General features: G+C 69.7%; 53 protein-coding genes and 1 pseudogene. 21 read left to right on the forward strand and 33 right to left on the reverse strand.

What is annotated here, in order from left to right; genetic code table 11:
• A pseudogene (locus ACJ8AN_RS05415) lies at nt 1-276 on the forward strand (RNA methyltransferase); the annotation flags it as partial.
• On the opposite strand, the gene ACJ8AN_RS05420 reads toward ACJ8AN_RS05415, so the two are convergent.
• Nucleotides 273-3452, reverse strand: a complete 3180-nt coding sequence (locus ACJ8AN_RS05420) for a PAS domain S-box protein (protein ID WP_407754154.1) — start codon at nt 3450-3452, stop codon at nt 273-275. The pseudogene ACJ8AN_RS05415 and the gene ACJ8AN_RS05420 sit on opposite strands and share 4 nt — an antisense overlap.
• A gap of 204 nt (nt 3453-3656) precedes the next feature.
• A complete protein-coding gene (locus ACJ8AN_RS05425; RefSeq protein WP_407754155.1) occupies nt 3657-5300 on the reverse strand; it encodes a sensor histidine kinase in 1644 nt (547 codons plus the stop codon).
• Nucleotides 5301-5380: 80 nt separating this feature from the next.
• Between ACJ8AN_RS05425 and ACJ8AN_RS05430 the strand changes: the two genes are divergently transcribed.
• Nucleotides 5381-5509 carry a hypothetical protein gene (locus ACJ8AN_RS05430; RefSeq protein WP_407754156.1) on the forward strand — a complete coding sequence of 43 codons (129 nt, stop codon included), beginning with the start codon at nt 5381-5383 and terminating at the stop codon, nt 5507-5509.
• Here ACJ8AN_RS05430 and ACJ8AN_RS05435 read toward each other — a convergent pair.
• Entirely contained in the window at nt 5493-6380 is an 888-nt protein-coding gene (locus ACJ8AN_RS05435) for a TIGR02266 family protein (protein ID WP_407754157.1), read from the reverse strand. The genes ACJ8AN_RS05430 and ACJ8AN_RS05435 overlap by 17 nt on opposite strands.
• A 20-nt stretch (nt 6381-6400) precedes the next feature.
• A complete protein-coding gene (locus tag ACJ8AN_RS05440; RefSeq protein ID WP_407754158.1) occupies nt 6401-6772 on the reverse strand; it encodes a response regulator in 372 nt (123 codons plus the stop codon).
• A gap of 144 nt (nt 6773-6916) precedes the next feature.
• On the opposite strand from ACJ8AN_RS05440, the gene ACJ8AN_RS05445 reads away from it, so the two are divergent.
• The 4 genes from ACJ8AN_RS05445 to ACJ8AN_RS05460 all read left to right on the forward strand — a co-directional run bounded on the left by ACJ8AN_RS05445 (nt 6917) and on the right by ACJ8AN_RS05460 (nt 12634).
• Complete coding sequence (locus ACJ8AN_RS05445) at nt 6917-8302, forward strand: M20/M25/M40 family metallo-hydrolase (protein WP_407754159.1); 1386 nt, start codon at nt 6917-6919, stop codon at nt 8300-8302.
• A gap of 167 nt (nt 8303-8469) precedes the next feature.
• On the forward strand, nt 8470-10200 hold the full coding sequence (locus ACJ8AN_RS05450) for an extracellular solute-binding protein (protein WP_407754160.1): 1731 nt from the start codon (nt 8470-8472) through the stop codon (nt 10198-10200).
• 5 nt (nt 10201-10205) lie between these two features.
• The gene (locus ACJ8AN_RS05455; RefSeq protein WP_407754161.1) at nt 10206-10937 is read left to right on the forward strand and encodes a hypothetical protein; all 732 of its coding nucleotides are present in this window, start codon (nt 10206-10208) and stop codon (nt 10935-10937) included.
• 20 nt (nt 10938-10957) lie between these two features.
• Nucleotides 10958-12634, forward strand: coding sequence for an alkaline phosphatase family protein (locus tag ACJ8AN_RS05460; RefSeq protein WP_407754162.1), 1677 nt, complete (start codon nt 10958-10960; stop codon nt 12632-12634).
• Between the two features lie 90 nt (nt 12635-12724).
• Here ACJ8AN_RS05460 and ACJ8AN_RS05465 read toward each other — a convergent pair whose 3' ends face one another.
• Nucleotides 12725-13531 carry an SDR family NAD(P)-dependent oxidoreductase gene (locus tag ACJ8AN_RS05465; RefSeq protein ID WP_407754163.1) on the reverse strand — a complete coding sequence of 269 codons (807 nt, stop codon included), beginning with the start codon at nt 13529-13531 and terminating at the stop codon, nt 12725-12727.
• Nucleotides 13532-13614: 83 nt separating this feature from the next.
• Complete coding sequence (locus tag ACJ8AN_RS05470; protein WP_407754164.1) at nt 13615-14223, reverse strand: hypothetical protein; 609 nt, start codon at nt 14221-14223, stop codon at nt 13615-13617.
• Nucleotides 14224-14476: 253 nt separating this feature from the next.
• On the opposite strand from ACJ8AN_RS05470, the gene ACJ8AN_RS05475 reads away from it, so the two are divergent.
• The gene (locus ACJ8AN_RS05475) at nt 14477-14734 is read left to right on the forward strand and encodes a hypothetical protein (RefSeq protein ID WP_407754165.1); all 258 of its coding nucleotides are present in this window, start codon (nt 14477-14479) and stop codon (nt 14732-14734) included.
• 58 nt (nt 14735-14792) lie between these two features.
• Here ACJ8AN_RS05475 and ACJ8AN_RS05480 read toward each other — a convergent pair whose 3' ends face one another.
• From ACJ8AN_RS05480 to ACJ8AN_RS05490, 3 genes are all read right to left on the reverse strand, one after another.
• Nucleotides 14793-16667 carry a gamma-glutamyltransferase family protein gene (locus ACJ8AN_RS05480; RefSeq protein WP_407754166.1) on the reverse strand — a complete coding sequence of 625 codons (1875 nt, stop codon included), beginning with the start codon at nt 16665-16667 and terminating at the stop codon, nt 14793-14795.
• 75 nt (nt 16668-16742) lie between these two features.
• Nucleotides 16743-17630 (reverse strand): EamA family transporter, encoded by an 888-nt coding sequence (locus ACJ8AN_RS05485; RefSeq protein WP_407754167.1) that lies wholly within the window; start codon nt 17628-17630, stop codon nt 16743-16745.
• A 33-nt stretch (nt 17631-17663) separates the two neighbouring features.
• Nucleotides 17664-18617: a zinc-binding dehydrogenase gene (locus tag ACJ8AN_RS05490; RefSeq protein WP_407754168.1), complete on the reverse strand. Its 954-nt coding sequence runs from the start codon at nt 18615-18617 to the stop codon at nt 17664-17666.
• 127 nt (nt 18618-18744) lie between these two features.
• Between ACJ8AN_RS05490 and ACJ8AN_RS05495 the strand changes: the two genes are divergently transcribed.
• Nucleotides 18745-19539, forward strand: coding sequence for an alpha/beta fold hydrolase (locus tag ACJ8AN_RS05495; RefSeq protein ID WP_407754169.1), 795 nt, complete (start codon nt 18745-18747; stop codon nt 19537-19539).
• Between the two features lie 68 nt (nt 19540-19607).
• On the opposite strand, the gene ACJ8AN_RS05500 is transcribed toward ACJ8AN_RS05495, so the two are convergent.
• Nucleotides 19608-20804, reverse strand: coding sequence for a small ribosomal subunit Rsm22 family protein (locus tag ACJ8AN_RS05500; protein WP_407754170.1), 1197 nt, complete (start codon nt 20802-20804; stop codon nt 19608-19610).
• Nucleotides 20805-20865: 61 nt separating this feature from the next.
• Here ACJ8AN_RS05500 and ACJ8AN_RS05505 point away from each other — a divergent pair, with 61 nt between their 5' ends.
• The 3 genes from ACJ8AN_RS05505 to ACJ8AN_RS05515 are packed head-to-tail and all read left to right on the forward strand — an operon-like array spanning nt 20866 to nt 23460.
• Nucleotides 20866-21861 carry an ATP-binding cassette domain-containing protein gene (locus ACJ8AN_RS05505; RefSeq protein ID WP_407754171.1) on the forward strand — a complete coding sequence of 332 codons (996 nt, stop codon included), beginning with the start codon at nt 20866-20868 and terminating at the stop codon, nt 21859-21861.
• Nucleotides 21858-22661, forward strand: a complete 804-nt coding sequence (locus tag ACJ8AN_RS05510) for an ABC transporter permease (RefSeq protein WP_407754172.1) — start codon at nt 21858-21860, stop codon at nt 22659-22661. Before ACJ8AN_RS05505 ends, ACJ8AN_RS05510 begins: the two co-directional genes overlap by 4 nt.
• A gap of 4 nt (nt 22662-22665) precedes the next feature.
• On the forward strand, nt 22666-23460 hold the full coding sequence (locus ACJ8AN_RS05515) for an ABC transporter permease (protein ID WP_407754173.1): 795 nt from the start codon (nt 22666-22668) through the stop codon (nt 23458-23460).
• Between the two features lie 32 nt (nt 23461-23492).
• Here ACJ8AN_RS05515 and ACJ8AN_RS05520 read toward each other — a convergent pair whose 3' ends face one another.
• On the reverse strand, nt 23493-23687 hold the full coding sequence (locus ACJ8AN_RS05520; protein ID WP_407754174.1) for a hypothetical protein: 195 nt from the start codon (nt 23685-23687) through the stop codon (nt 23493-23495).
• A gap of 208 nt (nt 23688-23895) precedes the next feature.
• Here ACJ8AN_RS05520 and ACJ8AN_RS05525 point away from each other — a divergent pair, with 208 nt between their 5' ends.
• On the forward strand, nt 23896-25017 hold the full coding sequence (locus ACJ8AN_RS05525) for a hypothetical protein (RefSeq protein ID WP_407754175.1): 1122 nt from the start codon (nt 23896-23898) through the stop codon (nt 25015-25017).
• A gap of 220 nt (nt 25018-25237) precedes the next feature.
• On the opposite strand, the gene ACJ8AN_RS05530 is transcribed toward ACJ8AN_RS05525, so the two are convergent.
• Nucleotides 25238-25702 carry a macro domain-containing protein gene (locus tag ACJ8AN_RS05530; protein ID WP_407754176.1) on the reverse strand — a complete coding sequence of 155 codons (465 nt, stop codon included), beginning with the start codon at nt 25700-25702 and terminating at the stop codon, nt 25238-25240.
• Nucleotides 25703-25710: 8 nt separating this feature from the next.
• On the reverse strand, nt 25711-26100 hold the full coding sequence (locus ACJ8AN_RS05535; protein ID WP_407754177.1) for a RidA family protein: 390 nt from the start codon (nt 26098-26100) through the stop codon (nt 25711-25713).
• A 177-nt stretch (nt 26101-26277) separates the two neighbouring features.
• On the opposite strand from ACJ8AN_RS05535, the gene ACJ8AN_RS05540 reads away from it, so the two are divergent.
• On the forward strand, nt 26278-27897 hold the full coding sequence (locus ACJ8AN_RS05540) for a peptide chain release factor 3 (protein WP_407754178.1): 1620 nt from the start codon (nt 26278-26280) through the stop codon (nt 27895-27897).
• Nucleotides 27898-27991: 94 nt separating this feature from the next.
• Nucleotides 27992-29464 carry a pyridoxal phosphate-dependent decarboxylase family protein gene (locus ACJ8AN_RS05545; protein WP_407754179.1) on the forward strand — a complete coding sequence of 491 codons (1473 nt, stop codon included), beginning with the start codon at nt 27992-27994 and terminating at the stop codon, nt 29462-29464.
• 95 nt (nt 29465-29559) lie between these two features.
• Here ACJ8AN_RS05545 and ACJ8AN_RS05550 read toward each other — a convergent pair whose 3' ends face one another.
• The gene (locus tag ACJ8AN_RS05550; RefSeq protein WP_407754180.1) at nt 29560-30240 is read right to left on the reverse strand and encodes a hypothetical protein; all 681 of its coding nucleotides are present in this window, start codon (nt 30238-30240) and stop codon (nt 29560-29562) included.
• 85 nt (nt 30241-30325) lie between these two features.
• Entirely contained in the window at nt 30326-30868 is a 543-nt protein-coding gene (locus ACJ8AN_RS05555; protein WP_407754181.1) for a hypothetical protein, read from the reverse strand.
• A 78-nt stretch (nt 30869-30946) separates the two neighbouring features.
• On the opposite strand from ACJ8AN_RS05555, the gene ACJ8AN_RS05560 reads away from it, so the two are divergent.
• The 3 genes from ACJ8AN_RS05560 to ACJ8AN_RS05570 all read left to right on the forward strand — a co-directional run bounded on the left by ACJ8AN_RS05560 (nt 30947) and on the right by ACJ8AN_RS05570 (nt 34111).
• Nucleotides 30947-32446 (forward strand): carboxypeptidase M32, encoded by a 1500-nt coding sequence (locus ACJ8AN_RS05560; protein WP_407754182.1) that lies wholly within the window; start codon nt 30947-30949, stop codon nt 32444-32446.
• 95 nt (nt 32447-32541) lie between these two features.
• Entirely contained in the window at nt 32542-33510 is a 969-nt protein-coding gene (locus ACJ8AN_RS05565; protein ID WP_407754183.1) for an NAD-dependent epimerase/dehydratase family protein, read from the forward strand.
• A gap of 172 nt (nt 33511-33682) precedes the next feature.
• Nucleotides 33683-34111, forward strand: coding sequence for a hypothetical protein (locus ACJ8AN_RS05570; RefSeq protein WP_407754184.1), 429 nt, complete (start codon nt 33683-33685; stop codon nt 34109-34111).
• 124 nt (nt 34112-34235) lie between these two features.
• On the opposite strand, the gene ACJ8AN_RS05575 is transcribed toward ACJ8AN_RS05570, so the two are convergent.
• From ACJ8AN_RS05575 to ACJ8AN_RS05620, 10 genes are all read right to left on the reverse strand, one after another.
• Nucleotides 34236-34703 (reverse strand): transposase, encoded by a 468-nt coding sequence (locus ACJ8AN_RS05575; protein WP_407754185.1) that lies wholly within the window; start codon nt 34701-34703, stop codon nt 34236-34238.
• 73 nt (nt 34704-34776) lie between these two features.
• Nucleotides 34777-35625, reverse strand: coding sequence for a hypothetical protein (locus ACJ8AN_RS05580; RefSeq protein ID WP_407754186.1), 849 nt, complete (start codon nt 35623-35625; stop codon nt 34777-34779).
• 376 nt (nt 35626-36001) lie between these two features.
• Entirely contained in the window at nt 36002-36319 is a 318-nt protein-coding gene (locus ACJ8AN_RS05585; protein WP_407754187.1) for a hypothetical protein, read from the reverse strand.
• A 186-nt stretch (nt 36320-36505) separates the two neighbouring features.
• Nucleotides 36506-37000: an NUDIX hydrolase gene (locus tag ACJ8AN_RS05590; protein ID WP_407754188.1), complete on the reverse strand. Its 495-nt coding sequence runs from the start codon at nt 36998-37000 to the stop codon at nt 36506-36508.
• Nucleotides 36997-37779, reverse strand: a complete 783-nt coding sequence (locus ACJ8AN_RS05595) for an alpha/beta fold hydrolase (RefSeq protein ID WP_407754189.1) — start codon at nt 37777-37779, stop codon at nt 36997-36999. Before ACJ8AN_RS05595 ends, ACJ8AN_RS05590 begins: the two co-directional genes overlap by 4 nt.
• 103 nt (nt 37780-37882) lie before the next feature.
• Nucleotides 37883-39523 carry a DUF2339 domain-containing protein gene (locus tag ACJ8AN_RS05600; protein ID WP_407754190.1) on the reverse strand — a complete coding sequence of 547 codons (1641 nt, stop codon included), beginning with the start codon at nt 39521-39523 and terminating at the stop codon, nt 37883-37885.
• Nucleotides 39524-39589: 66 nt separating this feature from the next.
• The gene (locus ACJ8AN_RS05605) at nt 39590-39940 is read right to left on the reverse strand and encodes a hypothetical protein (protein WP_407754191.1); all 351 of its coding nucleotides are present in this window, start codon (nt 39938-39940) and stop codon (nt 39590-39592) included.
• A 266-nt stretch (nt 39941-40206) separates the two neighbouring features.
• Nucleotides 40207-40767: a hypothetical protein gene (locus ACJ8AN_RS05610; protein WP_407754192.1), complete on the reverse strand. Its 561-nt coding sequence runs from the start codon at nt 40765-40767 to the stop codon at nt 40207-40209.
• A 4-nt stretch (nt 40768-40771) separates the two neighbouring features.
• Nucleotides 40772-41251 (reverse strand): hypothetical protein, encoded by a 480-nt coding sequence (locus ACJ8AN_RS05615; protein WP_407754193.1) that lies wholly within the window; start codon nt 41249-41251, stop codon nt 40772-40774.
• A 102-nt stretch (nt 41252-41353) separates the two neighbouring features.
• The gene (locus ACJ8AN_RS05620; protein ID WP_407754194.1) at nt 41354-42520 is read right to left on the reverse strand and encodes a ribonuclease D; all 1167 of its coding nucleotides are present in this window, start codon (nt 42518-42520) and stop codon (nt 41354-41356) included.
• Nucleotides 42521-42586: 66 nt separating this feature from the next.
• Here ACJ8AN_RS05620 and ttcA point away from each other — a divergent pair, with 66 nt between their 5' ends.
• From ttcA to ACJ8AN_RS05635, 3 genes are read left to right on the forward strand one after another with little or no spacing between them, the layout of a single operon-like run.
• Nucleotides 42587-43429 (forward strand): tRNA 2-thiocytidine(32) synthetase TtcA, encoded by an 843-nt coding sequence (gene ttcA, locus ACJ8AN_RS05625; protein WP_407754195.1) that lies wholly within the window; start codon nt 42587-42589, stop codon nt 43427-43429.
• Nucleotides 43430-43448: 19 nt separating this feature from the next.
• Nucleotides 43449-44276 carry a TerB family tellurite resistance protein gene (locus tag ACJ8AN_RS05630; protein WP_407754196.1) on the forward strand — a complete coding sequence of 276 codons (828 nt, stop codon included), beginning with the start codon at nt 43449-43451 and terminating at the stop codon, nt 44274-44276.
• An 18-nt stretch (nt 44277-44294) separates the two neighbouring features.
• Entirely contained in the window at nt 44295-45116 is an 822-nt protein-coding gene (locus tag ACJ8AN_RS05635) for a phosphate/phosphite/phosphonate ABC transporter substrate-binding protein (protein WP_407754197.1), read from the forward strand.
• 57 nt (nt 45117-45173) lie between these two features.
• On the opposite strand, the gene ACJ8AN_RS05640 is transcribed toward ACJ8AN_RS05635, so the two are convergent.
• The gene (locus ACJ8AN_RS05640; protein ID WP_407754198.1) at nt 45174-45527 is read right to left on the reverse strand and encodes an HU family DNA-binding protein; all 354 of its coding nucleotides are present in this window, start codon (nt 45525-45527) and stop codon (nt 45174-45176) included.
• Nucleotides 45528-45721: 194 nt separating this feature from the next.
• The gene (locus ACJ8AN_RS05645) at nt 45722-46852 is read right to left on the reverse strand and encodes a hypothetical protein (RefSeq protein ID WP_407754199.1); all 1131 of its coding nucleotides are present in this window, start codon (nt 46850-46852) and stop codon (nt 45722-45724) included.
• A gap of 177 nt (nt 46853-47029) precedes the next feature.
• Between ACJ8AN_RS05645 and ACJ8AN_RS05650 the strand changes: the two genes are divergently transcribed.
• Nucleotides 47030-47491: a peroxiredoxin gene (locus ACJ8AN_RS05650; RefSeq protein WP_407754200.1), complete on the forward strand. Its 462-nt coding sequence runs from the start codon at nt 47030-47032 to the stop codon at nt 47489-47491.
• Nucleotides 47492-47516: 25 nt separating this feature from the next.
• Here the strand turns inward: ACJ8AN_RS05650 and ACJ8AN_RS05655 are convergent, their stop codons facing one another.
• From ACJ8AN_RS05655 to ACJ8AN_RS05680, 6 genes are all read right to left on the reverse strand, one after another.
• Nucleotides 47517-48779 (reverse strand): hypothetical protein, encoded by a 1263-nt coding sequence (locus ACJ8AN_RS05655; RefSeq protein WP_407754201.1) that lies wholly within the window; start codon nt 48777-48779, stop codon nt 47517-47519.
• Between the two features lie 32 nt (nt 48780-48811).
• Nucleotides 48812-48997 (reverse strand): Uma2 family endonuclease, encoded by a 186-nt coding sequence (locus tag ACJ8AN_RS05660; protein WP_407754202.1) that lies wholly within the window; start codon nt 48995-48997, stop codon nt 48812-48814.
• Between the two features lie 30 nt (nt 48998-49027).
• On the reverse strand, nt 49028-50128 hold the full coding sequence (locus ACJ8AN_RS05665; protein WP_407754203.1) for a serine/threonine protein kinase: 1101 nt from the start codon (nt 50126-50128) through the stop codon (nt 49028-49030).
• Nucleotides 50129-50268: 140 nt separating this feature from the next.
• Nucleotides 50269-53280, reverse strand: coding sequence for a hypothetical protein (locus tag ACJ8AN_RS05670; protein ID WP_407754204.1), 3012 nt, complete (start codon nt 53278-53280; stop codon nt 50269-50271).
• Between the two features lie 187 nt (nt 53281-53467).
• Entirely contained in the window at nt 53468-54328 is an 861-nt protein-coding gene (locus tag ACJ8AN_RS05675) for an alpha/beta fold hydrolase (RefSeq protein WP_407754205.1), read from the reverse strand.
• A 93-nt stretch (nt 54329-54421) separates the two neighbouring features.
• Complete coding sequence (locus ACJ8AN_RS05680; protein WP_407754206.1) at nt 54422-54595, reverse strand: hypothetical protein; 174 nt, start codon at nt 54593-54595, stop codon at nt 54422-54424.
• Between the last annotated feature and the right edge of the window lie 85 nt (nt 54596-54680).

Raw genomic sequence — 54680 nt, forward strand, 5'->3', positions numbered from 1 at the left:
CAGGACGTGCGCACACTGACGCCCCCGGCGGGACTCGGACGCGGGCTGGTGGTGGCCAATCCGCCCTACGGCAAGCGGGTGGGCGAGGCGGAGGACCTGCCGGGGCTGTACCGCGCGCTGGGCGCCACCATCCGGAGGGCCTTCCCGGGCTGGCGTGCCGCGGTGCTCCTCCCCGAGGATCCGGGGCTGCAGCGCGCGCTGGCGTTGCCCGAGGGACGCAACCTCCCGGTGCGCAACGGAGGCCTGCGTTGCCGCCTCCTGCTGTGCTCGCTCTAGTGGAGCAGGCTCTCCTCGCCTCGGGTGCCGAGCGGTAGCGTGAAGAAGAACGTGGAGCCCTGTCCTGGCTTGCTCTCGACCCAGATCTTCCCTCCGTGGGACTCGATGATGGCCTTGGTGATGGCCAGGCCGAGCCCGAAGCTCTCCCGGGCCCGTCGGGTCGCCTGCCAATACCGGTCGAAGATGTGGCTCAGGTCCTCCTCGGCGATACCGGGGCCCGTGTCGCTGACGCTGAAGACGGCCCGGTCTCCTTCGAGCCGGGTCCGAATCATCACGGTGCCGCCCTCGCCCGTGAACTTGATCGCATTGCCGATCAGGTTCGAGAAGACCTGCACGATCCGCTCGCGATCACACCGGACCCACGAGGGGGAGGGCTCCGTCTCCCTCTCGAGTCGAATCCCCTTCTCGCCCGCGTTGGGTTGCAACGCCTCGAGGACCTCGGTCACCAGCGCGCCGGCGTCGTGGTTGGCGACCTCGACCCGGAGCTGCCCCGCCTCGATGCTGGAGAAATCGAGCAGGTCGCGAATGAGGTGGAGCATCCGGCCGGAGGCGCGCCGGATCTTCCCGGCGGTCCGGGTCGTGAGCTCCCGCTGCTCGCCCTCGCGTGGCTCGGAGAGGAGCTGATCGGCCCCCATCTGGATCATGCTCAGCGGGCTGCGGAGATCATGCGACACGATGGCGAGGATCTCCTCGCGCATGCGGATGGCGGTCTGGGCCTGCTCGTACAGCCGGGCGTTGTCGATGGCGAGCGCGGCGCGGCGGGCGAGCTCCTCGGCCAGGAGCAGGTCGTCCGAGGCGTAGTGCCTGCCGGCAGCGGCCAGGAACAGCATCGCGCCAAAGGTCTTGCCGCGAGCCGTCAGCGGCACGCACATGTACGACTGCATTCCCAGGTCGCGCAGGACGTTGGGCGCCGCGAACCCGAGTGCCTCGCCGAGCCAGTCCATGTCGGAGATACCCGATTTGAACTCCGGATGCCCGGTGTGCACCACGCTGGCCACACCGTGCCCCATCCGCGGTTCGCCAGGCATGCTCCGCACGGCCTTCTGGAGGAGTCGCTCCTGCTCCGGGTCGACATGCGCCACCGCGACGGGCTGGATGCGCTGCCCCTCGAGCATCTCGACGACGCAGGCCTGGGCCGCATCGCGTGTCCCCAGCCGGACGACCTTCTCCAGGGTGGTGTGGTAGTCGAGCGACCCGGCGAGCACCGTGCCGACCTCGGCCAGGAAGGACAGGGCCCGCTCGGTCCGCATGCGCTCCGTCAGGTCCCGGATGACGTTGGAAAAACCGCGCAGGTGTCCGTACCTGTCCATCACCGCACCCAGGATGACGCTCGCCCAGAACATGGCTCCGCCCCTTCGGACGAGCCAGCCCTCGTATTCGGCGCGCCCCTCCGCCAGCGCTTCCTGGATGAGCCGCTCGGGTGTCCCGTTCGCCACCTCCTCGGGCGGGAAGAACCGCGAGAGCGGCGCCCCCATGACTTCGTCCGCCCTGTACCCCTGCATCCGCTCGGCCCCCGGGCTCCAGCTCGCGACCTGCCCGTCCGGTGACACCATGAAGACGCCGTAGTCCTGGACGCTGTCGAGCAGCAGCCGGAGCCGCTCCTCACTCTCGCGCAGCGCCTCCTCGACCTGCTTGCGTTCGGTCAGATCCCTGGCGACGTTGCTCAGACCCCGGAGGCGTCCGTTCTCATCTTCCACCGCACTCAGGGTGACGAGCGCCCAGAACCGATCGCCGCCCTTGCGGACCAACCAGCCCTCATAGGTCGCGGTGCCCTTCGAGAGCGCGTCCTGGAAGAGACGCTCCGAGGTGCCCTTCGCGATCTCCTCGGGAGGGAAGAAGCGGGCGATCGTCGAGCCGACGACCTCGTGGGCCCGGTAACCCTTGAGCCGCTGCGCACCCAGGTTCCAGCTCTCGATGGCCCCGTCCAGCGACAGCATGAACACGCCGTAATCCTGAACGCTCCCCACGAGCAGCCGGAAGTACTCCTCGCTCCGCCGAAGCTCCTGCTCCGTCTGCTTGCGCCCGGTCACATCCCTCGCGAGCACGGAGAAGCCCCGAAGGCGGCCGCCTTCATCCTCCACCGCGCTGACCGTGAGCAGTCCCCAGAATCTCTCTCCTCCCTTGCGGACGAGCCACCCCTCGTAGTCCGCCTTCCCCTCCCGCGCGGCCTTCCCCAGGAGGTACTCGGGATGGCCTGCCCCGACCTCGTCGCGAGGAAAGAGCTCCGACATGGGGGAGCCGATGATCTCATGAGCCCGATAGCCCTCGAGCCGTTGGGCGCCGCGGTTCCAGGTCTCGACCACTCCGGTGGGCGACACCATGAACACGCCGTAGTCCTGACTCTCGACGAGCAGCCGGAAGTGCTCTTCGCTCTCCCTCAGCGCCTGCTCGGCCCGCTTGCGCGTGGTGAGGTCCCTCGCCACGTTCGAGAAGCCTCGAAGGTGTCCTTGCTCATCGGTGACGGCGCTCAGGATGAGGTTCCCCCAGAACTTCCCGCCGCCTTTGCGGACCAACCACCCCTCGTATTCAGCCTTCCGCTCGAGCTCGGCCTGCGCCAGGAGCCGCTGGGGTGTCCCCTTCTCGCGCTCCTCGGCCGGGAAGAAGCAGGAGATCGGCGTGCCGATGACCTCGTGGGCCCGGTACCCCTTGAGCCGCTGCGCACCGGGAGTCCAGCTCGCCACTTTTCCGTCGAGCGACAGCATGAACACGCCGTAATCGCGGATGTTCTCGAGGAGCAGCTGGGCATGTGCTTCGGCATCACGGCGGGCGTACTCGGCCTCCTTGCTCCGGGTGATGTCGACCGTCAACCCGGTGAGCAGGAGCGTGCCATTCGAGCGACTGCTGCGCTGAACGGCGGTCTGGACCCAGAGGGTCGAAGAACCATCGTTCCTGAACATCCGGTGCTCACACGTATGGACGCCGCCCTTGGCGGCCGCTTCGTACAGCGTCTCCAGGACGCGGCCCCAGTCCTCGGGGTGGACGTGTTTCTTGAGGAAACCTTCGTCGGCCTGCCACTGCCCCGCGGGGTAGCCCAGCAGTGAGGCCGCCGACTCACTGACGAACGAGAAATGGAGGGCCGCCGCGTCCGCCTCCCAGATGATGGCGCCGGGGAGGTTCCGCACCAGCTCGTCAGGTCGAGCCGCTGTCGAATCCGTGCCCGTCTGTGCGTTCGCCATCGGTACCCTCCAAGCGCCACGTAAAGACCGTCTGGGGGGCCAAGCGCTCGGTGATCGCTGGCCCGCGCCTGACGGGCCCGGTGCTGGGGGACGATCTCTTCGAGGCTTTGAAGGTAGATGGTGAGGCGTGAAAGGATCCGCAAGTGCTGGACCGTTGCGGGCCCGTGCGGCCGGACGGGTTCACGGCTGCTCGCCCCGTCCCGTTCAACCCCCTCCCGCACGACCGGGAGCCTGGCGGGTGGGAGGCAGGGGCCGCGCCTCCAGGTGGAGGGGCAGGTGCAGCTCGAAGCGGGCGCCGCCTCCGGTCCGCTGGCCCACCGACACCGTGCCTCCATGGGCGAGCACCACCCGGCGCACCACCGCCAGCCCCAGGCCCGTGCCCGTGGTGCGCGTGGTGAAGAAGGGCTCGAAGACACGGTGGGCATCCGCCGGGGAGACGCCGGGGCCCTGGTCCTCCACGGTGAGGAGGATGCCGCCCGGCTCGCCCTGCACCGTCACGCGCACCTCGCCTCCGGACGGCGAGGCCTGCACCGCGTTGCGCAGCAGGTTCTCCAGCGCGAGCTGCAACAGCGTCTCGTCCGCCTGAATCACGGGCACGTCCGGCGCCTCGTCCACGCTCACCCGCACCGTGCCGAGCTGGCGCCGCTCGCGGAAGAGTTCCAGCGTGCGCCGGGCCAGCTCGCCCGGGTGCAGTGGCCGGGGCCGGGGCTCCAGCGGACGCACCACGTCCAGCAGATCGCGCACCATCACGTCCAGCCGCGTGGCCTCCTCCGCCAACATCTCCACCGCGCTCGTGCCGACGGGGCCCAGCTTGTCGCGCTTGAGCACCGCCACCGCGTTGAGGATGGCGCCCAGGGGGTTGCGCACCTCGTGGGCCACCACGCCCGCGGCCTCTCCCAGCACCGTCAGCCGCTCCTGCGCCACCAGCTCCGACTGCAGCCGGGACAGCTCGGCCAGCCGCGAGGCGGCGAGCCGGTGGTGGCGCACGTTCTCCAGCGCTCCGCCCACCTGCCGCGCGAACAGCTCCAGCGTGGCCGCGCTCGTGGGCGTCAGCGACGCGCCCTGTACCGACAGGATTCCAAACGGCTCATCCTCCACGAAGATGGGGGCGTCCAGGGCCCGGACGATGGGGTGGGCGCGCCGCATCTGCTCCAGCAGCTCCGAGGCGTGGAAGTTCACCAGCACCCCGAGGAAGTCATGGTGGAAGGCCGCCTTGCGCCGGGTGAGCACCTCCTCGTAGTGCGGCAGGCTGGAGCGGGGGAAGCGCAGCTCCTGGATGGGCTTGCCGTAGAGCAGCTCGCCGGCGGCCACCTGGGCGGGGTCCTGCCGCATCGGCCCGTGCACGAGCGCGTCGCCCTCGAGCAGCATCACCGTCACGAAGAAGCCCTGCTGGTGGATGGCCTCGACGGCCGTCTCCAGCACGGTCTGCTCGTCGCGGCAGCGCACCAGCTCTCCGGCGGCGTGCGCGAGCGCCTCGGTGAGCCGCCGCATGCTGGCCTCGCCCTCGGCGTCGAGCAGCATCAGCAGCGTGTCCTCGGGCCGCAGCCCGTTGCCGCGCCGCATGCAGTACGTGCGCTCCTGGCCTCCCGCCACGAGCACGCGCAGCCACACCGTGTCGGGGGTCGTCTCCCCGCGCGCGAAGTTCGCCTGCATGGGCTCCAACCACGACTGGTCCGCGGGAGCGAAGCGGGCCAGCAGCATCAGCGCGGGGACGGCGCGCACCTCCTCCATGCCGATGCCCAGCAACGCCAGCAGTGCCGGATTGGCGTGGATGATGGAGTCGCTGCGGACCACGAAGGTCGGCAGGGGGAGCCCATCGAGCGGCCGGTACTCCGCCGTATCTGACACTTCTCTTTCCTCCTCCCGCGTCACCCGCGAAGGCGCCAGGCAATCACTCCCGCCGTGCTCCGTAGAGAGGAGCGTAGGGGATGAACGGGGGATTGCACATGTACTTCGGCAACGTGGTGGATTCGGATGAGCTGGAGCTCAAGGCGGTGGTCACGGTGGCGGCCACCTGGTTCTGCCTGACGGCGGTGTTCCTCAGCGGGATGATGTAGACGCCGGAGAGCGGTGGGAGCGCAGGAACTCGTCGATGAAGGTGCGCTCCTCGGGGCGCAGGTCCGCGAGCCCCAGCCCATAGCCGCGCGGCTGCTTGCCGTCATCCAGCGTGTACTCCCAGATGACGGAGCTGCGCAGCTTGAGCTGCTTCTGGGCCTGCTCGAAGTTGAGCACCAGGTCCACCCGCGTCCCCAGCTTCAGCGGCTTGTCGGTGGGGATGAAGAGGCCCCCGGCCTGCAGGTTGATGATGCGATGGTCGGTGAAGATGCCCGCGTTGCGAGCGCTCACCTTGAGCTCCACCTGGAGCCTGTCATTGCGCATCTGCAGGCCGACGAACTCCTCGGCCGAGTACGTGTAACCCGCCGCCGCCGGCTGCGTGGCGCGGACCGCGTTCGGGGCCGCCAGGGGGGCACCCGGGGCCGCGCGCACGGTGCCCTCGGCCTCGCGCATGCGGCGCGCGAGCAGCTCGAAGACCTCCGCGCTCACCTTGCGCAGCTCGGGGTGGGTGTCCGAGCCCAGGTGCTCGGGCGAGAATCGCTTCGCCAGCCGGAAGAAGGCGCCGCGCAGCTCCTCCAGCGGCGCGTCCGCCTTCACCCCGAAGAGCTGATGGGCCGGCAGGTCCTGCATCTGCCGCAGTTGCTGGCGCAGGCGCTCGGCCTGCTGCGCGCCGGCGGCCGGACCGGACGGGGCCGCGCTCAGCAGGTCCTTCACCTCGGTGAATTGCTCGATGGGCTCCCACGAGGAGCCATCGCGCGAGGCGCGCACCACGGCCTTGAGCCGCCCCGAGCCGATCAGCTCGCGAAGTGCCTGCAGCGTCAGCGGCCCCAACACGCGGCCGACGGAATCTCCAATCCAGTAGTTCGACGTCACGGGTACACCTCCGTGTGGAGTCAGTGGGCGAGGGCCTGCCGGACGGCCAGGGCGATCTCCAGGGGATGGAAGGGCTTGCCGACGAAACCCACCGCTCCCGCGGACATCGCCTGCTCCACCACGGGCTCGGCGTCCATGCTGCTGATGATGAGCACCCGCGTGTCTGGCGACGAGTCCTTCATCGCCGCCAGCACCTCCAGCCCGCTGCGCCGGGGCATGAAGAGATCCAACAACATCACCGCGGGGCGCTCGCGCGCGGCGACCTCCAACCCTTCCTGCCCATCCGAGGCCTCCAGGAGTCTCACCTCGAGGCCACTCTCGTGAATGGCATCCTTGAGGAGCGTGCGCACGAAGCGATCATCATCGACCAGCAGAAGCGTCGGAGTGGTCATGTGCCCGGATGATAAGCGTGATGGCTCGTGAATGCCCGAGCAACCTGGAAGGCCGTGCAGCGATGAACGCACGGTGAATGATGATGGACGCGAAGTCGTTGAGCACTGCATGGTGCGGCCTGCTCTTGGAGTAAGGGAGGAAGCATGTCCACCGACAAGGCCCTGGCCCATTTCGAAGCCCAGAAGAACAGCTACCTCGAAGATTTGAAGCAGTTGGTGCGCATTCCCAGTGTGTCCTTCGACGGATTCGACCCCGCGAATGTGCGAGCGAGCGCGGAAGCCACAGCGAGACTGTTGAAGTCGCGTGGCTTCGAAAACGTGCAGCTGCTGGAGATTCAAGGCGCACACCCGTACGTGTACGGCGAGCTGTTGAAGGCTCCCGGCAAACCCACGCTGTTGCTGTATGCCCACCATGACGTACAGCCGGCGGGAGACGAGGCGGCGTGGAAGAGCCCGCCGTTCGAGCCGCAGATTCGAGACGGGCGCCTGTACGGCCGCGGCTCGGCGGACGACAAGGCGGGCATCGTGGTGCACACCTCCGCGGTGGATGCGTGGCTGAAGGGCGGAGGCGGTCTGCCGCTCAACGTGAAGGTCATCATCGAGGGCGAGGAGGAGGTGGGCAGCGAGCACCTCGAGACGTTCCTGCAGAAGCACAAGGCGCTGCTGAAGGCGGACGCCATCGTGCTCACGGACACGACGAACTTCGAGACGGGGCTGCCGTCCATCACCACCGCGCTGCGCGGGCTCGTCACCGTGGACGTGGAGGTGCGCGCGCTGCGGCAGGCGGTGCACTCGGGCATGTGGGGCGGGCCGGTGCCGGACCCGGTGATGGCGCTGTGCCGCATGCTGGCCACGCTGACGAACCCGGATGGGAGCATCGCCATCGAGGGCATCTACGACCGCGTGCGCCCGCTCACCGAGGCCGAGCGCAAGAGCATCCAGTCGCTGCCGGGAGACCCGGAGTACTTCAAGAAGCAGGTGGGCATGGTGCCGGGAGCGCAGATGCTCGGTGGGCGCCACCCGTGGGAGATGAACTGGCGGCAGCCGGCGCTGGCCATCAACGCCATCCAGGCCAGCAGCCGCAAGGACGCGCGCAACATCATCTGCGACACGGCCTGGGCGCGCGTGGGCATCCGCGTCGTGCCGGACATGGACGCGCAGGACGTGCAGAAGCGGCTGGTGGACCACCTGAAGAAGGTGGTGCCCTGGGGACTGGAGCTGCACATCAAGCAGGACCCGCCCGCCGGCCCGTGGTTCACGGACATTTCGCATCCGGCCTTCCAGGCGGCGTTCCGCGCGCTGCGCCAGGGCTACGGCACCGAGCCGGTGGCCATCGGCTGCGGCGCGTCCATTCCGTTCGTGGAGCCGTTCGCCAAGGAGCTCGGCGGCGTGCCCGCGCTGCTCATCGGCGTGGAGGACCCGTACACCAACGCGCACTCGGAGAACGAGAGCCTGCACCTGGGCGACTACGAGAAGGCGGTGCGCAGCGCCATCCACCTGTACGCGGAGCTGGCGAAGGAGCTGAAGTAGGACGCCGCGGCGACGGACGGCCCGGGACTGGTGGCTGGAGCAGCCGCCAGCCCCTCCCTCCCCGGGTGGGAACCGGGCCCGTACGCTCCGTGTAACCCGGTTCCGGACTTCCTTCTCTACCTGACGTGGTGTGAGTGCCGTAGAGTGCGCCACCCGAGAGGAACGTCATGAATCGAGGAACCAGTATCGCGGTCGTCCTGGTGTTCGCGCTCGTCTGCGCCGCCGTGCTCTACAGCAAGCTCTCCCCCAGCTCGTCCCGGGAGACGCCCACCAGCGACACGCGCCCGTCGGACTCCGCCAGCCCCAACCCCTCCCAGCCCGCCAAGGACACCCTCGAGGTGCTCTACGCCTCGTCGGACGGCAAGAAGGAGTGGGTCAACGACGTCATCAAGACCTTCAACGACAAGAAGGTGGAGATCAACGGCAAGGTCGTGGTGGTCAAGGCCGAGCACATGCGCTCGGGCGAGAGCCGCGCCGCCATCCTCGCCGGCAAGTCCAAGCCCACCATCTGGGGGCCCGCCGGCAAGAGCTGGATCGACCTCATCAACCAGGACTGGCAGACCCGCTACAACCACCCCTTCGTCCCCGAGGCGAAGGACACCGTGAACACCGCGCTCGTCATCGCCCTCTGGAAGCCCATGGCCGAGGCGCTCGGGTGGCCGAAGAAGGAGATTGGCTTCAAGGAGCTGCGCTCCGTGGTGACCAACCCCAAGGGCTGGAGCGCGCTCGGCCATCCGGAGTGGGGCACCTTCAAGTTCGGGCACTCGCATCCCGACTACTCGAACTCGGCGATGCTCTCCGTCATCAGCATGATCTACGCGGGCGCCAACAAGAACACGGGCCTGACCTCCGCGGACATGAAGAACCCGCAGGTGGTGTCGCTGCTCAAGGACATCGAGCGCTCCGTGGTCCACTACGGCGAGAGCTCGAGCTGGCTGATGGACAAGCTGTGCGCGCGGGGCCCGGCCTACCTGTCCGCCGTCACCGTGTACGAGTCGTCCGTCGTGAAGGCCAACGACAAGTGCAAGACCAAGCCCTTCCCGCTGGTGGCGGTGTACCCGAAGGAGGGCACCTTCTGGGAGACGCACCCCGCGGGCGTGGTGGACGCCGAGTGGGTCACCGAGGACCAGAAGCAGGCCGCGCACGCGTTCCTCGACTTCCTCGTGTCGGCCGAGCAGCAGGCCAAGGCGCCGAAGTACGGCTTCCGGCCCGCGCTCAAGGACGTCCCGCTGACCGCGCCCTTCGACGAGGAGCACGGCGTCTCGCCCAACGCCCAGCGCGTGGAGCTCGAGTACCTGAGCGAGGACCTCTTCCAGCGCGCCAACGCGCTCTGGCACGAGACGAAGAAGAAGGCGGCGGTGTGGGTCGTCCTAGATACCTCCGGCTCGATGAACGGCAAGCCGATGGACGCGGCTCGCGCGGGCACGGTGAAGTTCCTCCAGAGCATGGAGCCGGATGACCTGGTGCAGGTGATTGCCTTCAGCCAGCAGCCGGTGGCGCTCGGGACCGCGGGCAGGGTGCGCGAGATGGGCGAGGGCCTGGCCCAGAAGGTCAGTGGCCTGTACGCGCAGGGCCAGACGTCGCTCTACGACGCGGTGCTGATGGCGATGGATGAGGTGGACGAGGCGCGCAAGAAGGACACCGAGCCGCGCAGCTACGGCATCGTCGTCCTCTCCGACGGCAAGGACACCTCCTCGAAGAAGAACCGGCCGGATCTCATCGAGCGGCTGCCCAAGCCCGAGGACACCGAGGGCACGCGCGTCTTCACCATCGCCTACGGGGACGAGGCGGACGAGGAGCTGCTGCGCAACCTGAGCGATCGCTCGAACGCCCTGATGGTTCGTGGCGACAGCGCGGACCTGGACAAGCTGTACCACCAGATCGCGTCGTACTTCTGAGGCGCATGAAGGAGCCCGCCTGGCAGAGGTTCTTTCCCGCCGCGGGGGTGCTGGCGACCGCTGGCATCACCTCCGCGGCGACGGGGGAGTGGTGGGTGCTGGGGCTGGGCACGCTCGCCGCGGGGGTCCTCGCGCTGCTCAACCGCGGGGGCCCGCAGCTGCCGGCGGGACTGGATGCCGCGCACCAGGCCAGGGCGCGCACGCTCTGGAACGCCAAGGAGCAGCTGGCGGCGGAGCTGTCGGGCGTGCCCGAGTCCGCGCGCGCCCTGCTCGCCATGTCCGCGCCCCAGCTCGAGCGGATCGGCGCGCAGGGCATGGCCCTGGTGTCCCGCCATCAGGAGCTGCAGTCCTACCTGACGCAGGCGGGCGTGGAGGCGCTGAAGCAGGAGCACGCCCGGCTGGAGAGGCTGGCGGCGCAGAGCCCGGACCACGCCGCGAGCGAGCGCTACCGCGAAGCGGCGAAGGTCCGGCAGGAGCAGCTCTCCCACGCGGCCGCGCTCCAGGGCCACGTGGCGAGATTGGATGCGGAGCTGGCCGCGCTCCAGGCGAGGCTGGAGGCGGTGCGGCTGCAGGTGTTGACCTTGCGCTCGGCCCAGGCGGACTCGGAGGTCGCGGAGAGCTCGCAGCGGGTGTCCGCCGACCTCTCCGGGCTGTCGCGGGAGATTGGCGCCATCTCGGAGAGCTTCGAGGAGCTCGCCGAGGCCCCGCGCCAGGCACAGAGGACTCGTAACTCGTAACTCGTTGGGAAGAGGGGTTCATGCAGAAGTCGAAACGTCTTGGATTGGCAATGGCGCTGCTCATGGGCTCGGCCGCGGCCGCGCAGGCTCCCGCGAAGCCGGTGAAGCCGGCGAAGGCGGCGAAGCAGTCCCCGGCACCGAAGCTGGTGGTGCTGCTGGTGGTGGATCAGCTCGGCGCGGACGTGCTGACGAAGCTGGAGCCGCGCCTGGGGCCCAAGGGAATCAAACGCATCCTGGGCGGCACCCGTTACACCGAGTCCTCCTACCGGCAGCTCGCCACCTATACGGGCCCGGGCCATGCGCTCCTGGGGACGGGCGTCTATCCGCACAAGAGCGGAATCGTCTCCAACAAGTATTTCGATCGCACCACGGGCAAGAGCATCACCACGCTGCTGGACCCCGCCCATCCGCTGCTCGATGCGCCGGCGGATCCCGAGGACGACTCGTCGCCCACGAAGCTGCTCGCCCCGACGGTCGGCGACCTGCTCAGGAAGCAGAGCCCCGAGTCCAAGGTGATGGCGATCGCCCTCAAGGACCGCGCGGCGGTGCTGATGGCGGGCCATGAGGGCAAGGCCTACTGGCTGTCCGAGTCGACCGGGAAGATGACCACCTCGACGTACTTCGAGAGCGCGCTGCCCGGCTGGGTGAACGACTTCAACACGAAGAACCCGATGGACGCGCAGTTCGGCAAGGTGTGGGAGCGCTCGCAGCCGGCGGCGAAGTACACCGGGCCGGACGACGCCGGGTACGAGGGCGACTACAAGGGCCTGGGCAAGACGTTCCCGCACAAGATCACCGGCAAGCTGGACAAGCCGGGTCCCGACTTCTACGCCGCGTTCTCGGCGACGCCGCTCGCGACCGACTGGGAGCTCTCCTTCGTGAAGGCCGCGGTCGAGGCCGAGGGGCTCGGGGCGGATGCGACGCCGGACCTGCTGGCGGTGAGCTTCACCGCGCCGGACTACGCGGGACACGCGTATGGCCCGGACAGCCACGAGGTGCAGGACTCCATCCTCGGGGTGGATCGCGCCATCGGTGAGCTGGTCACCTACCTGGAGAAGAAGGTCGGAGCGAAGAACGTGGTGTTCGCGTTCAGCGCGGACCACGGGGCGGCGCCGGCACCGGAGAAGCTCGCGGCCGAGGGAGAGAGCGCGCGGCGCATCAAGAAGGCGGAGCTGAAGGCCTCCGTGCAGAAGGCGCTGCAGGAGAAGTACGGCCCGGGTGAGTGGGTCGTCGCGCTGGAGGATCCGAGCATCTACCTGAATACCCAGCTCGCCGCGGAGAAGAAGATTCCCTCCGAGGAGCTGGAGAAGACGGCGCTGGAGGCCGCGCTGAAGGTGCCGCAGATCGCCGCGGGCTTCACGCGCACGGAGCTGATGGCGGGCACCAACCCGGAGCGGCCGTACTTCGCGGCGACGCGGCTGACCTTCCACCCGGACCGTGCCGGCGAGGTGTTGCTGGTTCCGGCGGAGCACTCCTTCTGGGGCAAGTACGGCGAGAAGAGCGAGGGCTCCACCCACGGCAGCCCCTACCGGTACGACGCCCACGTGCCGCTGGCCTTCTACGGCGCGGGCATCCGCAAGCAGGTGGTGAAGACGCCGGTGGATCAGGCGGACATCGCGCCGACCCTGGCCGCGCTGCTCGGGCTCGAGGGGATTCCCGATGCCGATGGGAAGCCGCTCCCCGAGGTGAAGAAGTAGGACCGGCCCGAGGGCTGGGGTCCCGGGTCGGCCCCAGCCCCCCAGGCACGGGTGTCGGGCGAGAGGGGGCGCCCCACCGCCTGGGAGGGCTCAGGCGTTCCCGGGCGTGCGGTAGCGCGCGGCGAGCGTGGGCTTGCTGCCCTGGCGCATGCCCGCCTCGGCCTGCTCCAGCGCCGCGACGGCGTCGGCCGCCTCGAGACCGGGGACGCACACCGTCTCGCCGCGCTCGAGCCCCACCAGCGAGGCGGTGACGACGTCCTCCGGGGTCATCGCCCCGCGGTAGCCGCCGTTGAACTCGGTGGCCGTCATGCCCGGACACACGACCTGCACCTTCACCGGCGTTCCCCGCACCTCACCGGCGAGCGTCCGGGTGAAGGTGACGAGGAAGGACTTCGCGCCCGCGTAGGTGGCGCGGTGCGGAAGCGGATTGGGCGGCACCGAGCCGGAGAAGGCCAGCAGCGAGGCGACGTTGATGATGGCCCCGCGGCCCCGTGCCAGCATGCCGGGGAGGGCGGCGCGCGTGGCCAGCATCGGCGCGAGGATGTGCAGGCGCACCAGTTGCTCGAGGAGGACAGGGTCGACCTCGGCGAAGGGGGCGTAGCCTCCGATGCCGGCGTTGTTGATGAGCAGGCTGAGGTCCTCGCCCGCGGCGCGCTGGTTCACCCGGCGCATGTCCTCGTCGGAGGTCAGGTCGGCCTTGAGCACCTCGGCCCGGATGGAGTGCGCGGCCTCGAGCTCCCGGGCCAGGGTACGCAGCCGGTCCTCCCGCCGGGCGACGAGCACGAGGTCGTATCCCCGCTCGGCCAGCCGGCGCGCGTACACCAACCCGATGCCCGCCGACGTTCCCGTGATCAATGCCGTTCCCTGCGTGCTCGCCATGCGCTCTCCCGTCTTCATGAGTGCCGTGCACTCAAAGGTGTGTATCCGGCGGACAGGTGAAGTCCGCTCGGCTGGCCCCGGTGGCGCCGAGCGGGAGGCTTCTACCGCATGTCCGGCAGGGTGAGGGTCTGGAGCAGCGCGAGCGGGTTGTCCAGGATCTGCTCGGCGCGCAGGTAGTCCTCGGCCGTGCCGAGCAGCAGCTTCGGCGTGCCCTTCAACGACGGCACGAGCGTCACCACCACCGTGACGGTTCCGCCGTCCGCCCGCAGCTCGAACGAGAGGGTCCGCCCGCTCCGGCTGGGACCTCGCAGGCCGAGCCGCAGGTTGCGCATGAACACGCGCGCCTCGCCCCACTCCCGCGCGAGGGAGCCGAAGTCCACCGCGTCCGGTTCGCCGTCCAGCAGCACCGCGCGCAGCCACCGCGTGGAGGGCTCGTCCCGGGTGGCCAGGAGCAGCTCGCGCAGGCGCTCCAGGGCCGGCCGGGCGAGTGCCTCCGAGAAGCCCGGCGTGAGGAAGGCCTGTCCCTTCATCTCCAACGCCTCGACCAGGAGCGTCACCTCCCGGAGGGATTCCTGGCTCACCTTCGGGGCCTCGGCCGGGGCTTCGGCTGGAGCCTGGTTGAGCACGTGCATCCGCGCGGTCGAATACGACTCGCCCGTCTTCTCCTGGCGCTCACGGATGCGCTTCTTCAAGTCCTTCTTGACGGTCATCGCCCACCTCTCGCGAGCGAGAAGCCCCATGCGCTCGTCGCCCGCTCGAGAAGCGAGTGCGATGCGGACCAGCTGCCCGAGAAGAGGACTCCCCTTTGCCCTCCTGGCGCGCCAGGCATGGGCTGGCGAACGAGGGTTGCGCGCGGGCCGGCGCGCTCGCCGTCAAGGATAAGAGCCGGATTTTCGTGGAGCAACTCTCGCCAGGCCGGGCCGTGTACAGTGGGTACTCCAAGTAAACCCAGGAGGAAGCACCATGCGTCGACTCGTGTGCGCCGTGGCGGTCTCGTTCGGAATGCTGATGGGCTGTGGTGGTGACGTCGCGGTGGACAACACCCGGGACACGCTCGAGTCCGTGGAGCAGGGACTGGCCTGTATCTACCCGAACAATACCTGCCCCTCGGGGACGGTCTGCGTCGACACGCTCTGCCGCAAGGCGTGCCCCACGAGCGGCATCTGCTCCAGTGGTGCCGCGTGCCGCGTCGGTGGGGACGGCACGCCGTACTGCATCTAGCCGGTTGCGAAGCAGGAGCCCGGGCTCTCCACGAGTCCTGGGCCCACGCCTCGCGGGCCTACCAGGCGATGCCGTAGTCCTCGCCGTGGTGGCTGGAGCCGCCCCACAAGGTGCCGTGCTCCCGGTCGAAGTAGATGGCGTTGATGGGGCCGGAGGTGCGCTCCTCGTAGGTCGGCTCGTAGCCCATGCGCTTGAGCTCGGTGCGGACCCAGGGCGGCACCTGCTCGCTGAGCAGCACCTTGCCCGGCTTCGTCTCGTGCTTGCCGAACGAGGCGCGCATCTGGAAGCTGTTGATGTTGGCCGCCTCGGTGGCCTCCTGCACGTTCATCCCGAACTCCACCACGTTGAGGAAGAACTGCAGCAGGTTCTGGTCCTGGCTGTCCCCGCCCTGCACCGCGAACGAGAGGTAGGGCTTGCCGTCCTTGAGCGCGAGGCTCGGCGTCAGCGTGGCGCGCGGCCGCTTGCCGGGCTCCAGGACGTTGAAGGGGCCCTCGGCCGGGTCCAACACGAAGCTCTGCATGCGCTGGCTCAGCCCCACGCCCGTGCGGCCCGCGATGACGGCCGGAAGCCACCCGCCGCTCGGCGTGACGGATACCACCCAGCCCTCCGCGTCCGCGGCCTGTACGGACGTGGTGCCCGCGTAGAAGGTACGCTCGAAGTCCAGCTGCGCCTGCGCTGTCTCCGCCGGCTTCTTCTCCGGCGCCTGGCGGTTCCACTGCTCGAGCAGCGGCTGGTACGGGTTCGTCCCGCCCTGGAAGGGGTAGGGGTCCCCCGGCCCGATGGACGGGTCGTTCTTCTCCCAGTTGATGCGTTTGGCGCGCTCCTTCGCGTAGTCCTTGGAGAGCAGGCCCTGGATGGGCTCGGCCGGGGGGAAGTACGGGTCGCCGTAGTAGAAGTCGCGGTCGGCGAACGCCAGGTTCATCGACTGGTAGAGGGCGTGGATGTAGCGCGCGCTGTTGTAGCCCATGCCCTTGAGGTCCATGGGCTCCAGGATGTTGAGCGCCTGGAGCATCGCCGGGCCCTGCACCCAGGTGGTGAGCTTGTAGACGTCGATGCCCTTGTAGTTCGTCTTCACCGGCTCCTCGATGCGGACCTTCCAGTTGGCCAGGTCCTCCATCGTGAAGAGGCCGCCCTCCTCGCGTGTGCCGCGCACCAGTTCCTGGGCGATGTCTCCCTTGTAGAAACGGTCATACGCCGCGTAGATGGCGTCCTTGCGGCTCTTGCCCTTCTTGAGCGCCGCCTTCTCCGCCTCCACGAGCTTCTTCAGCGTGGCGGCCAGGTCCGGCTGGCGGAACACCTCGCCGGCCTTGGGGGCCTCGTACTCCTGGCCCAGGTGGGGCAGCAGCACCTCGCGCGAGTAGCGCCACTCCTTGAGCTTCTTCTTGTTCTTCTCGATGGTGCGCGAGGACTGGGCCTCGAGGGCGTAGCCCTCGTCGGCCATCTGGATGGCGGGGGCGAGCACGTCGGCGAGCGAGAGCTTCCCGTACTCGGCGAGCATCACCAGGAGGCCGCCGGGGGTGCCGGGCGTGACGGCGGCGAGGGGACCGAACTCGGGCGGGTACTGCATGCCGTGGCTCTTGTAGAACTCGACGGTGGCGCCGGTGGGGGCCACGCCGAGCGCGTTGATGCCCACCACCTTGCCGGTGCGCGGGTTGTAGATGAGGGCCTGCGTCTCGCCGCCCCAGCCGAGCGTGTCCCACATGGTGGAGGTGGCGGCGATCATCGCGCACGCGGCATCCACGGCGTTGCCGCCCTTCTGGAAGACCATGGCGCCCGCGGTGGCCGCGAGCGGCTTGCCGGTGATGGCGACCCAGTGCTTGCCATGCAGCACGGGCTTGGCGGTCTGTTGGGCGTGAAGCGTGAGGGGAAGGACGAGAACCAACGCGAACAGCAGGCAGAGGACGGCCCGCCCGGGACTCCGGGCTGCGGACATGGTGTCTCCAGTACGAGCGTGCGGGAAAGTGGGGGAGCCGCAGCCTAGGGCCCCCACCCGAGGCGGAGCAACCGCTCAGGCCTCCACGGGCGGAGCCACGCGGCGCGCGGTGAGGGCGGCCCCCGCGGACGCGGCGCTCACGAACACCAGCGCGAGCCACTGCGTCACGGTGAGTTGCTCGTGCAGGAATACCAGACCCGCGAGGGCGGCGACCGCGGGCTCCAGGCTCATCAGGATGCCGAAGGTGCGGCTCGGGAGGACGCGCAGCGCCATCATCTCCAGCGTGTACGGCAGCGCACTGGAGAGCAGCGCGATGGCCAGGCCCGCGGCGAACAGCGGAGGCGTGATGCGTGCCGCGAGGCCCTGCGCGAGCGAGAAGGGCAGCACCGTCAGGGCGGCGAACAGCATCCCCGTTGCGACGCCCTGTGCGCCGGGAAATACCCGGGACACGCGCCCGCCGAGCACGATGTAGGCCGCCCAGCACGCCCCCGCGAAGAGCGCCAGCAGCACCCCCACCAGGTCGGGCGCGCCGACGCCCTGGCGCCACGGGGCGATGAGGAGGATGCCCACCGCGGCGAGCAGCGCCCAGAGGAAGTCCGCGGCGCGCCGCGACCCGAACACCGCGAGCGAGAGGGGCCCCACGAACTCCAACGTGACGGCCAGCCCCAGCGGGATGCGGGCGAGCGCCACGTAGAAGCTCAGATTCATGGTGCCGAGCACCAGGCCGTACGGGATGACGGCGAGCCACTGCGCGCGCGTGAGCCGTGCGAGCGGCGGACGCACCACCGCGAGCAGCAGGAGCGCGGACAGCGAGATGCGCAGGCCCGCGGTGCCCGCCGAGCCGAGCGCTGGAAACACGTCCTTGGCGAAGGCGGCGCCGCCCTGCACGCTCACCACGGCGAGGAGCACCGCCGGGATGGGGGGCAGGGTCGGGGAACTACGGGTCGCGGGTGCTTCGCTCATGCGCGCTACACTTACCTCAGCGAGCCCGGAGGCTCACGACATCTTGAGCACCGCGCGGAAGCGCACGTCGGCCTTCATCATGCGCTGATAGGCCTCGGTGGCCTTCTCCAGCGGGAAGACCTCGACGAGCGGCTGGATGTTCTGGAGCACGCTGAAGCGCACGGTCGCATCGGTGTCGTGAGGGCCCTCGGCCACCCAGCCGCGCACCGCGAGCCGGCCGAGCAGCTGCACGGGTGACAGCTCCATCTTCTCGCCCGAGCCCGCGACGATGACCACCTCGCCGTCCATGGCGAGGCCCCCGACGAGCGCCTGGATGGCCTTGGCGTTGGGCGCGGTCGCGATGACCACCTTCGCGCCACCGAGCGCCTTGAGCGCCTTGGCCGCATCCTCGGTGTCGGTGTCGATGTACTCGTGGGCGCCGAGCTGCCGCGCGAGGGCCTCCTTCTGGCGGCCGCGCGAGACGGCCACGGTGCGGAAGCCCGCCTTGCGCGCGTACTGGATGGCCAGGTGTCCGAGCCCGCCGATGCCCTGGATGGCGACGACATCGCCCATGCGCGCCTTGCTGTGCTTGAGCGCGGTGAAGGTGGTGACGCCCGCGCACATGAGCGGCGCGGCCTCGAGGGCCCCGAGCCCGTCGGGAATCGTCACGAGCGCATCGGCGAAGGCCACCGTGTACTCCGAGTAGCCGCCGTCGACGGTGAGGCCGGTCACCTGGCCGTGCCCTCCATCCCAGCCCACGCCGACGCGCTGGCCTGGCTTCCAGCCGCTCACGCCGGGACCGAGCTTCTCGATGATGCCGATGACCTCGTGGCCAGGGACGCGCGGGTACTGCACGCCGGGCATGTGGCCCTCGATGGCCACGTTCTCTCCGTGGCACACGCCGCAGGCCTCCACGCGGAGGAGGACCTGCTCGGCACTCGGCTCGGGAATGGGGCGCTCGACGAGCTCGAAGGCGCCTCCACGACGGGGAATCTGGATGGCTTTCATGGATCGTCCCTATAGACCGATCGCGACGTCCTGGCAGCCGGAAGCAGCACCGACTCTCCGTGAACAGTTCGGCGCTTGGCCTACCAACAGAAGGTGTGTCAGTTGGTTCGTATCGAGCGGTGGGTGTATGCCGCTCGTCGTGTCCTCCCTTCCTCCGTCCTCGTCTCGCGGAGCTCCCCGGCTGGCCATGGGCCGCACGCCGGGCACGGGCCCGCTCGTCGTCTATCTGCACGGGCTCGGCTGTGCCGGAAGCCTGGAATGGCCGCCCGTCGCGCGCGGTGCGGCGCTCCAGGGCCACGCGAGCCTCTGGGTGGACCTCGTGGGCTTCGGCCAGAGCGAGCGCCCGGCGGACTTCAGCTATGACCTGCGCGAGCAGGCGGAGCTCCTGGCGGCACTGCTCGGCACGGAGTCAGGTCCGCTCGTCCTGGTGGGCCACAGCATGGGCGGTACGCTGGCGGTGCTGCTCGCCGAGCGCCTCCTGCGAGCTGGCCGTCCGCTCCAGGCGCTCGTGGTCGCCGAGCCGAACCTGAGGCCCGAGGACGCCACGGGCAGTGCCCGGGCCGCCGCCACTCCGGTGGACGTGTTCCTCCGCCGCTGGGACGGATGGGTCCGCCAGTCCTCGGGCTTGTACCAGGAGGCGCTCCGGCAGGCGGATCCGCTCGCGTTCCACCGCAGCTCCGTGTCGCTCGTGCACCACGGGGCGGGCATGCTGGCGCACCTGGCCGCCCTGCCGCTCGAGCGCAAGGGCTACATCCTCGGAGGGCGCAGCGACGAGGCCACGCACGAGACGGCACGCCAGGTGGAGGCCGCCGGGATTCCCGTGGTCACGGTGCCGGACTCGGGGCACGGGTTCTGCGAGGACGACCCCGAGGGCTTCGGCCGCGCCATCCTCCAATTCCTCTCATCTTCTTCCGTGGAGTGACCCGGATTGATGTCCCCCCTCCCGGAGGGCGAGGGGCAAGGTGCTCGGGGTCCGACCCGGGCGGAGACTCAGGGCTCCTTGGGCTTCGCTTCTTCCGCAGGCGGCGTGGGCTTGGGCGCCGGGGGGACTCCCTTGCCCGCGTACGCCACCACCGTCACCTCCGAGGTGTCGTTCAGCCCGAGCCCGTCCCCCTTCTCCTCCGTGTTCGTCACCGAGATGACGTCCCCGCGGTGCAGCTTGAAGAAGCGCTCGTTCTTCTCCGTGCGGTGCTTCTCCTGCATCGCCAGGCCCATGCGGCCCTCGGGTCCGCAGCCGATGAAGCGCTGCCGCCCCTTGCCCTCGAGCGACTCGGAGACAATCCGGAACAGCCGCTCCGGCCTCGGCTCCGGCCAGCCCTCGCCCTTGGGCGCCAGCACCAGGTAGCTCATCTTCAGCGATTCCTTGTGCAGCCCCGCCGCCTTGGCGATCTCCTCCACCACCCCGGGCATCGGCCACTGGCGCTCCGCGTGGCACCAGTCGCTCTCCTTCACCAGCGCGGGGCAGGCCCCTCGGAACATGCACGGCGCGCGGATGGCGTAGCCCTTCTCCACCATCACGTCCCGCACCTTCAGCAGCAGCCGGGATGTCTCTCGCAGCGCCGGCTCCAGCACCACCAGGCTCCCGCCCGGCTTCACCTGCGCCAGCACCTGCTCGAGCAGCGCCGCGCGCGGCTTCACCGCCTCGTCCCCCGCGCCGTACAGCTCGTTGAGCACGTGGCCCATCGTAATCAGGTCGTACTTGCCCTCGGGTGGGGCGGCCTTGCGCGTGGGGTCCCACTCCCGGGTGGCGAGCGCCTCGCCCGCCTCCATCGCGAGCGCCCGGGCGAGCGCCAACGCCGGCTTGCTCCGGTCCGCGGCCGTTACCTCCGCGGCGCCCGCGTCCAGCGCGGCGAAGGACAGCGGGGCCGGGCCGCTCCCCAGGTCGAGCACCGTGCGGGGCCGGTTCGCCAGCTCCCCGAGCGCCTCGCGGGCCTGGGCATAGGAGACAGGCCAGTAGAAGAGCAGGTAGGCGCCCAGCAGCCTGGGGTCGTCCATGTACTTCGCCCCGGCCAGCTTCCGGTCGCGCGTCAGCCCGAGCGACAGCTGCTTCACCCCCGCGCCCACCTCCTTGATTTCCTGGGGCGTCAGGCGCGTCTCGGGCCCCTCTCCACGCCCACGGGCCTGCCGCCAGACGGCGATGAGCCGGGGGATCCACCGCTCGAGGTCCTTGCCGTAAGCGCCACTCATCCAACCCTGCCTTCCAACGAGGGGTCGCCTCTTCCGGGCAACCGCGTTAAACCCTGTCCCAATGATTTCCGTCCGAGACCTGCGCAAGCACTACCAGGTCCACAAGCGCCCGCCCGGCCTCATGGCCGCCCTCCGCTCCGTCTTCCACCGTACCTACACCACCGTGAAGGCCGTGGACGGCATCTCTTTCGAGATAAAGCCCGGCGAGCGCGTGGGCTTCCTGGGTCCCAACGGGGCCGGAAAGACGACCACCCTCAAGGTGCTCTCGGGGCTGCTGCATCCCTCGAGCGGCGAGGTGCGGGTGGATGGTCATGTTCCCCGCCACCGCGAGGATCTGTTCCTCAAGAAGATCATGCTGGTGACGGGGCAGAAGCAGCAGTTGCTGTGGGACCTGCCGCCCTCCGAGACGTTCGAGCTCAACCGCGCCATCTACGACGTCCCGAGGGCCCAGTACAAGCAGACGCTGGACGAGCTGGTGACGCTGCTGGAGCTGGAGGAGCTCATCCCCAAGCCCACGCGGCAGCTGTCGCTGGGCGAGCGGATGAAGTGCGAGCTGGCGGCGGCCCTCATCCACCGGCCCAAGGTGCTCTTCCTGGACGAGCCCACCATCGGCCTGGACGTATCCATGCAGGCCACGATGCGCACGTTCATCAAGGCCTACAACGAGCGCAACGGGGCCACGCTCATCCTCACCAGCCACTACATGGACGACGTGGCGGCGCTGTGCCCGCGCGTCATCGTCATCGACAAGGGCGTGCTGTCGTACGACGGGGGGCTGGACGCGCTGGTGCAGCGGGTGAGGCCGGAGAAGCGCGTGGTGCTGCGGCTCAACCAGCCGGTGGACGCGGCCGTGCTGGCGCCGCTGGGCAAGGTGGTGACGCACGACAACGTCACGGCGGTACTGCAGGTGCCGCAGGACGCGGTGAACACCACCGTGAGCCGGGCGCTCTCCAGCCTGCCGGTGCAGGACCTGACGGTGGAGAACGCGCCGCTGGAAGAGGTGATGAGCGAGCTGTTCGCCGAGACCAAGGCACGGCGCGGGGTGGTGGGCGCATGAGCGCGCGGAGCACCTTGCGGGCGCTGCCCACGCTGCTGCGGGTGGGCGTGGCCGAGGCGGTGGCCTACCGGGCGGAGATGTTCGTCTGGGTGCTGTCCACCACCATGCCCTTCATCTCGATGGCACTGTGGACGGCGGTGGCGCGCTACCAGCCCGTGGGCCGCTATGGCTCGCAGGACTTCGTGCGCTACTTCCTCGCCGCCTTCGTGGTGCGGCAGATGACGGGCGCCTGGGCCGCCTGGCAGATCAACTACGAGGTGCGCCAGGGCACGCTGGCCATGCGCCTGCTGCGTCCCATCTCTCCGCTGTGGAGCTACGCGGCGGAGAACCTCGGCTCCTTCCCCATGCGGCTGTTGATCGTGGTGCCGGTGGCTGTTTTCTCGGTGGTCCAGCTGGGCGCGGACTCGGTGCCCCGGGAGGGGTGGCGCTGGGTCTTCTTCTTCCTGGCGCTCTTCGGCGGGTGGCTGCTCACCTTCCTGTGCAACGTGGCCATCGGCACCCTGAGCCTCTTCATGGAGAGCAGCCTGAAGCTGATGGACGTGTGGATCGCCCTCTTCTTCGTGTGCTCCGGTTACCTCTACCCGGTGGAGCTCTTCCCGCCCGCGCTGCGGTGGCTGCTGGATTGGCTGCCCTTCCGCTATCAAATCGGCCTGCCGGTGGAGCTGATGACGAACCAGCACGGCTTGGGCGAGGCGCTCGGGCTGCTGGTTCGACAGTGGCTGTGGGTGGGGCTGGTGTTGACGGTGTCGCTCGGACTTTGGAAGCGGGGCCTCAAGCGCTTCGCGGCGTTTGGAGGGTAGGGAGATGCTGCGCCGCTACCTGCGACTGCTCGGAGTACGGCTCCGGGCCTCCAGCCTGCTCGCGATGCAGTACCGCGGGGACTTCCTCGTGGACGGCATCATCTCGCTCTTCTGGACGGTCACCGCGCTGGTGCCCCTGTTCGTCGTCTTCCAGAGCGAGCAGCAGAACATCGAAGGGTGGAGCTTCGGCGAGTCGCTGCTCGTCATCGGCTGGTTCACGTTGCTGCAGGGGATTCTCGAGGGAGCCATCAACCCCAGTCTCACGGGCGTGGTGGAGCACATCCGCAAGGGGACGCTGGACTTCGTGCTGCTCAAGCCCGCGGACGCGCAGTTCCTCGTGTCCACCGAGCGCTTCCTGCCGTGGCGGGCCATCAACGTGCTCGCGGCGCTGGGTGTCTTTGGCTACGGCTTCCACGTGCTGGGGCGGGGGCCGTCGCCCCTGGGGGTGCTGGTGTCGCTGGGGCTGATGGCCACGAGCGTGTTGCTGCTCTACTCGCTGTGGATTCTCACGGTGGCCGCGGCCTTCTACGTGGTGAAGGTGGACAACCTCACGTACTTCTTCACGTCCATCTTCGATGCGGCGCGCTGGCCGGCCTCGGTGTTCCGCGGGGTGCTGTCCTTCATCTTCACCTTCGTGATTCCGCTCGCGGTGATGACCACCTTCCCCGCCGAGGCCCTGCTGGGCCGGCTGCCGTGGACGTCGCTGCTGTGGGCGGTGGTGGGCTCGCTCGTGTTCGCGTTCATCTCGCGCCGGGTATGGTTGCACGCCATCGGCCGCTACACCTCCGCGAGCAGCTGAGCCGCGGAGTGCTCACCCGCGAGGGGCGCTTCTCAGGCCTGTGCGCCCTCGTACGTGATGCGGAGTCCCCTGTGGGTCACCGTGACGAGCGGGCGGCCGAACCATCCGCAGTGCTTGCAGACACCGTTCGGCCCCGCCGAGGTGACCCGGACGGGCAGGTCCGCCGCGCACACGGGGCAGCCCTCGGGAATCATGTAGTCGCGGGACGTGGGTTGGACTTCGGTCATGAATTCATGGGTAACGCAGGAAAGGCGCTCCGCAATGGGGTGCCCCGGCGCGTCCCGGTCCGTGAACCGGGCCTGGCCGCCCGCCCGGTGTCGGATGAAGGAGGGGCGGGGGGCACAGCGGGCGGGAAAAATCGCCGGAAAATCCCCCCGCAACCAACGCACGCCCGCTGGGTTGGAGAGGAGCGAACGAATTCCCAAGGAGCGGGTCATGCGTCTGAACAAGTCGATGATGCTGGGTGCGGTGCTGGTGCTGGCGGCGTGCGGTGGCACGGTGCAGGACACGGAGTATGTCGAGGCCACGCCGGACCTGGCGGGCACGTCGCTGGAGATCAACGGTGCCTCGGCCGACGAGGGCGCGGCGCTGACGGCGGAGGACTTCTCCGGGGCCTATGCGCAGGCGCTCGCCGCGCAGGGGCCCGAATTCCTCGCGGGCGCTCGCGCCGAGGTGAAGGCCCTCAACGCCGCGCTCAAGGACGCCGTCACGCGCATCACCACGCTGACCAACGGCGACCTGAAGGAGGCGGCGAAGGGCGACGTGGTGGTGTACGGCCCGAAGGACCAGGACAACGCCACCTACCGGCTGCAGGTGAAGAAGACGGGCGACAAGCGCTTCGCGTGGAAGCTGGAGGCTCGGCCGCTGGGCAGCACGGAGGACGCGGCGTGGAAGCTGGTGGGCGCGGGCCGGCTGGCCAGGGGCCAGGTGGCGCATCGCGGCCGCGGCGTGCTCGCCCTCAACCTGGACAACCTCAAGGCGGTGGCTCCGAACACCACCGGCCAGGGCAAGCTGATGGCCTCCTTCGCGCACACCGCGGGCGATGACAAGGCGGTCTCCTACCGGCTGGCCAACTTCACCCCGAACCCGGCCAACCATGACGCCGTCACGGGCGCCTTCGTGGGCTACCGGCGGATGCCCTCGCGCGTCACCGGCATCCGCGTCGTGGGCAAGTGGAACCTGGGCCAGACGGCGACCGCCGAGAAGGAGAACATCTTCAGCCGCATCCGCTTCCAGCCGGGTATCGGTGGCCGTGCGGACGTGCTCGCCACGGGCGGCGACATCCCGGCTGGTCACGTCTACGTGGGCACCGCGTGCTGGGACGCGCAGGAGCAGGAGGGCCTCAAGGCGCTGCGTGACTGCGTGAAGGGCACGGACGGCAAGCCGGGTAGCTGCACGGTGCTCTTCAAGGAGGGCCAGTTGCTCAACTGCGCCGCGGATTTCCGCAACACCGAGATGGATCCGCCCGCCGAGAACCCCAACGACACCACGCAGGAGCCGGGCGCGCCCTCGGAGACGCCCGACGAGGCGCCGGGCGACGTGACGGCGGACTTCTGAGTCCCCCTCGCGCGGCTTGAATCCCCGCGTGAAGCGCCGGGCGGCCCCACGGGTCTCCCGGCGTTTCTAAGCCAGATGGGGTAAGTCCTGTCAGGGGGGAGGCTCCGGGCGCGTTTTCCCGCAACTGGTCCGATGGTCGTACCAGTCGGGACGAAACGCGACCGGAAGGTGCCTCGTTCTTCGCGCCGAGAGCACCCTGACAGGACTTTCCCCACTTGGCTTAGGGGGGAGGGCGGTAGCGCACCACGGTGACCGCGAGCTCTCCCCGCGCCGCTTCCAGGGCCGGGCACATCACCGCGAGCGCCTTCTCCTCGTCGAAGCCTCCGCTGCCCGCGCCGATGAGCGGGAAGGCCACCGAGCGGAAACCGTGCTCCCGGGCCCGCGCGAGCGCGTTGGCTACCGAGTCCCGGATGGAGCGCTCCGAGGCGCGCCAGAGCATGTTGATGCCCGCCACGTGGATGATGCCCTTGAAGGGCAGGCGCCCCGCGGAGGTGACGACCGCCGAGCCCAGGGGCATGGGCCCCACGCGCGCCAGCTCCCGGAAGGGCGCCAGCCCGCCGCGCTTCTTGATGGCTCCCGAGACACCCTGGGGCAGCAGCAGCCACCAGGGGATGATGTTGCGGTTCCAGGCATTGACGATGGCGTCCACGTCCTGGTCCAGCAGGTTGCCCTCGACGATGCGCATGGGCCCGCTCACCCCGGCACGATGGCGTCGGCCTCGATTTCCACGAGCATGGCCGGGTCGATGAGCGCCTTCACCTCGACCATGGAGGTGGCGGGGCGGATGGTGCCGAACACTTCGCCATGGGCCCGGCCCACCTCCTCCCAGCGGGAGATATCCGTCACGTACAGCCGGGTGCGGACCACGTGCTCCATCCGGGCGCCCACGGCCTCGAGCGCCGCCTGGATGTTGCGCAGCGCCTGGGCGGCCTGGGCGTAGGCGTCTCCCCTGCCCACCAGCTGGCCCGAGGCCTCCGTGGCGGTGGTGCCGGAGACGGTGACGAAGGGGCCCACGCGCACGGCGCGGGAGTAGCCCACGCGGGGCTCCCAGGGGGTTCCGGTCGAGTAGGTGCTGCGCTGCATGCCTGGCTCCCGAGCGAGAAGAGGGAAGACGCATACCCTACCGCTCTCCCAGAGGGAGAGGGGACTCACACGGCGTGCGGCGGGGGGCCTGGAGACCCGGCCGCACTCCGGGGGAACGGCACAGGGAGAGGGAACCCCGCGAAAAAACACACGCCCCGTGATAGTTGGCTTCCCGATATGGCATCCGAGCTCGACCAGGAAGTCGCCCGTCGGCGCACCTTCGCGATCATCTCCCACCCGGACGCGGGTAAGACGACTCTTACCGAGAAGCTGCTGCTCTACGGCGGCGCCATCCACCTGGCTGGCAGCGTGAAGGCCCGCCGGGCGAGCCGTCATGCGACGAGCGACTGGATGGAGCTGGAGAAGGAGCGCGGCATCTCCGTGACCTCCTCGGTGCTCCAGTTCCCCTACAAGGGCCACGCGGTGAACCTGCTGGACACTCCGGGCCACCAGGACTTCTCCGAGGACACCTACCGCACGCTGGCGGCGGCGGACTCGGCGGTGATGCTCATCGACGCGGCCAAGGGCGTCGAGCCGCAGACCAAGAAGCTCTTCAAGGTGTGCCGCATGCGCGGCATCCCCATCTTCACCTTCGTCAACAAGCTCGACCGCTGGGGCCGCGCGCCGCTGGAGCTGATGGACGAGCTGGAGCAGGTGCTGGGCATCCGCGCCTACCCGATGAACTGGCCCATCGGCATGGGGCCGGAGTTCCGGGGCGTGTATGACCGGCAGTCCAAGGTGGTGCACGTCTTCTCCGCGGAAGGCCGGCACGGCGAGTCCGAGGTGGCCGAGCGCTCCGTCTCCATCGACTCGCCGGACATCCTCACCGTCCTGAGCGAGCGCGAGCTGGCCACGCTCAAGGAGGAGATCGAGCTGCTGGACATTGGCGGGGACGAGTTCACCCAGGAGAAGGTGGCCACGGGCCAGCTCACGCCCATGTTCTTCGGCAGCGCGATGACGAACTTCGGCGTGCGGCCGTTCCTGGACCATTTCCTGGAGCTGGCGCCGGCGCCCACGTCGCGTCTGACGAAGGCCGGGCCGCGCGAGCCCACGCACCCGAAGTTCGCGGGCTTCGTATTCAAGATCCAGGCGAACATGGACCCGTCGCACCGCGACCGCATCGCGTTCATGCGGGTGGTGTCGGGCCGGTACACGAAGGGGATGAGCGCGTTCCACTCGCGGCTGGGCAAGGAAGTGCGCTTGGCCAAGCCGAGCCAGTTCCTCGCGGCCGAGCGCACGGCCATCGAGGACGCGTGGCCGGGGGACGTGATCGGCCTGTTCGACCCGGGCATGTTCCGCATCGGGGACACGCTGTGCGAGGGCGAGGACCTGCTCTTCGACAGCGTGCCGCGCTTCAGCCCCGAGTACTTCGCGATTGTCCGCTCGAAGGATCCGCTGCGCCGCAAGCAGATGGAGAAGGGCCTGGAGCAGCTGTCCGAGGAGGGCACGGTGCAGATCTTCCAGCAGCTCGGGATGGGGATGAAGGATCCCATCGTGGGCGTGGTGGGAGCGCTGCAGTTCGAAGTGCTGCAGTACCGGGTGGAGCACGAGTACGGCGCGCGCATCATGCTGGACCGGCTGCCCTTCAGCCACGCGCGGTGGGTGGTGGGGCCGAACTTCGATCCGAAGAGCTTCGACTGGGAAGGCAACCGGCAGACGGTGCAGGACCGGGACGGGCTGCCGCTGGTGCTCTTCCGGGACGACTGGGCGCTGCAGCACGCCGAGGAGAAGCACCCGGAGCTCAAGTTCCTCTCGGCGGCGCCGATGCTGCGCCAGCTCGCCAGCACGGGTTCTTAGGCGGACGCATCGCTCCTCTGTCCTGGAGGGGTGGTGCTCCCAGGTCCGGAAATGGCCAGACAGGGACCCGTGTCCGCGCTACGAACGCCGCGTGATGACGACGCGAAACACTCCAACACCCGAGCTGACACTCGACCCGGCGGACTGGGACTCCTTCCGCCAGCTCGCGCACCAGATGGTCGATGACATGGTCGAGCACCTGCGGACGCTGCGCGACCAACCCGCCTGGCAGCCCATGTCCAGCGACGTGCGGCAGCACCTGCGCGAGCCGCTCCCCCGCGAGGGTCAGGGCGCCGAGGCCACCTACCAGCAGTTCCTCGATTACGTCCTGCCGTACGCCAATGGCAACCGGCACCCGCGCTTCTTCGGCTGGGTGCAGGGCAATGGGACGCCGCTCGGCATGATGGCCGACATGCTCGCCGCGGGCATGAACCCGCACATGGCGGGCTTCGATCAGGCCCCGGCCCTCGTCGAGTCCCAGGTGCTCGCCTGGCTCACCCAGCTCGTGGGCTTCCCGGAGTCCGCCAGTGGCCTGCTCGTGCTCGGTGGGACGATGGCGAACGTGCTCGGTCTCGCGGTCGCCCGGCATGCGAAGGCGGGCTTCGATGTGCGCGAGCACGGGCTGCAGAGGGAAGGTCCGAGGCTCGTCGTCTACGCCTCGACGGAGACCCACGGGTGGGCCACCAAGAGCGCCGAGCTGCTCGGCCTGGGGCGGCGCTCCTTGCGCCTGCTGCCCGTGGACGCGTCGTTCCGCATGGACCTGGGCGCCTTGCGCGAAGCCATCGCCGCGGATCGCCGTGCGGGCCATCACCCCCTCTGCGTCATCGGCACCGCCGGCACCGTCAACACGGGCGCGTCCGATGACCTGGTGGGGCTCGCGGCGCTCTGCCGCGAGGAGGGACTCTGGTTCCACGTCGATGGAGCCTTCGGCGCGCTCGCGGCGATGAGCGACAAGCTCCGTCCCGGGGTCCGGGGCCTCGAGCAGGCCGATTCGCTCGCGTTCGATCTCCACAAGTGGATGTACCAGCCCTTCGACGTGGCCTGTGTCCTCGTCCGGGACGCGGCGGTGCATCGCGCGGCCTTCGCGAGCAGCGCGAGCTACCTGGCCACTCTGGAGCGCGGCGTCATCTCCGGAGGGCTGCCCTTCGCGGACCGGGGCATCGACCTGACGCGGGGCTTCCGGGCCCTCAAGGTGTGGATGGCCCTCAAGGCCCACGGCGTGGGGCTCCTCACCCAGCTCATCGAGCAGAATGTCGAGCAGGCGCGCTACCTGGCGGAGCGGGTGTCGGCGCATCCCGAGTTGGAGCTGCTCGCCCCGGTGCCCCTCAACATCGTGTGCTTGCGCTTCAAGCGTGAAGGCCTGGACGACGGCGCGTTGAACCGGGTGAACCAGGAACTGCTGCTGCGGCTCCAGGAGTCGGGGCTCGCCGTTCCGTCGAGCACGGTGCTCGCGGGCCGGTTCGCGCTGCGCTGCTGCTTCGTGAACCACCGCACGCGCTTCGAGGACATCGACGCGCTGGTCGAGGCGGTGGTGCGGACGGGCCGCCGGATCGCCGAGGAAGGCTGAGCACCCGGCTCAGGGTCAACGGCGCGCGGGGCACGGTGGAGGTGCCGCGGGCTGCGGTGCCGTAAGGGCCCCGGGTGGCCCCGGGTCCCGAAGCGCTACTTGTTGGCGACCTGGCAGTACGCGTTGCCACCCTCGAAGTAGAAGCCGAGGCTGGCGGTGGTCCGCGAAGCGCTGAAGCAGAGGCTCACCTGGAACTCCATGTTCTTCCGATCGCCGCTGGTCACGATGTCGCTGAAGAGGCTGGCGTCCCCCACGCTCGAGCCGTTGTCGCGGACGTAGCTGAACACGGCCGCGAGCTCGGAGGCTGTCTGCGGGAGGCCGCCCGAGAGCGAATAGGCCCGGAGGCGCGTCCGGAGGCGCGTGGGAATCGTGGGGGGGCAGTACGTGTCATCCGTCGCGAAGGAGATCAGCTCGGCGGCGTAGATGACCGGTCCCGAGGAGGTGGACGGGTCCCACGGCACAGGGAAGCCGCTGAAGTTCGAGCAGGCCGGGGCGGGCACGGTCTGGCAGGTTGCGCTCAAGCCGCAGAACGAGCCGTAGACGCACTCGGAGGGCTGGGGGTTGGCGAGGGTACAGGCGTCGCCGGGCTCCTCGGTCCCCGCGTCGGTCGTGCCCGCGTCCGTCCCGGCGCCGGCATCCTTCCCCTCGTCCCCGCCCGCGTCCTCGCTCCCCGCATCGTTGCCAGCGCCCCCACCGGGCTTGTCCGGATCGCAGGCGGTGGCTGTGAGCGCGAGGCCGAGCGAGAGGGGAAGAAGGACAGAGAAGAAGGGTCGCAAGGTCGCGTCTCCGGAGAGCAGCCCATCGGTACACGGGTGCCGGGGGCTGACGGAGTCTAACGCTACACGCTGGCGAGGGGCTCGCTCACTTGTACGGCACCACGGTGCCGCCGCGGTGGGCCGAGTCGCGCAGCACCAGCCCCTCCTTGTAGAGGCGCGCGGCCTTGGGGCCGACGAAGAAGGCCTTGGGGTCGCCCTTGCGGAAGGTCTTCTTGATGTACTCCTCGATCTCCCGGTACTGGCGCCGGAAGTGGTCCGAGGCCGCGTCCTTGCGGCCCGTCTGGGGCGTCACCTCCATCTCGGCCCACATCTGGCCGCTGAGCAGCTCGCCCTCCTCGTTCATCCGGCAGCGCTCCATGAAGATGACGGGCGAGCGCACCTCGTCGATGCGCCAGAAGCCCTTGTCCGGGCCGCGCTTCACCTTGTCCACGATGGCGGGCCCGACGCTGACCGCCACCAGGTAGAGGTCCTCCTCGGGCAGCCGGGGGACGTTCTCCTGGCTCGTCCGGAAGGTCTTCCAGTCCGGCGGCACGCGCCGGGGGTACACCTCCAGCTCGTAGCGCTCGAGGAAGCGGAAGAAGGCGACCTCGTCGTCGGGGGACATGAAGAACTGAATCTGGCTGGCCATGCCTGGGCAATTAACCGAATGCCGACGCTTGCGGAAGTCCAAGGCGAACCGAAGGCGAATCGGACTAAAGAAACCGCCATGGAAAAGACCTTCGAATCGCTGCTCGCCCGGATGCAGGAGCTCCGGGACCTCGGTGGGCTCATCGGCCTGGCCACCTGGGACCAGGAGACCTACCTGCCTCCCAAGGGGGCGGAGTCCCGGGCCCACCAGCTCTCCACCATCCAGGGCCTCTACCACGAGCGCCTGGTCGACCCCCGGCTGGGCGAGCTGCTCGCCTGGGCCGTGGGCAACAAGAACCTCCCGGACGACCCGCGGGCCATGGCGCGCGTGCTCACCCACGAGCGCGAGCGGGCGGTGAAGGTGCCCAAGGCGCTGGTGCAGGCGCTCGCCGAGGCGCAGAGCCGGGGCCTCGTGGCCTGGCGCGAGGCGCGCAAGCAGAACCGCTTCTCCGTCTTCCAGCCCGCGCTACAGCGGATGCTCGGCCTGCGCCGCGAGCAGGCGGACGCCTACGGCCACGACGGCGAGCGCTATGACGCGCTGCTCGAGGGGTACGAGCCCGGCATGCGCGTGGCGCGTCTCACCCCGGTGCTCGGCGCCCTGCGCGACAACCTCATTCCCCTGGTGGCGGCCCTCCAGGCGGCGCCGCGCAAGGTGGGGGACTTCTTCGCGGGCCGGCGCTTCGACTCCGAGGCGCAGTGGCGCTTCACGCTGCGGCTGCTCGGGGACATGGGCTTCGACCTGGAGGCGGGGCGGCAGGACAAGAGCATCCACCCGTTCTCCAGCGGCCAGCACCCCACGGACGTGCGGCTCACCACGGATATTGAAGAGGGGACGCTGACGGCGCTCTTCAGCTCGCTGCACGAGGGCGGGCACGGCCTGTACGAGCAGGGCTTCTCCGAGGCCCACTACCGCACGCCGCTGGCGAACGCGCCCTCCATGGGCCTGCACGAGTCGCAGTCGCGCATGTGGGAGAACCTGGTGGGGCGCGGCCGGCCCTTCTGGACGCACTACTTCCCGGCGTTGCGCGAGGCCTTCCCCGAGGCGCTCCAGGGCGTGGACCTGGACACCTTCCACACGGGGGTCAACCGGGTGACGCCCTCGCTCATCCGCGTGGAGGCGGACGAGGTGACGTACAACCTGCACATCGTCCTGCGCTACGAGCTGGAGCTGCTGCTGGTGCGCGACGCGCTGCCGCTGGAGGAGCTGCCCTCGGCATGGGCCGAGCGCATGCGGCGCTTCCTGGGCATCACCCCGCCGGACGACACGCAGGGCGTGCTGCAGGACATCCACTGGGCCTGGGGCGAGTTCGGCTACTTCCCCACGTACTCGCTGGGCAATCTCTACGCCGCGTCCCTCTACCGCGCCGCGCAGCGCGCCGTGCCCACGCTGGAGGAGGGCTTCGCGCGCGGAGAGCTCAAGCCCCTGCGCGACTGGCTGCGCACCCACGTCCACGCTGAGGGCTACCGCCAGCCCGCCGAGGAGCTGGTGCGCAAGGTGACGGGCCAGGGCCTCACCGACACGGACTTCCTCGCCTACCTCAAGTCCAAGTACGGCGCCCTCTATGGCGTGAGCCTCTGAGCCGGCCCGCGCCCACGGCGCCCGCGCGCTCCGGTTTGACAAATGACCCTGGGCCGTTGGTTATATGACCCAAGGTCATTGATTGGGGGTAGTCGATGCGCGTGTTCGTCACGGGCGGTTCCGGTTTCGTAGGCAAGCGGCTCATCGAGGCGCTGAAGACACGGGGCGACGAGGTGCGGGCGCTGGCGCGCTCGGACAAGGCGGCCGGGGCGGTGCGCGAGGCGGGGGCGGAGCCGGTGCGGGGGGACCTCGACGACGCCGAGGCGCTGCGCCGGGGCATGGAGGGCTGCGAGGCCGTCGTCCACGCCGCGGCGACGGTGAAGACGTGGGGGCCGCGGGAGGAGTTCTTCCGGGTGAACGTGGAGGGCACCCAGCGCGTGCTCGACGCGGCGCGCGCGGCGAAGGTGAAGGTGCTGGTGCACGTGGGCACCGAGGCCATGTTCGTGGGTGGCCGTCCCATCGTCGAGGCGGACGAGAGCTGGCCGCGCCCGGAGAAGCCGCTCGGCCTCTACCCGTTGACGAAGGGGCTCGCCGAGGAGCGCGTGCGGGCCGCCAACGGGCAGGACGGGCTGCGCACCGTGGTGGTCCGCCCCCGCTTCATCTGGGGCAAGGGGGACATGGCCGTGCTGCCGGAGATCATCGCCAAGGTGCGGAGCGGACAGTTCCGCTGGATTGGCGGCGGGCACTACCAGACGTCCACCTGCCACGTGGCCAACGTGGTGGAGGGCCTCCTGCTCGCGATGGAGAAGGGGCGCGGCGGCGAGGCGTACTTCCTCACCGATGGCCCGCCGGTGGAGTTCCGCGCCTTCGTCACCCGCATGCTGGATGCGAGCGGGGTGAAGGCGCCCGAGGGCGAGGTGCCGCGCGCCGTGGCCCACGTGCTCGCCACGGTGGCCGAGACGGCCTGGCGCGTGCTGCCCCTCGAGGGAGAGCCGCCCCTGCACCGCTCGGTGCTCAAGCTCATCGGCGAGGAGGTGACGGTCAACGACGCCAAGGCCCGCGCGGAATTGGGCTACGTGGGTCACATGACGCGCGAAGCCGGGCTCGCCGAGATGCGCGGCTGAAGTCAGTCCCGCTTGGACAGTACTGTCCACGTCACCGGGCAAGCCCAGTCCAGTGTGTACTTGAGGTGACTACATGTTTGCGTAAGTGCTCGGAAATGGCGTCTAATTCGTTCAGCACGGTGCTCGCTTTGAAGCGCACCCGTCTCATCTCAAACACTCAGGAGCACCCATCTTGCAGACTCAAAATCGCCGCAACCTCACCACTGGATTCGCTGTCCTTGGCCTGTCCCTCCTGCTCTCGGCTTGCGGCCCCGAGGCGAATGGTGGCTCCCCCGATGAGCTTGGAACGGTCACTGGCGCCTCGAGCGGCAGCAGCGGCGGTGGCAGCACCGGCACCTGGCCGTACCCCGTGCCCACGGGATGTGTCTCGATCTCCCCGACCCAGTGCCAGACCAACGTGGGCCACTATGACGTGACCGAGGCCGAGCAGAGCCTGGACGCGAACATGGCGGCGGACGGCTGGACCAAGCGCTACTCGCCCGTCTGCCGCAGCAACATCGGCTACAACAAGGGCTCGACCAACGTGTGCTACCGGGTCGGCGTTCTCTCGGACGCGAACTTCCAGACCATCGGGTCCCAGTGGAACGGGTTCATCGGCTGAATTGAAGTTTGAAGCGCCCCCGAGCCCGTACGAGACCCATCGCGTCTCGTACGGGCTCGTCGTTTTTGGGGCCCGGCTACCCGCTCGCGAGCCCCTGCTTGAAGGCGGTCAGGCGGTCAGGCGGTCACCGGTGAGGACCGTGGCGACGCCTCCGTTGCTGTTCCAGCGTATAGGCAGGAGAGAGAAGGTGTGGAGGGGGAGGGCTGGTGTTGGTGAGGAAGACAGTCAGTCCGCGCCACAAGCCCAGCATGTACTCCAGGGCCGAGCGCAGGGCACTGCCCGGCATCGAGCGCTGAGCCAGAGCCCATTCACGGATTGCAGCCACCAATGGGGCGGACTTCTGTGTGCGCGGGCGCGCCTTTTCCTCCTGTGCGGGTTTGCGCTTCTCGCTGGAGGCGCCAAACAGGCGCTGCCGCATGAGCGCCAGCTGCTCCGCAAGTTGCGTGAGCTCCCATTGCAGCCGCGCCTGGGCGTCCTCCCCTCGGCCCCCGTCAACTCCACGCTCTGGGCACCCTCTTGTGTCCAGGGCCTGGCGAAGCGTCCCTTGAAGAGGCGTTTGGTGAGCAGCACCAGCCCCGTGCCGTCTCTCCATGTGCTCCTCCTGGTTTGTTGCCTGGAGGTCTCACATGAGGCCGCACCCCGTCACGACGGGGCCCGGCGAGCACCTACCACCGGCGTCGTGAGCGCGAGGGCGGATCGCGGTCGCCATAAAGAACGAAGGCGGGGCTGAGGGGCAGGGGGGCGTGTGGGATGAGCGTCTCGACGAGGAAGCCATTGTCGCAGTACTCCGCGGCCTCGCCGCCGAACACCAGGCGCACTGCCTCCGCCTTCACGTCCCCGCTCAGGAACGAGGCGTCCTGGCCAGCCACCATCGCGAGCACCACGTGGGCCGGGTGGGCGCGCCACCGGGTGAGGCTCCCTCCAGGGTACTGGCGCGTGAATGTCTCTCCGCCCACGGCCGCGAGCCAGGCTCGGAGCGCCTCCTCCTCTGGCCCCGAAGAGGCTATCTCTGACACCCACAGAGCCGGCCAGCGCTCCCGAGCGAGCCGGGCTGCGGGGCCCGGGTCGACGCGTCGGAAGCACACCTCCAGCCGCTCCATGGGCGGCTCCGCTCCTCGCCACAGGCGCTGCCAGTTGTGGCTGCCGCCCAGGCCCGACTGCTCGAAGCCCCCCCGCGCATCCGCCTCGAACAGGAATTCCCCGGTGCTATCGTAGAGGTTGTACTGGAAACCCACCGTGCCGAGCCGCTCGGTGAGGCGCGCCAGGAGCGGTGCCTCCCCTTCCATGAGCAGTTCGTAGGGCGCGCTCCGCAGGGCGCACCAGCCCGGCGAGGCGAGAAAGCCCGCGAGGCCCCAGCGGGGGACGTCCTCGCCATGCCCGTACTGCATCGGATCGTAGGGCTCGGGCGTGCGCGGCGGGGGACGCACCTGGTGGCGCCCGGCCTCCTCGAGCAGCCTCTCCACCGCCGCTTCGAGCCGCCCGAGCTCCGCCGTCCGCACGAAGGCGACGTTCATCCATTTTCCCATGGGACACATCCGCTCTCCCCGGCCGCCTCACCCGCCGGGCCGGGGACCCGGAGTCTGGCGTCAACAGCCCGGAGAGTGGAAGACACGGCGGCAGCCGGTGCTGGCCTTGCTCGGACACTTCCCCCGTTGGGCTGTGGGTGGGTGCCCTGGATGGCTACAGCCTCCTCTCCGGGCACCTGGTGCGCCGCTACTCCAACCGGGTGGTTGGCCATCGAGCCCCTCTCGCCATTCTTCCCAGCTACTTCGGTGCTACCTGCTCCACTGGCTGGTTCGCGGCCTTCCAGCCCTTCAACCCCTCATTCAACACATTGACATCGGTGTAGCCCGCTTCCGCCGCGCGACCCGCGGCGTGATGTGAAGCCATTCAAAGCCGGCTGGTGCAATAGAAGACGAGCTTCCGGCTCTTGTCCTCCGGGAGCTGCGACAGCTCATACTTCGAGTACGAGGTGAGGAGGATCGCGCCGGGGATGATGCCGTTCTCCCGTCGGAAATCATCATGGTTTGCGTCGAGGACCACCACCGAGCCTGCCTTCCGCAGCTCGACGAGCTGGTCGATGGTCATGTCCTTCACCGGCGACGGCGGGGTGGCCGCCGAGGCCGGGGTCGCCGAGCGCACGCACCCCACCAGGGCGGCGAGCAGGACGGTGGCTGCCAGGAGTGGCAGTGCCTTCACTCTCTTCATGTCAATGACTCCAGGGTCGTAGGGGTGAAGCACCCGGAGCATAGCGAATGCGTGTCGGCGCGCGCTCGCGACGCCGGGAGGGAAACCGCGCGGCAGGCGCGATGGAGTTTCATGAACACGCAGTGGGGGAGGAACTGCGCGCGGAACGTGAGGTTGAGGGCTCCGAAGGTTGAGGTGCCAGGGTTTCTACGGCGTGTGCGAGCCGCGCGCGCGCCGCCTTGAGGCCTCCTCGAGGTAGGCGCGCACCACCTGGATGAGGGGCAACTGGAGCGCCGTGTCCACGTCGAGGAAGCGGGCCCACACCACCTCGCGGTTGTCGAGGACGAGCGAGGGCTCGGTGTCGAGCTCGAGCTCGACGAAGTGGCACAGGTCGCGCTTGTACTCGTCCGTGCCCCGCGAGGAGAAGACCTCGCGCAGCGCGCTGGGGGAGACGTGCAGCCCCACCTCCTCGCGCAGCTCGCGGGCCCCGGTCTCGGCAGGGGACTCGCCCTTGTGCTGGCCTCCACCGGGCAGGCTGAAGGCGTGCTTGTACGAGTTCTGCAGCAGCAGCACCTCGCGGCCCCTCCACACGCCGACGAGGGTGCCCTCCGTCTGGGGGCGGCGCACGAACCAATACGCGAGCGCCAGCGAGTAGGCGCCCCGGTAGGCCACGCGCACCCATGGATCCAGAAGAGAGCTCACGAGAGGAACTCGACGAGCGCCGGGGTGAGGACCTTGGGGCTCACGTTGTGTGTCTGCCCCGCCAGCGTGCGATGCCGCGCGTTCGGCACGGCCTTCGCGACGGCCTCGGTCGCCTGCTTCAGCCGGGGGTCCGTCTTCCCGCCGTTCATGACGAGCGTCGGGACGCGGATGGCCGAGAGCCGCTCCGTCGGGACCGAGTAGCCGCGCATGACGTTCGCGTCGTACGGCAGCGTGTGCGCGACTGCCTGAAGCTGCCGCCAGGTGCCGGGCATCAGCCGCATGAGCAGGACGACGAACCCGGGCGCGCCCATCATGTCCCGCATGAAGTACTTCACTGCGTCTCCACGGCTCCCCTCCGAGAGGCGCCGCTTCAGGTGCGCCTCGTGGTCGGCCTCGGGACGTCCGGACGCGGTGGCTACGTACGGGGGCTCGTACGCCGCGAGCTTCGTGATGTTCAGCCCGCTCGCCGCCGCTTCGAGCGCGAGCGCCGCGCCGGACGACAGGCCCGCGATGGCAGCGGAGCCGCCTGCGGCCTCGATGAGCGCGGCGATATCCTCGATCTCCCGTTCTCGTGCGTAGGGCTGCGTGTCGCCGCTGTCGCCCCGGCCGCGGCGGTCGTACGTGAACACCGTGAAGTGCCGGGCGAGGAGCGGCGACAGCTTCGGCATCGGCCCGAACGCACGGCTGCAGAGGGCGCCGTCGACAAGAATGAGCGCGGGTCCAGAGCCCGTCTTCTCGTACGCGATCGGCGTCCCGTCCTTCGAAATGACCTTGTCCATTGACGTCTCCCCGGGCATGAGCGGCCACTCATACGCTGGCTCGCCCGCGAGGGTCACGCGGGAACGCGAGGGTGTCGTCCCGAGAGGGGGTCTGCCCAACGGCTCAGCCGCGCTTGCCGCGCAGCCGCGTGTAGACGAAGGAGATGGCCAGCAGCATCACTCCGAGCAGGATGAAGGTGAGGATGCGCTGGTCCGGCGGCAGCCCCTTCAAGTCCACGAACATCAGCCGCCCGAGCGTCACCGCCAGCACCGCGAGGCCGACGAGCCGGTACCAGCGCTCGCTCAGGGCGAAGCCCAGGACGAAGAGGCCGAACGCCGCCACGCCCCAGCCCAGCGTGATGAGCTCCCGGGGCATCAGCTCGCCCAGGAGCCACAGCAGAGACAGCCCCGCGCCCGCCGCGCAGAAGAACTGGAGCGCACCGCGGCGCCCCCCTTCGATGGGGGACGGCAGTCGCTCCGAGCGCACCACCGCGCCCCGCTCGACGAGCGAGAAGCTCACCAGCAGCGCCGCGTCCATGAGCGCGCGGCCCGAGGCCGGCAGCCAGGTGGCTCCGAGCGCCACGTAGAGGACGCCCAGGCCCACCACCTGCAGTGCGCCCGCGCCCAGCACGCGCCCGGCGAGCCCCGCCCCGAGCCCCACCCCCATCCACGCCCACACCTGTCCCGTGTCGCCGTAGTGCTGGGGGATGCCGAGGGCGAGCGTGAGGACGCTCGTGGCGAGGAACGTCTGGATGAGCGCGGCGGATGCGCTCCTCCACCGGGCCACCGCCGCCCCCGCGCCCTGCGTCAGCGCGATGATGACGAAGAAGGTGAAGAGGTGTGGCTCGCCCCAGCGCGCCACCTCGAGCACTCCCAGGCCGAGCATCCCCACCCAGTTGAGCAGCGCGAAGGCGAGCGCCGCGCGCCGGGACAGCTCGCGCGGGTGTACCAGCAGCGCCACCGAGAAGAGCACGTAGTAGAGCGACAGGAAGGAGAGGCTCAGCGCCAGCCGCTCGCTGTCGGGCTGGCCGGGGGCGATGGCGTCCGTGCGCATCGCCCAGGTGACGTGCGTGGAGTACACGGCCACCAGGCTCGACAACGGGACGATGACCCAGCGGTTCTTCACCAGGAAGAAGAGCGCTCCGCCCGCCAGCATCGACGTGGACATGAGGGTGAAGAGGGTGATGTCGCTGAGCATCCCCGTGTGCAGCCCGAGGAAGAGCGCGATGCCCGCCACCGTCTCCGAATGCATCCGCTGGGCGATGACGATGATGCCCACCACGTTGAGCGCCAGCAGCACCAGCGCGAGCGGCTCGCTCTCGATCACCCGCACCGCCGGCACGAAGTGCAGCGCGTACGTGACGAAGTAGCCGAGCGCGAGCCCTCCTCCGAAGACGATGCGCCCGAAGAGCAGGTGGCGCCGCGACAGCCACAGGCCCAGTGCCGCGAGCCCCGCGCTCAGCAGGTAGCCCGCGCCCACCCGCACGATCACGCCCAGCTCGCCGAAGTGGTAGATGATGAGGAAGGCGAAGCCGAGGATGAGCGCCACGATGCCCGCACGGCTCAACCAGTACGTGCCCAGGTGCGCCTCGAGGTCCCTCTTCTCCGGTTCGGGCCCGGCGGGGGCCTCCAGGGGCGCGGACACCGGGGCGGGCCGCGACGGGGCCCCGGCCTCCAGGCGCTCGAGGCGAGCCTCCAGCCGGGAGACCGTCTCCTCCAGCCGCTTCACCACTTCCCGCAGGTCCTGCCCGTCTCCCTCCGCCATGCGCTCCTCGTCACCTCGTGGGGCAACGAGGCTACCCGTTCATCGGGAAGACGGGAGGTTGTTCCGTCAGGTGAAGAGCAGCGGCCGGCAGGCGCGGGCCAGCTGCAGTGCGTCCCGGGCCAGCGACTGGGTGGACATGTTGCCGTCCAGCCACGCGGCGCGCGCCACCTGGTTGCTCAGCTCGAAGCACAGCGTCGCCGTGCGCCTCGCCAGCCGGCTGTCCTTTTGCAAGGCCCGGGCGTTGAGCTCGCACAGCTCCGCGCACTGGCGCAGCAGGCGCATGGGCTCGCTGTCGGCGCGCAGACCCGTGGCGGCCAATTGCGCCATCGCCGCCTCGCACGAGGCCTGACAACTCAGGCTCGCGGCGATGCAGTGATGGATGTCGGCCGTCGCGCCACCCAGTCGCACTCCAGACATGCCCACGCCACCTCCACAGCGGCTCCAAAACTACGCACGTTCCCCGCAGCCGCAACCAGAACCGTCGCCCTCCGGGCCACATGTTCAATCCGCCTCATGACGCATGGGGTGCGTGCCTACTGACACCAGGTAAGACGTACAGGCGCGCACCACGGTTCCCGCCCCGTTCTCCGCGAAACTCCCGCAATCCCGAGGGCGGATGAAACATTACGCCCGGTGTGAGTCCGACGAAGGAGACGGTTCTTCCTGACGGGCCCACGCGCCCCTCACGGCAGGTTCTCGGGGTTGTCCAGGAAGAGCGCATGGAAGAGCGTCGTCTCCGGTGGCTTCGTGAACTGCACGTAGAGCGGGACGCGCATCTGCGCCCACTCGTGCGGAAGCGCGGTGACGGCGAAGGCCGCTTCGAGCTTCCTGGCGATGAGGTTGGCGGTGGGCTGGAGCTCAGAGGGAAGTGGCCAGAACGCGAGTTGCTCGAACGCCCGGTCGTTGTTGCTGTAGTCGAATTGCACGCCGTAGATGCTGTAGACGGGCGCCAGGAAGCTGACGCACCCCACGACGACCCAACGAAGGCCCGGTGGCTCGCGCTTCGGCGGATAGGCGACGCAGCAAAAGCAGGTACCGGGCCCGGTGTAGTCGCCAATGCTGAACTCGGGCAACTCGCTTCTGAGGTCCTTGAGCAGTGCCCGCCAGCGGCCATGCTCTTGTAGCTTCTGCTCGCAGATCGCAAACCGCCTTTTGTCCTCGGGGCCAGGTTCCTGACTGTAGTCCTTGAACGATGGCCAATAGTCCAAGGCGATGGAGAGCAACTGCGCGCGATCGAGACTCATGGTCTTACCGGCGGGGTGGTGGAGTGAGCCTGACAGGGGGAATCCCTTGACGGCACCTCTTGGGGACCCTGGCTCCGTCAATGACGTTCCTGAGCGTCAGTTCGTAAAGGGTCTTGAACTCTTCACAGGCAATGCCAATGGGGGTTGTCGGCGTGACGGTGGAGAGTGTTGTTTTCGCGGCTTGATTGGCGCAACTCGCGCAGAGGCTCTGGGCCCGGTAGACGGGAATCTCTCCCTGCTCCGTGGTGGCGATGGGCACCTCGACGCCGAACGTGCAGTAGAACAACTCCCCGGTGTTGGCTCGCTCGATACCCACTTCGAGACAAGCGGACCGCCAGCCTCCTGCTGCTTCGTCGTCCTCTCTGGAAACGACTTCGTAGAAGTGGAAGTGCCTGGGGCTCAGGCCCCCTTCGACATAGGTCCGTGTGCCTCCGGTGACGCAGCCCGAGAGCAGCACGAACAGCAGAACTGACTGTCTGGACACGGTCGGCCATGCTCCCTTCTGGTGAGACAAGTGGGGGACATGGGGGCTGGAGACCCTCACCCCCGCCCTCTCCCAGAGGGCGAGGGGGCGTGACACGGGCTCTCAGCCCTGGACCGGATACTGGGCGAGCAGCGTCAGCAGCTCTTCTCCGTACAGCCGCACGCGCTTCTCTCCGATGTACGGCACCGTGCCCAGCTCCTCGAGGTTCACCGGGGGCTTGGACGCGAGCGTGTCCAGGATGGGGTTGGGCAGCACCACGGACGGCGTCACCTTGCGCGCCCCCGCCTTCTCCGCCCTCCACGCCTTCAGCGCGTCCTCGCGCTTGCGCCGGTTTGGATCCCTCGGCCCCTTCTGCTCCTGCTCCGGCTTCAGCTCGCCCCGGCGCGACCTCTCCAGCAGCTCGCGCACCACCGAGAGCACCTCGTCGCCGTGCGCCCTCACGAAGGCGCCTCGCACGCCCGCCGCCCTCGCCAGCTCCTTCGCGTTGCCCGGGGGTTTCACCGCCAGGTCGGAGATCGCCATGTTGGAGAGCATCCGCCCCATGGGCACGTTCTCCGCCTCGGCCCACTCCAGCCGCTTGCGGTGCAGCGCGTGCGCGATGGCGTTGGCCAGCACCAGTTGCGCTGGCGTGCACCCCGCCTTCGGCAGCCGCGGCTTGAACTCCGCGCCCACGTCCGGCCTCGCCGCCGCCTCGTCGCACATGCGCTGGCAGTCGAGCAGCACCTCCTCCAGGAGGTCCGCCTTCCGGCACTCCTCGCGCACCTGGCGGCCCAGCTCCACCAGGTAGCGCACGTCGTTGGCGATGTAGTCGCGCATCCCCGCCGGCAGCGGCCGCAGCGAGAAGTCCGACTGCTGGTGCTCCTTCGGCAGCTCCACACCCAGCCGCTCGCGCGCCAGGTCCGCCAGCCCCACCTTGGGCCAGCCCAGCAGCGTGGCCGCCCGGTGGGTATCGAAGAGGCCCTGCACCCGCACTCCCGCCTCCGCCAGGTAGGGCAGGTCGCCCGACGCCGCGTGGAAGAACTTCGTCCTTCCCGGGTCCGCCATCACCGGCGCCAGCAGCGACGCCTCCACCCCGGGCTGGAGGGTGTCGAAGAGGTAGACGTCCTCGTCCGTGCCCACCTGGAGGAAGCACAGGCGGGCGCGGAAGGCGTGCATCGCGTCCGCCTCCACGTCCACGGCCAGCTCGGTGGCCTGTTCGAGCTTCCGGGCGGCCGCTTGGGCTCCGGGGGCGTCAACGATGTCCTGCGCACCTGTTGGGAAGGTCGGCATGGCGGAGAGCAGGCTAGCGGACCAGGTATGTACGTGTAGCGTGTTTTTTCCCCAGCCGCCGCTAGGATGACAACCCCGATGAACCCCGACGTCCTCCGCCTCGAGAAGAACCTGCTCGGCCACATGGGCCGCGCCATCTCCGACTACTCCCTCATCTCCCAGGGGGACCGCATCATGGTGGGGGTGTCCGGTGGGAAGGACTCGTACACCCTGCTCTACCTCCTGCGCGAGCTGCAGCGCCGCGCCCCGGTGAAGTTCGACCTGCTCGCCGTGAACCTGGACCAGGGCCACCCTGGCTTCCCGGCCGACAAGCTGGAGGGCTGGTTCAAGAGCGAGGGCTTCACCTACAAGATGCTCAAGGAGGACACCTACTCGGTCGTCCTCGAGAAGACGCCCCCGGGCAAGACGCAGTGCACCGTCTGCTCCCGCCTGCGCCGCGGCATCCTCTACACCGCCGCCGTGGAGCTGGGCTGCAACAAGATTGCCCTCGGCCACCACCGCGACGATCTCATCAACACCCTGCTGCTCAACCTCTTCTTCGCCGGCTCGCTCAAGGCGATGCCGCCCATCCTGAAGAGTGACGATGGGCGCAACACCGTCATCCGCCCCCTGTGCTACGCGGCCGAGAAGGAGATCGCCGCCTACGCCGAGGCCCGCCACTTCCCCATCATCCCGTGCGACCTGTGCGGCTCGCAGGAGAACCTCCAGCGCAAGCGCATGCAGCGGCTGGTGGAGGAGCTGGGCAAGGAGATTCCCAACGTCCGCCAGAGCGTTCTGTCCGCCATGAGTAACGTGCGGCCGAGCCACCTGATGGACCGGAGTCTTTTCGACTTTGCCTCGCTCGCGACCGAGGGTACTGAACCGGTGGACCCGCGCACACAGACGCGCACGCACGACGACGCAGCATGAACCCAGGAAGGGTTGGCGGATGCCTCGTGAACAGGCAGTGAAGGCGCGCAAGGAGCGCAACGCGGCGCTGGTGGAGATGATGCTGCTGGCCGCCATGGCCGACGGCCGGGTGTCGCAGCACGAGCTGCAGACGTTGTTGCGGCGCGTCATCGAGCGCCCCGAGTTCGAGGGCACCAGGCCCGAGGAGCTCAACGCGCTGGTGGAGGCGAGCGCCCAGCGGCTGTCCAAGGCGCATGACCTCGAGGAGATTCTCGCCTCGCTCCGGGCACGGCTGCCGGACCACAAGAACCGGATGCTGGCCTTCGGGCTGGCGGCGTCCATCGCGTTCTCGGACCACCGGGCCACGCGCACGGAGCTGGGCTTGCTCAAGACGTTCCAGGCCGCGCTCGGCATCTCCGAGGACGAGGTGGCGCAGATTGTCGACGTCATCGAGGGTGGAGGCAGCCTGGCGGAGGCGCTGGGCGAGCCGCTCGAGCGCCTCTACGCCGAGGTGATGGTGCTGGTGAGCGCGGCGGACGGGCACCTGAAGGAGGCCGAGGCGCGGGCGCTGGTGGAGAGCTTCGCGTCGGATCCGCTCTTCCACAACGTGAGCCCCGAGCGCGCCCAGGCCTTCGTGAGCGAGGCGGTGTCGGCGCTGGTGGCCGAGGGCCTGCCGACCCGGTTGCAGGTGCTGGCGCACGGGCTGACGACGCACCCCCAGCGGCTGAAGGCCTACCGGCTGGCGACGAAGATTGCCCACGCGAGCGGGCAGGAGCCGAGCCCGGGCGAGCAGCGCATCCTCCACATCCTCCAGGCGACGTTCGGCCTGGCGGACGACGAAGTGGCGCGGCTGGACCGCGAGGCGTAAGCAGGAGCCCGGCCCCCCATGTCCGTTCCCCCTCCGAATCCGGCGCGCTTCTCCTTCCGCTTCGCCCTGCCGCCCTCGCTGGGCAACACGCTGGCGCGCGAGCGGGCCGAGCACTTCACCTCGTTCATCGAGCGCGCCCTGGGCCGCAAGGTGGAGGTGAGCGTGGCGTCCAGCTACGAGGCGCTGGCGAAGGACCTGCTGGCGGGGCGGGCGGATGCCATCTGGGCGCCGCCCTTCGTGTGCGCGCGGGTGGAGGCCATGGGCGTGCGGGTGCTGGCGCGCGGGGTGCGGCGGGGGCGCTCGTCGTACCGGGCGGCGCTGGTGACGCGCGCGGGCTCGGGACTGACGCTGGAGAAGCTGCCGGGCACGCGCATGGCGTGGGTGGACCGGGACTCGGTGGGCGGCTACCTGCTGCCGGCCGCGTACCTGAAGGCCAAGGGGCTGGAGCCGGCGAAGACGTTCTCCGCGCAGCAGTTCGCGGGCTCGTACAAGGCGGCGCTGGAGGCGGTGCTCGGCGGCACGGCGGACATGGCGAGCGTCTTCTGCCCGCCCGAGTCCACCGGGCTGACGTACGCGGACGGCGTCGAGGTGGTGCTGCCGGGGAAGGGTGGGGCCTTCGAGCTCATCGCCTACACCGAGGAGGCGCCCAACGACGGGGTGCCGGTGGGGATGGGCGTGGCGCCGGAGCTGGTGGGGATGCTGGAGCGGGCGCTGCTCGGGCTGCACGAGAGCGAGGAGGGCAAGCGCCTGCTGGAGGAGCTCTTCTCCGCGGAGCGCTTCGAGCCGGCGCCGCGCATGGGCTACCGGGCGCTGTACCGCGTGGCGCTCGCGAGCCTCTGAGCGCGGGGAAGGAGGGACCGAGGCCCTCGAGGAGCCCCGGTCCCCGGGTTCAGCGGTCTAGAGCATGTCCTTGAGGGCCTTGAGGGCCTGGATCTTCACGACCTTGCGGGCCGGCTTGGCCTTGAAGGTGGTCTCCTGGCCGGTGAAGGGGTTGATGCCCTTGCGCGCCTTGGTGGCGGGCTTCTTCACGACCTTGAGCTTCATGAGGCCCGGCACCACGAACTTGCCGGGACCGCGGCTGCCGAGGCTCTTCTCGATGTGCCCGCCGAGCGCCTCGAACACCGAGCCGACCTGCTTCTTGCTGAGGCCGGTCTGCTCGGCGATGGACACCAGCAGCTCGGACTTCGTCGGCCCCCTGTCGGAGGAGGAAGCGGACTTCTTCGCGGTAGCGGTCTTCGTCTTTGCGGCCATGTGGAGTCTCCTGAGTGGGACACACATGCCCTTATTCTCTCGCGCGCGAGTCCGCAAGATGCGGAACGGTTTCGCGGTGCGGATCCGTTGAGAGCACGAAGCCTCGGCAGCGTCCGAGGCCGATTTTTCGGCCTCGAGCGGGGAGTGGACCGAAGGCTCCGGCGGGGAGGATGCGCCCGTGGACCTCTCATCGATCAGGCCGTGGCCGAGGGGAGCCCCTCCACTCGCTGCCGGAGGTGGCGCAGCTGGGCCCGTTCCATCAGCTCGTGCAGTACGCCCATGAGGGGGCGCACGAGGGCCATGCGGGGGCTCGGGGCGTAGTCCGCGCGCACTCGCACCACCAGCCGGGTGGCCTCCTCGCCCACGCGCTGGAGCACGAACGCCCAGGTCGAGCGCCAGGGCGGTGCATGCGGCTGGGGCGGTCCACCTCCTGGCAGCAGCTCGGGGGAGCCGAGCATCAGCAACCGCTCCGGTTCGAGCTGGAGCACGCCGAATCCCTCGGAGCCCGTGGGCCTTCCCGGAATGACGTCCCCAACGGCCAGGTGCTGAAACTCGGGCACGAGCCGGTCCGCGCTCGGGATGCCCGCGTTGTCGAGCCGGTCGATGCTGTACCAGCCCGCGCGTTGGCAGCCCATCTGCACGAGCCAGGGCCAGAGGCGCTCGGGTGGGGCCTCGAAGACGCGGACGTGCGTGCGCTGGAAGCGTGCCGAGGGGAGGAGCGCGTCTCCCGGCAGGGGCTCTCTCCGAGGCGAGGGCACCCGGCCCAGGTCTCGCCGCAGCCTGCGCAGCGCGCCCCAGCGGATGGCTCGCGAGAACCGGCCGATCAGCCACCAGTACCTCCGGAAGCGCGCCCACGAGGCCGCATCCGTCGCGGTGACGCGCAGCTCGACGCCAATCCACGAGCCGCCGCCCTCGCGCGGTACCACGCTCAGGTTCCACGTGAGCTTGCCGAAACCCGGCCCGTCGAACGCGGCGAAGCGCTCGGGGGGCACGTCCGCGAACTCGATGCGCGGTTGCCAGAACCGGCCGGCGGCGCCGACCACCAGCTCGTGTCCCGGCTTCTCGCCCAGCAGGATGAACCCGTTGCCCGGCGCGACGATGTCGTCGATGCCCGAGTGGGCGGCTTTCGGCATCGGCTCGCCGCGGAGCCGGGCGATGAGGCGCTCGGGAAGGAGCCGGAGCGTGAAGAGCCAGCGGATGAAGGGGACGCGGTAGAGATCAATCGCTCGCACGGCTTCCCAGGCGCGCTCGGGGCTCGCGGCGACGGCCACGCGATCGACCTCCCGGAGTGAGTAGCCCGGCATGAATTCGTGGAGGAGTGACATGGACGCGCGCACCTCGAGCCTCCCCTCAGGATGCGCATGGGCGCACGTGTCCCGGAGCGGACCGGTGGGCCGACGCACCCGTTGAGGGGTGGACGGCCCAGGGCGAGCGCACTGAACGTTGAAGGCGTTGACGCCGGGCGTTATTGCCTGGGCCCCCATTTCCCCCGAAGGAGCCCCATGGCGATTCAAGTCGGTGACGAAGCCCCGGACTTTCCCTTCACCCTCAAGGACGGCAGCCCGGTCAGCCTCAAGTCCCTGCTCCAGAAGAAGGCCGTGGTCCTCTACTTCTACCCGAAGGACGACACGCCCGGCTGCACGAAGGAGGCCTGTTCCTTCCGCGACGCCTATGAGTCCTTCTCCGAGGCCGGGGCCGAGGTCATCGGCGTCAGCGCGGATGCGTCCTCGAAGCACGAGGCCTTCGCCACCAGGCACCGGCTGCCCTTCACGTTGGTGAGCGACGAGGACGGCTCGCTGCGCCAGCGCTACGGGGTGCCGCGCTCGTTCCTCGGCCTGTTGCCGGGCCGGGTGACGTATGTGATTGACCGCAAGGGCATCGTCCAGCACGTCTTCAACTCGCAGATCCAGGCGACCCGCCACATCACCGAGGCGCTGGACGTCATCAAGCGCCTGCGGTCCTGACGGCGCGCCGGGCCCGGGCCGGACGTCAGTGCGCCGACGTCCGCGCGGGGCCCAGCGTCCGGCCCGCGAGGGTGCTCGGGGCCATGGGGAGCTGCTCGACGTGGAACTGAGGTAGGGCGCGGAACAGCAGCCAGTCCCCGCTCGTGAGGGGCCCCTTCACGAGCTGCCCGGTGTCGAGCAACTGCCGGCCGATGGGCACGGACGCGTCGCCGAGCGCGAGCTGGAAGTGGACGTGCTCCAGCCGTCCGTTTTCCAGCTTCACCCGGCCCGCCACGTACACGCTGTCATCGCGCAGGAAGAGCTGCGAGGCGCCCTCCACGCGGCCGTAGGAGTTGTCCGCGCAGATGAGCTCGAAGGCCTCCTCGCGGAGCACCGAGGGACAGTCGCCGCTCGGCGTGTGGCCCACCACGAGCCGGTGGATGCCCGAGCGGGCGAGCGTCGCGATGAGGGCGGGGGAGGGCAGTCCGGGGTGGTTGCGCTCGTTGGCCATGCGCCCGTACACCACGCTGGCGGTGTTGACGTGCTTGCCTGGGGTGGGGGCCTGGTAGGCGATGAGCGGCTCCCACGCCGGGGTGCCATCCGGCCCGAGACGCCCCTCGAGGAAGGCGCCCACCTGCTCGCGATACCAGTGGTTGAGGGCCTCGCTCCAGGCGTCCACTCCTTCCACACGGCCGAGGGCGGGCACCACCTCGAGGCTGTCCTCGTGCACGCCGCCGTGGACGAAGAGGGTGTTGCCGATGCGGTGGGCGAGCTGGCACGCGGCGAGGTAGTCGCGCATGGCGCCCCCGGGGCCGAGCTCCTCGAGGAAGCTGTCCACCACGTCCTCCTCGCTCACGGGCGAGCCGGAGCGGGTCAGCTCGGTGTGGCGGAAGTCGAAGGCGCCGCGAGCGCCCATGGTGTTCGCGAAGATCCACCGCAGGAGCACCGGCCGGGGGCCGCCGCGCACGTCCGCGGGCGTCTTCGCCAGGGGGTGGCCGTTGAGCTCGCGCACCAGGCGCAGCTTGTTGATGTCCCGGTTGCCCGCCAGCAGCACCACCTGCGAGGGCTGCCGGCGCCAGGCGTCGAGGAGGGTGCGGACGACGCGCTGGCTGTCGGGGCCCCGGTCCACGGCATCTCCCCCGTAGACGAAGGTGGCGCCCGGCCGCACCACGAGCCGCTCCCCGTCCTCCAGGGACACGAGGGGGTTGTCCTGGCAGAAGCTGGTGAGCTTCTCCCAGATGCCCTCCACGTCCGTGAGGTAGGCGACAGGGTGGTCGGACTTGCTCGTCCCTGGCAGGGGGCTCGCCATGAGGAGATGGTGCACAGCCGGAGCGGCTTCGTCTACGACTCATCCCAGAGCGCGGCGAGCTCCAGCTCCAGGGCCTCGAAGGGCTCGGCGCGCACCCGGGCCGAGCCGGAGGAGGTGACGCGCAGGGAGTAGTGCCCGCCTTCCAGCCGGAACACCTCCAGCATGCGTGCTTCCGGGTCCACCAGCCAGACGTGCTTCACGCCCTCGCGCGCGTACACGGGAAGCTGGGTGCTCGGCCGTGGGGAGGGTTACGTCTCCGTGTCCTCGCCGTTGCCGCGATGGCCTCCGGAGCGCCGGGGCGCGGGAGCGGCCTGCACGGCGCGGGTGCGCGGGGGCGTGCGCGGACTCGCGGCGGGAGCCTCCTTCCGGGCCTGCGGGCCGGGCACGGGCGCCACCTTGGTCGACGAGGGCGAGCTGCCCTCTTTCGCCAGCCGCGGATCGTACTGGATGACGGTGGGCTCGGTGGCGAAGCGCTCCTCCTCCAGCTCCGAGGAGTACAGGTCCTTCATGAAGGACGTGAGGTGCGCCTGGGTGCCCGGGAGCCGCTCGGCGAGCAGGAAGTCCTCGAGCGCCAGCTGGAGCTCCCCGGCGCTCTGGTAGCGATCCTCGCGCTTGCGGGCCAGGGCCTTCATCACCACCGCGTCGAGCGACCTGGGCAGGCCCGGCACGGCCTCGGAGGGGAGGGTGACGCGCGCGCCGACCACGGCCTTGAGGGTGGCCAGGTCCGACTCGCGCTTGAAGAGCCGCTGGCTGGTGAGCAGCTCGTAGAAGACGGTGCCCAGGCCGTACACGTCCGAGCGCGCGTCGAGCTCCTCGCCGCGGGCCTGCTCCGGGGACATGTACGCGTGCTTGCCCTTGATGGTGCCGACAATCGTCTGCGACAGCTTCCCCGAGGCCTTGGCCACGCCGAAGTCGATGAGCTTCACGTTGCCGTTGAAGCCCACGAGCACGTTCTGCGGGGACACGTCGCGGTGGATGATGCCCAGCCTGCGTCCCGAGGGCGAGCGGGCCTGGTGCGCGTGGTCCAGCGCCGCGGCGGCGTCCGCGACGATGCGGCACTTGAGCCCCAGCGGCAGCCCGCCCTTGAGCTGGTTGGCGCGCGCGTTCACCTGGCTGACGGGCTCGCCCTGGACGTACTCCATGGCGATGTAGAGCACCCCGTCCACGTCCCCCAGGTCGTAGATCTGCGCGATGTTGGGGTGGTTGAGGTTGCCGGCGATGCGCGCCTCGTCCTGGAACATCTGGATGAAGTCCCGGTCCTCGGAGAGGTGGGGCAGCAGCCGCTTCACCACCAGCAGCTTCTGGAAGCCCACGGGCCCCTTCTGCCGGGCCAGGAAGACCTGACCCATTCCGCCAGTCGCCAGTTTGCGTAGCAGCTCGTAACGGCCGAAGGTTTCCACGGGAGGGGAGCACCATAGCCCCCCCGAGGCCACCAGCGGAAGGGACCCCGTGTCCTGGACGGGGTCCCTCGAGGGTGTCTCAGGGGCCCTCAGGGGCTCCCGGGAGGCACCGAGCAGGCGCTCCGGTAGCGGACCTCGATCGTCTGTCCCGTCGTGGGCACCGTGGCGGGTTGGAAGACGACCGCGTTGCGCGAGGCGTCGTACGTCCACTGGTCGCCGGGGAGCTTCTTGCCCTGGACGCGCACGGACATCTCCGCGGTGCCATTGGGCGTGGCGCTCAGGGTGAAGTCGGCCTGGGGCCCGTCGGCGCGCTGCAGCAGCTTGTCGAGGAAGGAGCCGTAGTCGCCCTGGCAGACGGAGCCCGCTTCACCGCCGGTGCGCCGGGCGACGGTGGAGAAGCGCGGCCCCGGCTTGCCCGCGGTGGTGCAGGCCTCGTCGGTGGGCACCAGGGCGTACAGCTGGGTGCGGTGCGCCATGCCCGTGCCCTTGATGGCCTGGAGGAACTGCACGTAGCTCTCCGGTTCGAAGCCCGAGTGGTCGTCCTCGTCGGACACCACCACCACCGCGAGCCGGGCCGTGGGGCGCAGGAAGCCCAGGTTGCCGTCGTTGGGCAGCGGGGTGCGCGGATCATCCGCGCTGGTGGCCAGGGGCGAGGACAGGCCCTGCCGCATGGCCTCGAGGCCCTGCACCAGGTTGTGGCACAGGCCCACGTCGTCGATGTTGGCCTGCACCGTGGCCGCCGCCGTGGCCGAGGTGCTGGAGACGGCCCGGGCGCGGCGCCCATCCACCGGGACGAGCCGGCCCGCGTCACCGCCCGCGGACGGGGTGGCGCACACGCCCGCTCGCGCGGCCAGGCCCGTGCTGGTGACACCCAGGCGCAGGTCCACCCCGGCCGCCTTCGCACGCTCCACCCACCCGGGCAGGGCCGCCTTCAACCGCGCCTGGAAGGGGTCCATGGTGGTGGTGTTGGACACCACGAAGAGGACGTCCAGCTGGCTGTCCGTGCCCTGGATGAAGCGGTCGAGCTGCAGGCCCTCGTGGTTCGTCTCCGCCAGCAGCGGGATGAGCAGGGGGCTCGGCTCGTTGTTGGCCGAGACGAAGAAGGGGCTGTAGTGCTGGCCGTGCACGTTGCGCGCGTAGGTGAACTCCAGCTCGAAGCCCTCGCCGGGAGCGAGCGTGCGCGGCAGGGCCAGCGGCGTCACCAGCGTGTACTGGTCACTGGTGCCCGCGCCGATGTGCGCGTCATTCACGGTGATGGGCACGGCGCACTGGTTGGACACGAGCGTGCGCCGGGGCATCGTCGGGCAGTCGTAGCGGATGGGCCCGAAGTCCACGAAGGTCGGCGCGGCCACCAGGCACGTCGCGTTGGACACGCCGTGCAGGGGCAGCGTCACCGTCGGGTAGGCCGGGTTGTTCACCGTCAGCTTCAGCTCGCCCGTGTACTCGCCCTGCGCCGGGGGCCGGAAGGCAATCATGGCGCTGAAGGCCGTGTCGTACGGCACCACGCCGCCCGCCAGCGCGCCACCCGGCATGAAGAAGGCGCCCCCCGCGTTGTTGGACAGGTGGATGTCCTTCACGGCGCACTCGTCGCGGCCGGGGTTGCGGAAGTAGAAGCCCAGCACGGCGCCACGGCCCGGCTCCACGTTGCCGAAGTCCATCATCGGCTGGGGCTTGAGCTCGTAGACGCAGGGGCCGGTGGCCCGCGCGCGGCCGGTGAGGACGATGGTGCGCTCGGGCGTGAAGAGGTCGTCCGAGACGAGCACCAGCGTGGCCTGCCAGGGGCCCTCGTCCTTGGGCTCGAAGTACACCGTCAAATCCAGCGCGTCCGTGCCCGGGGCGATGGGAATGTCGTCGGTGGTGAGCGTGGGCCAGGCGGTGCCGGCCTTCCACTCATAGGGCTGCTTGCCGCGCATGGGCACATCCACCGAGAAGTGCTGCGCGGCCCCGGTGCCCTTCACGCCGCGGAAGTAGAGGTTGCCCGTGGTGCCGCCGTTGGAGATGCGGATGGTCTGCCCCACCTTGCCGCCCACGGGCAGCTCGCCGAAGTCCAGCGCCAGCGGGGCCACCGCCAGCGTGGGCCGGCCACCGCGCGCGTCCAGCAGCACCTGCGACTGGCGCGGCTTGTCCGACTCGTAGCCCACCGTGAGCAGGCCCGTGTACAGGTCCGGCGAGCGCGCCGCGAACTCCAGCGGCACCTCCACCTGCTCGCCCGGCTTCACCTCGTGCGCGCGCAGCGGGTTGAGCGGCGTGAAGGAGCGGTCGCTGGTGCTCAGCCCCATGATGGTGACGGGCCGCCAGGTGATGTTGCGCGCGCGCGTGAAGGACTTCGTGCGCTCGTGCACGGGAATCAAATCGAAGGGCACCGGCTCGGGGTCGAACACGAAGGCGCTCGCCACCGAGCGGCCCACCAGCTCCGCCGTCGTCGGCGTGCAGGTGGCGCAGGGCCTCACCTCCACCTGCGCGCGCATGTCGCCCAGGCCCCGTGGCAGGTAGCGCGTCTCCACCTGCTGCCTGCTCAAGGGCGGCACCGTGATGGTGTCCGTGCTGAAGGCGTCCGCCGCCGAGCCCCGCACCGTCACCGTGAGCGGCAGGTCCACCGGGTTGGTGATGGTCAGCCGCAGGGCGCGCTCGCTGTCGATCTCCAGCGTCTCGAAGTCCAGCTGCGCCGGTTGGATTTGGATGGGCGAGGGCACGCCCTGGCCCTGCACTCGCACCGTGTGCTCACGGCCCGCGTTGGCGTCCGTGGTCACGTGCACCGTCTCCTCCAAGGAGCCCTCGGCGAGCGGGTGGAAGCGCACGTGCACCAGCTTCTCGTCGCCGGGCATCACCCGGCCCTCGCCCTCGAAGGACACCTCGTAGGACGGGTCCTTCCGCAGCCCCAGCGCCTCCAGCGCATGGAAGGGCACGTAGCCCACGTTGCGCAGGCGCACGACCTTCTCGCGCCATTCGCCGACCGGCACCTCGCCGAAGTCGAGTGTGTCCGTGTCCACTGCCGCCTGAGCCTGCACCGAGCGGGTATTCCCCGGCTCGTGGCACGCGACCAGAAGTGCCGCCAGCAGTGACAGCCTGAAGAACCGCACACCGCCCAGCCCCGTTGTCATTGCCCGTTCCCGCCTCGAACCCATCCGGCCCCTACCTAATCAAGACTCGTACCAACCCGGCGTCGGCGGGCAGCCCAATGAAAACAGGGGCTTGGCGGAGGAGGAAATGTAGGATGGGAACGGAGGGAACCCGTATGCCCCGGGGGGTGAAGGAGTTTTCCCCGTCTTGCTGGGCACTCCGGTCGCCTCAGCGGGCCTCGGAGACGAGCGCTTCCACCACCCGCGCCACCGCCTGGGGCTGCTCCAGGTGGACGTGGTGCCCTCCGGGAATCGTCACCGGGGGCCGCAGGGTGCGCAGGGCGGCGAGCCGTGCCCGGGCCTTCTCGTCCTCGAAGCGGAAGCCGTCGCCGCCGAGGATCAACCCCATGGGGCACTCGACGGCCGAGGAGATGGCCAGCCACTGGTCATCATCGAAGCCGTGGCCGAAGCGGCGGCGGTGGACGGGGTCGAACGTGAAGACGACGCCGCCCTCCACGGGCTGGGTGCCATGGCGGGCGAGGTGGAGCGTGACGTGCTCGGGCTGGGAGGAGTTGCTCTCCCGGAGGCGGGCGGCGGCGGCCTCCACGCTGGGGTAGGGCTTGCGGTTGGGGGCGCGCTCCATGTCCTCGAGGAAGCCGCGCAGGCGCGCGAGGGCCACTTCCGGAGGGCCGCCCGTGGGGCCGAGGCTCTCAATCAGCTGCACGCTGCGCACGCGCGAGGGGCGCGCGGCGGCGTAGGCCGTGGCGACGATGCCGCCCATGGAGTGGCCGACGAGGTGCACCGCCTGGGCGCCCGAGGCGCGCACCACCGCCTCCACGTCCACCAGGTAATGGGCGAACTCGTAGAGGCCGGGGCGCGGCAGCCAGGCGCTGCGGCCCATGCCGCGGAAGTCGAGCAGCAGCAGGCGCCAGGAGTCCGGCAGGTGCTCGGCGAGGAAGTCGAAGCTGTGCGAGTGGTCCAACCAGCCGTGGAGGAACACGACGGTGGGCGAGCCCACGGGGTTGCGCTGGCGCACGTGGAGGGCCAGGCCGTGGGCATCGACGGTCAACGTTTCGAAGGTAGCGGGCAACGGCGGCTCCTGAGGGAACGGGGCACAGTACCCCGACTCCCTCCGGCTTGACGCGCTCCGCCGTCACCGGGAACTACAGGTACGACTCGGACTTCAGGCCTGGAGCTGCACGGACTCCAGGGGCGCCGAGGCGGCGAGCACCATCGCGAGCTGCCGGGCCTGGCCCTCGGTGGTGCAGCGGTACTCCTGCACCTTCCCGTTCGCCTTCTCCAGGCGAAGGATCCAGACATCCGCTTCCTTGGACACGACGGGACGAACTTGCGACATGGCTGCCTCCTCGAGGTGTGCCTTCCCCCAGTCCCTCTCCAAGCATGCGCCGTGCCGAGGTCCCCTCTCGGCGGCTCCCCAAGGA

This window comes from Archangium sp. (genome assembly GCF_045802675.1).
GTDB lineage: Bacteria > Myxococcota > Myxococcia > Myxococcales > Myxococcaceae > Archangium.

Coding starts and splice junctions, on each gene's coding strand:
- ACJ8AN_RS05445 (WP_407754159.1), top strand. CDS start 6,917: ATGTCCACCGACAAGGCCCTGGCCCATTTCGAAGCCCAGAAGAACAGC.
- ACJ8AN_RS05565 (WP_407754183.1), top strand. CDS start 32,542: ATGCGCGTGTTCGTCACGGGCGGTTCCGGTTTCGTAGGCAAGCGGCTC.
- ACJ8AN_RS05495 (WP_407754169.1), top strand. CDS start 18,745: ATGCCGCTCGTCGTGTCCTCCCTTCCTCCGTCCTCGTCTCGCGGAGCT.
- ACJ8AN_RS05470 (WP_407754164.1), bottom strand. CDS start 14,223: ATGACCGTCAAGAAGGACTTGAAGAAGCGCATCCGTGAGCGCCAGGAG.
- ACJ8AN_RS05670 (WP_407754204.1), bottom strand. CDS start 53,280: ATGACAACGGGGCTGGGCGGTGTGCGGTTCTTCAGGCTGTCACTGCTG.
- ACJ8AN_RS05420 (WP_407754154.1), bottom strand. CDS start 3,452: ATGGCGAACGCACAGACGGGCACGGATTCGACAGCGGCTCGACCTGAC.
- ACJ8AN_RS05520 (WP_407754174.1), bottom strand. CDS start 23,687: ATGACCGAAGTCCAACCCACGTCCCGCGACTACATGATTCCCGAGGGC.
- ACJ8AN_RS05600 (WP_407754190.1), bottom strand. CDS start 39,523: ATGGCGGAGGGAGACGGGCAGGACCTGCGGGAAGTGGTGAAGCGGCTG.
- ACJ8AN_RS05525 (WP_407754175.1), top strand. CDS start 23,896: ATGCGTCTGAACAAGTCGATGATGCTGGGTGCGGTGCTGGTGCTGGCG.
- ACJ8AN_RS05655 (WP_407754201.1), bottom strand. CDS start 48,779: ATGGCGAGCCCCCTGCCAGGGACGAGCAAGTCCGACCACCCTGTCGCC.
- ACJ8AN_RS05430 (WP_407754156.1), top strand. CDS start 5,381: ATGAACGGGGGATTGCACATGTACTTCGGCAACGTGGTGGATTCGGAT.
- ACJ8AN_RS05605 (WP_407754191.1), bottom strand. CDS start 39,940: ATGTCTGGAGTGCGACTGGGTGGCGCGACGGCCGACATCCATCACTGC.
- ACJ8AN_RS05475 (WP_407754165.1), top strand. CDS start 14,477: ATGCGTCGACTCGTGTGCGCCGTGGCGGTCTCGTTCGGAATGCTGATG.
- ACJ8AN_RS05485 (WP_407754167.1), bottom strand. CDS start 17,630: ATGAGCGAAGCACCCGCGACCCGTAGTTCCCCGACCCTGCCCCCCATC.
- ACJ8AN_RS05645 (WP_407754199.1), bottom strand. CDS start 46,852: ATGTCACTCCTCCACGAATTCATGCCGGGCTACTCACTCCGGGAGGTC.
- ACJ8AN_RS05610 (WP_407754192.1), bottom strand. CDS start 40,767: ATGAGTCTCGATCGCGCGCAGTTGCTCTCCATCGCCTTGGACTATTGG.
- ACJ8AN_RS05455 (WP_407754161.1), top strand. CDS start 10,206: ATGAAGGAGCCCGCCTGGCAGAGGTTCTTTCCCGCCGCGGGGGTGCTG.
- ACJ8AN_RS05560 (WP_407754182.1), top strand. CDS start 30,947: ATGGAAAAGACCTTCGAATCGCTGCTCGCCCGGATGCAGGAGCTCCGG.
- ACJ8AN_RS05530 (WP_407754176.1), bottom strand. CDS start 25,702: ATGCGCATCGTCGAGGGCAACCTGCTGGACCAGGACGTGGACGCCATC.
- ACJ8AN_RS05575 (WP_407754185.1), bottom strand. CDS start 34,703: ATGGAGAGACGGCACGGGGCTGGTGCTGCTCACCAAACGCCTCTTCAA.
- ACJ8AN_RS05650 (WP_407754200.1), top strand. CDS start 47,030: ATGGCGATTCAAGTCGGTGACGAAGCCCCGGACTTTCCCTTCACCCTC.
- ACJ8AN_RS05595 (WP_407754189.1), bottom strand. CDS start 37,779: ATGGACAAGGTCATTTCGAAGGACGGGACGCCGATCGCGTACGAGAAG.
- ACJ8AN_RS05635 (WP_407754197.1), top strand. CDS start 44,295: ATGTCCGTTCCCCCTCCGAATCCGGCGCGCTTCTCCTTCCGCTTCGCC.
- ACJ8AN_RS05540 (WP_407754178.1), top strand. CDS start 26,278: ATGGCATCCGAGCTCGACCAGGAAGTCGCCCGTCGGCGCACCTTCGCG.
- ACJ8AN_RS05680 (WP_407754206.1), bottom strand. CDS start 54,595: ATGTCGCAAGTTCGTCCCGTCGTGTCCAAGGAAGCGGATGTCTGGATC.
- ACJ8AN_RS05580 (WP_407754186.1), bottom strand. CDS start 35,625: ATGAACGTCGCCTTCGTGCGGACGGCGGAGCTCGGGCGGCTCGAAGCG.
- ACJ8AN_RS05665 (WP_407754203.1), bottom strand. CDS start 50,128: ATGGGTCAGGTCTTCCTGGCCCGGCAGAAGGGGCCCGTGGGCTTCCAG.
- ACJ8AN_RS05500 (WP_407754170.1), bottom strand. CDS start 20,804: ATGAGTGGCGCTTACGGCAAGGACCTCGAGCGGTGGATCCCCCGGCTC.
- ACJ8AN_RS05515 (WP_407754173.1), top strand. CDS start 22,666: ATGCTGCGCCGCTACCTGCGACTGCTCGGAGTACGGCTCCGGGCCTCC.
- ACJ8AN_RS05490 (WP_407754168.1), bottom strand. CDS start 18,617: ATGAAAGCCATCCAGATTCCCCGTCGTGGAGGCGCCTTCGAGCTCGTC.
- ACJ8AN_RS05535 (WP_407754177.1), bottom strand. CDS start 26,100: ATGCAGCGCAGCACCTACTCGACCGGAACCCCCTGGGAGCCCCGCGTG.
- ACJ8AN_RS05620 (WP_407754194.1), bottom strand. CDS start 42,520: ATGCCGACCTTCCCAACAGGTGCGCAGGACATCGTTGACGCCCCCGGA.
- ACJ8AN_RS05505 (WP_407754171.1), top strand. CDS start 20,866: ATGATTTCCGTCCGAGACCTGCGCAAGCACTACCAGGTCCACAAGCGC.
- ACJ8AN_RS05640 (WP_407754198.1), bottom strand. CDS start 45,527: ATGGCCGCAAAGACGAAGACCGCTACCGCGAAGAAGTCCGCTTCCTCC.
- ACJ8AN_RS05545 (WP_407754179.1), top strand. CDS start 27,992: ATGACGACGCGAAACACTCCAACACCCGAGCTGACACTCGACCCGGCG.
- ACJ8AN_RS05510 (WP_407754172.1), top strand. CDS start 21,858: ATGAGCGCGCGGAGCACCTTGCGGGCGCTGCCCACGCTGCTGCGGGTG.
- ACJ8AN_RS05450 (WP_407754160.1), top strand. CDS start 8,470: ATGAATCGAGGAACCAGTATCGCGGTCGTCCTGGTGTTCGCGCTCGTC.
- ACJ8AN_RS05630 (WP_407754196.1), top strand. CDS start 43,449: ATGCCTCGTGAACAGGCAGTGAAGGCGCGCAAGGAGCGCAACGCGGCG.
- ACJ8AN_RS05460 (WP_407754162.1), top strand. CDS start 10,958: ATGCAGAAGTCGAAACGTCTTGGATTGGCAATGGCGCTGCTCATGGGC.
- ACJ8AN_RS05480 (WP_407754166.1), bottom strand. CDS start 16,667: ATGTCCGCAGCCCGGAGTCCCGGGCGGGCCGTCCTCTGCCTGCTGTTC.
- ACJ8AN_RS05585 (WP_407754187.1), bottom strand. CDS start 36,319: ATGAAGAGAGTGAAGGCACTGCCACTCCTGGCAGCCACCGTCCTGCTC.
- ACJ8AN_RS05465 (WP_407754163.1), bottom strand. CDS start 13,531: ATGAAGACGGGAGAGCGCATGGCGAGCACGCAGGGAACGGCATTGATC.
- ACJ8AN_RS05440 (WP_407754158.1), bottom strand. CDS start 6,772: ATGACCACTCCGACGCTTCTGCTGGTCGATGATGATCGCTTCGTGCGC.
- ttcA (WP_407754195.1), top strand. CDS start 42,587: ATGACAACCCCGATGAACCCCGACGTCCTCCGCCTCGAGAAGAACCTG.
- ACJ8AN_RS05555 (WP_407754181.1), bottom strand. CDS start 30,868: ATGGCCAGCCAGATTCAGTTCTTCATGTCCCCCGACGACGAGGTCGCC.